This window comes from Achromobacter animicus (assembly GCF_040775605.1).
GTDB lineage: Bacteria > Pseudomonadota > Gammaproteobacteria > Burkholderiales > Burkholderiaceae_B > Achromobacter > Achromobacter animicus.
The window spans coordinates 2776039-2831823 of the sequence record NZ_JAYGJK010000001.1; the positions used below are offsets into that span (position 1 = coordinate 2776039).

Genomic DNA, 55785 nt, shown 5'->3' on the forward strand with positions numbered 1-55785 from the left:
TCTTCGGCAACCTTGGCGCTTTCGACGCCGGCGTGTTTGATGCGGCCAACGCCAACGCCAACTTCAGCTCCAACGCCGGCGGTGCCACTCGTGCCGCCCGAGCCGCCCGAGCCCCCCACAGCGCCTTTGCCTTCCCCCGCTTTTCAGGCGACCATGCGGCAGCGGCGGCACACGCCCCGCGCGTCCGGCGGACACAAAAGCCGCCAGCAATGGAGTCAGGAATGAAGACAATCGCGTGGTTGATGTTGGCGGCGGCGCTGCTGCCGTTCGTGTCCACGATCATCGCCAAGGCAGGCGGCAAGAAATTCGACAACAACGACCCGCGGGCCTGGCTGGCCCGGCAGGAGGGTTGGCGCGCGCGTGCCAACGCCGCGCAGGTCAACACCTTTGAGGCGCTGCCGTTCTTCTACGCCGCCGTGCTGTTTGCGCTGTATAACCAGGCATCCCCCGCGCACGTCGCGACGCTGATGGCGTGCTGGCTGGGCACGCGGCTGGGCTATCTGGCGATGTACTTGGCGAACTGGGGCGCGCTGCGCTCGCTGGTCTGGACGGCGGGCGTGGGCTTTGTCATTGCGATCCTGTTCGCGGGCGTCTGACGCGTCCGGCGCCTTGGAACAGGATAGGGGCGCGGCCGTATCAGCCGCGCCTCAGTGCCATCACTTCCACTCGAACATGGCGCGCGCGGTGCCCGAGCCTTGCACGGTGACCTCGCGTTCCTGCGCCTTGCCATCAAACGTGGCCGAGATGCGGTAGTTGCCCTCCGGCAGCTTCACCAGCATGTAGGGCCCCTGCGCGGTCGTCTGCAACACGGCCTTGCCCTGCGCATCCCGGATCGCGACGGTCACGTCGGCGACGTAATCGGCCTTGCCGCCGCGTTGTGCAGCAAAGGTCAATGCCAGCGGATAACTGCTGGACGCGGCTTTCATGGATTCGGATTCGTCGATGCCGATGCCGCCGCTGACATATTCGATAGCGCCCTGGTGCTGCACGGGCGGCATGGCCGCTTGGGCGGTGGACAGGACACCCGCTAAAGCAAAGGTGCCCAGGGTCATGGCGGCGGCGATCGTGCAGCGTTCAAAACGTTTGTTCATGGAGTTCTCCTGCAGAAAAACCGGCGTGGCAGCGCGTTGTGGCTGCCTCCGCCGGTAGCTTGCAACCATTCGACGTGCGCGCGCAAGGCGAGTTCGCGTCCGTCCGCCTCGGAAATCAACCGTTTGTATTAGGCGCCGCGCATCACACGCCGCCGCCGGCCGCCTGCCAGGAAAACGTCAGGTGGCTGACGCCGCTGACCGAGCCGTCCGGGGCGAAACGCCGTTCCTCCAGTTCGCCGGCGCCATTGCCGTGCAGCGCCATGACGCTGGAACTGCGCGTGCCATATTCCGGGCTGACAATGAACGGGCTGCTCAAGAGGCGTTCGCGCGCCAAGGGCAGGCCGGTGGCCGGCAGGTCGGCGTCGTCCGCCGGGCTGCGGTCGCCGAGCGCGGTAAACAGCGCGGGCAGGTCGGGCTGCGACGGATGTTCCAGCACGGCCGAGAACGCCGCCTTCGTGCGCGCCAGTTTGGGCCAGGGCGTGTCCAGCAGATGGTTGGACAGGGCGTAGATGCCGGGGTCCAACGCACGCGGCCCGCCGTCGCGATTGCTCAGATACCACGCCTGCCGCGTGTCGCCCACGATCAGATTGAAGCCGTTGTACGCCTGGTCCATGGCGTGCACCGTCTCAAGGTAGGCCTGCGGCGTCATTTCGCCGCGCAGAAAGTCCTCGACCAGCGCGCCGCGCGAAGGGGCGTTGTCCAGATGCCGGCCGGGCTCGCGGAAGTTGGTGACCAACGCATAGCGCCCCTGAACGGTTGCGCCCATCCAGGTGCCGCCCGCCTGACCATCGCGCCCGGCGTAGATGGCTGGCGCGTCGGGCCATGGCGCCGCGGGAAGGGTGGGACGCGCATGAAATTCGTCGCGGTTCGCGGCGATCAGCACGGGGATGCCGGGCAGCGTATGCAGAGCCAGTACGGCAAGACACATGATTCAGACCTGATGAAGGGGGGAAGGGGCGGCGGGGCGGCCGGGCGTTGCCGTGAAGTCGGGGCCGGCCAGCGTGACGCGCAGGGATTCGATTTCGGCGGCGACGTCCCGCAGCGCCGGTGATGGCGCCACGATGGGGGCGGCGGGCACGGGCAGGCCTTGTTCGACGGCGGCGGCAATGCTGTCCAGCGCGGCGGCCAATTGGGCGACCTGCGCGGCGGCGGGCGCGTCCTGACCGGCGGGCAGCGACCAGGCCGTGTCCGAAATCGCGTTGGCCACGCGTTCCAGTGCGACTTCCACCGGCCACCAGGCCAGTGCGCGGCGGCTGACCAGCCTGGGTTCGGACAGCCCGCGCTGCAGGGCGATGCGCAGGTCCGACAGGCGCGCGTAGGCGCCGGCGCGCAGGTCATGCCGGTTGCCAGGGTCGGTCTGGAAGACGGTGTTCAGGTAGGCCGCCAGCGTGGACGTGGCGGCGGAAACGGCATGGTCCAGGTTGCTGCGTTCGATGCGGATCCACGGCAGGTAGCCCACCAGCAGCACAATGGCCGCCGCAACCCCCACATCGATCAGCCGCGCCAGCGCAATGGCCCAGCTTCCCGGCTGCAGCGCCCCGATCAGCAGCATGAGGATCGGCACCAGAATCGCCGAGAACAGCCCGTAGTTGCGCCGTATCGACCACGGCAGCAACGCGGCCAGCGCAGCAACGGTAAGCAGGCTGGCCAGACCGCCACGATCCAGCGCAAGCACGGTGGCGCTGATCGCCACGCCGACCACGCTGCCCGCGCAGCTTTGCAGCGCGCGCGCGAACACGGAGCCGAAGTTGGGCTTGAACACCACCACGACGATCAGCGGCACCCAGTAGGACCGCGGCAGCGCGGCCGCCAGGGCGACGGCCTCGGCGGCGACGAGGCACAGGCCCAACCGGACCAGGTAACGCACCGTCGTCGGCCCGGGCCGGTACGTGCGGATCAGCACCCGCCACGGCGTGCGCGCCGGTGCGGGCTGCAGGGTGGCGAAGGCGTCGGCCTCGGTGGCCTGGATGGCTTCCGTGGCCCCGGGGCCCTGGTTGGCCTGGCTGGCCCGCGCGCCGTGCAGCAGCGGCTGCACCTGTTCCAGCGCCTCGGCCAACTGCGGCATGCCGGCGCGGTGCAGCGCGGCGATGTCGTCGCGGGCGTCCGGTGGCGCATCGTTTTCGACCCGGTCGGCCAGATGGTTCATGACCCGGGCACATTCGTCCGGCAACACGCGGCCGGCGCGCGCCAGCGCCAGCGCGGCGTTGGTGAGCGGCGTGCAGGCCTGCAACTGTGCGGCCAGCCGCGCCAGCCTGGGCGACGGACCCGCCGACCGGCCCCGCGCGGCCAGGACGGTGTCGTAGGCCGTGGCCATGGCGGCTTCCATGTCGCGGCGCGCGGCCATCACGCGCGAGGTGCCGATGGCCGCGAACATCGCCGCCAGCTTGCGGTAGGCCTGCGCCACGGCGGCCCGCTCCGGCGCGATCGGGTTGACGACCCAACCGGACAGCGTCAGCGCCAGCCCGAACAGGCCGCCCACGCCCACCAGCACCGGCGGCAGCCAGGGCGGCAGCGTGGGCGTCAAGCTGGAGCCGACGATGACATACGTGGCGAATTGCAGCGTCGCGACCGCGGCGATGTTGTTGAAGGTGCCGACCAGGCTGGCCGCCAGCACCAGCAGCGTCATGCCGGCGGACGTCCACAGGCCGTGGCCCGACATCAGGTTGCCCAGCAGATAACTGAACGCGCCGCCGAACACCGTGGAACCGATGGAAAGCGCGCGGTTGCGGTAGGGGCCGCCGTTGTCGCCCGTGATGGCGGGCAGCGCGCCCAGCGCCACCAGCGCGGCCGCCGCACCCTGGTCCAGCGCCATGCCCACCGCGGTCGGCAGGCCGATGGCCAGGGCGGCGCGCAGCATCACCCAGGGGTTGACCGGCGACGGCTCCATGTGCGCCAGGCTCATCAGCCAGCGCATGTTGGAGGCGCGCGCGCCGTGGGTCATCAAAGGGCGGGACAAGGTGGCCTCATGGGCGGCGCCGGTCAGGCCTTGATCAGCGGCGCCTCGTCGGGCGCGGCCAGGCGGAAGTAGTCGTCGGTGTTCAGCAGGATGGACGCGTCCAGGCGTCCGGCGTTGAACACGATTTCGTCGTGGCGCTCGCGCAGGCTGGGATCCACCAGCAGCGTCAGGTCGGGATTGAAGCTGAAGGGCGGGATGGCGCCGATCTCGCAGCCCGTGAGTTCACGTGCCAGGTCCTGCGAGGCCAGCGAGGCCTTCTTGCCGCCCGCCGCCCGCGCGATGGCGTCCAGGTCGGCCTGTTTGTCCGCCGGAAAGACGGCGAGCACGTTCTTGCGCTGGTTGGACGAGATCTTCACGCGGCAGACCAGCGCCTTGGCGCCCTGGCTGACCTCGGTGCCGCGGATGGCGGCCACTTCGACGGACTTGCCGGCGGCAGCGTGTTCGAGCAGGCGGTAGCGCGCCTGATTCTGGATGAGCAGGGCTTGCAGGCGTTCAAAGACTTCCATGGGACGGATGGGGCAGAGGCGGGCCGGGAGTCGGCCCTGTACGCGGAATCATACGCCCGCCGCGCGTCAGATTTCCCCGGTGAACGCGTAGCCCCAGCCCCAGACGGTGCGAATGGGCAGTTCCACGTCGACGTCCTGCGCCTTGCGCCGCAGGCGGCTGACGACGACGTCCGTGCGGCGCATGGATTCGCGGCCGGAATGCGGGTCGATGCCAGGCGGATCGCCGCGCGGCATGCGCTTGTCCGGCGCGCCGGTCAGCTTGAGCAGGAACTCGCGCTCGGCCTGGGTCAGCGCCAGGCGTCTGCCCTGGGGGCTGACCAGCGTCCAGGCGGCGTCCAGGAATTGCCACTTGCCGGTCGGCTCGGCGGACGCCACGGGCGGCGGCGCGGGCCGGGCATCGGCCTCGGCCGCCCCGCGGCGGTTGGCGGTGGTGGGGACCCGGCGCACCAGCGCCTGCAGGGCTGCGGCGATTTCGCCGGTGACGACCTCGGGCGAAAAGCAGGCGTCGGCGCCGCAATGCAGGCCGAGGATGCGGTTCTCAGGGGTATCGAAGGCGGAAATGGCAACGATGCCGGCGGTGGTGTCCATGGCGCGCAGACCTGCGACGGCCATGCAGAGATCGGTGAACTCGGCCTGCATCACGAGCAGCGGGGTGCGGCGGGCCTGAAACAGGCGGAACAGTCCGTTGGAGTCTTCGCAAGGGCGCGGCGAGAACCCCATTTCGGCCAGTTCGTCGCTACGGCGGACGCGCTGGCCGGCGTCGGGCGCGAAGACGATCAGGTCTAATAGGTCATTCATGAAATCGTTGTAAACATCATGCAGCTTGAGCGCTTGCATGATGACGGGATACCGCGCTTTCCCAAGCCCCGCACAACGACACTTTCCTACCCGAATTCTCGGACATAGGCGCGCAGAGCGCCTTTTGCGGGCTTACGGGGCGGGAGCAACCGCCTCATTCCACCAGCCGCCGCCCAGCGCTTGTAACAATGCCGCCGTGTCGGTGTAGCGCGCGGCATCCGCTTCGATGCGCGAAATCCTGGTCTGCAACACCTGCCGCTGGCTGTCCAGGAGGCTCAGGTGGCTGATGCCGCCGGCCTGGTAGCGGCCCGCCGCGATGCGTTCGGCTTCGTCTGCGCGGCGCCACGCATCGTCGTAGGCCGCGAAGGCGTCACCGTCCGTCTGCAGCGCGCGCAACGCATCGGCCACCTGGCGAAAGCCGTCAAGCACCGTCTGGCGAAATGATGCGGCGGCAGCGTCGTACGCCGCTTCCGCCGAGCGCTTGCGGGCCCGCAGCTCGCCACCATGAAAAAGAGGCTGAACCAGCCCGAGACCCAGGTTCCACACGTTGACGCCGTCTGACAGTTCGTTCACGCCCGTGCGCTGCGACCCGAAACTGGCGGTCAGCGTGAACTGCGGATACAGGTTGGCCGTGGCCACGCCCACGTCGGCCGACGCCTTGCGCCACAGGGCTTCGGCCGCCAGGATGTCGGGCCGCTGGCGCGTCAGCGCCGAGGGCACGCCAGTCGGAACGTCGGGCGGCAGCGTCAGGTCTGCCAGGCGCAGCGGCGGCGTTTCCAGGGCGGCGGGCAGCACGCCCAGGTAGGTGGCAAGCTGGTGGGTCACCTGCGCAAGCTGGTATTCCAGCGGCGGCACGGTGGCGCGGGTCTGCGCGACCAGCAGCTCCTGGTTGCGCAGATCGGCCAGGGCAATGCCGCCGGCGTCCAGGCGCTTGCGCATGATGTCCTGCTGGCTGACTTGCGCCGCCAACAGGTCGCGCGTGGCGGTCAGCCGCTCGGCCAGATCCGCCTGGCGGATCGCGGCGGTGACCACGTTGGCCGCCAGCGACATGCGCGCCGCCTGCAACTCGTGCGCCTGGTAATCCGTTTGCGCGGCCAGGCTTTCCAGCGCGCGGCGGTTGGCGCCGAACACGTCCAGCGTGTAGGACACGTCGATCGAGGCGTTGTACAGCGTGAAAGGCGGGGGCGGCTCGGCCACCGGCACGCCATAGGCGGCGGGATCGACCTTCTTGCGCGCCGCCGACAGATTGCCGTCCACCGCGGGCAGCATGCGCCCGCCGGTGTCCGCGGCCAGGTCTTCCTGCGCCTGCCGCAAGCGCGCACGCGCTTCTTCCAGCGTGGGACTGGCGTCCAGCGCCTGCCGCACCAGCCGGTCCAGCGCGTCCGACCGGAACAATTGCCACCACTGCGCGGGAATGTCGGCGCCCGCTTGCAGCCGCTGCTGGCCCGCGGGCAGCGCGTCCTGCCCGTCTGGCGTATAGGTTGCTACGTCCGGCGCGGCGGGCGTATCGAAGTCGGGGCCGACCGCGCAGGCCGACAGCAGCGCGCACAGCGCCATCGAGACCAGGGGGCGGTAAGCGGGCGTGAAGGGGGGGCGGGACATGGGCTTCAATCCAGGGTGCGGCGGTAGAACTTCACGGCGGCGGTCATGACGATGACGGTGAACAGCATCAGGGGCCAGATGTTGGGCCACAGGTCCCACCAGCCGTTGCCCTTGAGCAGGATGCCGCGGATCAGCCGGTTGAAATACGTCAGCGGCAGCAGGTTGCCCAGGTGCTGCGCCCACATCGGCATGCCCTGGAACGGAAACATGAAGCCGGACAGCAGCATGTTCGGCAGGAAATAGAACATGGTCAGCTGCATCGCCTGCAACTGGTTCTGCGCCAGCGACGACAGCGTGATGCCGACGGTCAGGTTCGCCGCGACGAACAGCAGCGCGGCCAGGTACACGGACAGCAGGCTGCCCATGATGGGCACGTGGAAGACGAAATGCGCCGCCGCGAGAATGATGCTGGCCTGGATCAACCCGATGGCGATGTACGGCACGATCTTGCCCGTCATCACCTCGATCGGCCGCACCGGCATCGCCAGCAGGTTTTCCATGGTGCCGCGTTCGCGCTCGCGGGTCATCGCCAGTCCGGTCATCATCACCAGCGTCATCGTCAGGATCACGCCCATCAGCCCCGGCACGGTGTTGTATTGCGAGATCTGCTCTTCGTTGTAGAGCTGGTGGATGCGCACGTCGAAAGGCGGCTGGCCGCCCGCCAGACTGGCAAGCGGTCCGGTCAAATCCTTTTGCGCGACGGCCTGCGTCAGCTGCGTTGCTGCGCCCAGCGCCATCCCGGTCGCCATGGGGTCGGTGGCATCGGCTTCGATCAGCAGCGCCGGTCGTTCGCCGCGCAGCAGGCTGCGCGTGAAATCCGGCGGAATGGTCACGACGAACAGCACGCGGCCCTGCGCCAGCGCGGCGCGGCCCGCTTCCTCGGTGTCCAGTTCCTCGACGATGTGAAAGTAGTCCGACGAGCGCATCGCCGCGATGAAGCTGCGCGTGAACGGGCTGTGGTCCGCCGCGATGATGGCGGTGGGCATCTGGCGCGGATCGGTGTTGATGGCATAACCGAAGAGCGCGAGCTGCATGATCGGCAGGCCCACGATCATGCCGAAGGTAATGCGGTCGCGGCGCAGCTGCAGGAACTCCTTGAGCACCATGCTCCACCAGCGCGACCACGAAAAGCCGTTCAGGCGCGCTGTCATGGCTGGCCCGCGAAGTTGTCGGTGGACCGGTTCATCAGGTAGATGAAGACGTCCTCCAGGCTGGTGTCGATGCGTTCCAGGCGCAGATCCTGGCCTGCGATGGCCGCGCGCAGCGTGCTTTCCAGCGTGGCCGCGTCCCGGCCGCTGACGTGCAGCGCGGAGCCGAACGCGACCGTCTGGTCGACGCCGGGCGCACTGCGCAGTTGTTGGCCCAACGGCACCAGGTTGACGCCGTGGATCGCCCAGGTGGTCAGTTGCTGCTCGGCGATGACCTCGTCGGCGGTGCCTTGCGTCAGCAGCTTGCCGTACGAGATGTAGGCCAGCTTGTGGCAGCGTTCAGCCTCGTCCATGTAATGCGTGCTGACCAGCACCGAGATGCCGCGCGCCGCCAGTTCATGCAGCTGTTCCCAGAAGTCGCGCCGCGCCGTCGGATCCACGCCGGCCGTGGGTTCGTCCAGCAGCAACAGGCGGGGCTGGTGGAGCAGGCAGGCGGCCAGCGCCAGGCGCTGTTTCCACCCGCCGGACAAGGAGCCCGTCAATTGCCCGGCGCGCGTTTGCAGCCCGAGGTCCTGCAGGGCGCGGTCCACGGCCTCCTTGCGCTGCGGCATGCCGTACATGCGCGCGACAAAGTCCAGGTTCTCGCGGATGGTCAGGTCCTCCCAGTACGAGAACTTCTGCGTCATGTAGCCGACGTTGCGCTTGATCTCGGCGCTGTCGCGCAGGATGTCGTAGCCCAGGCATGTGCCGCTGCCGGAATCCGGCGTGAGCAGGCCGCACATGAGGCGGATGCACGTCGTTTTGCCGCTGCCGTTGGGCCCCAGGAACCCGAAGATTTCGCCTTCGCGAACCTGCAGCGACACGTCGTTCACGACATGCTTGTTGCCGAAGTGCTTGTTCAGGCCGCGTACGTCGATGACGTTGCCGCCGGCGTCGGGCGCGTTCATGGCAGCGTCGCCTCCACCGGCTGACCCGGATGCAGCCGCGCCGCCTGGTCGGGGGCGGGGCGGGCCTCCACCATGTACACCAGCTTGCTGCGGCTTTCGCGGCTGTAGATGACCGGCGGCGTGTATTCGGCCTGGTCAGACACGTAGTCGATGCGCACGGGGATCGGATCGCCGCAGCCGTCGCAGCGCAGCGTGGCCTGCTGGCCGATCTTCAGCGACCCGACCACCGTCTCCGGCACGAAGAACCGCACCTTGATGTTGCCGGGCGGCAGCAGGCTCACGACCGGACTGCCGGCCGGCACCCATTCGCCTACGCGGTACATGGTGTCGAAGATCCGCCCGGCGGCCGGCGCGGCCAGCTGCTTCTGGTTCAACGTCCACTCGGCCTGCGCCAGCGCGGCGTCGGCGGCCTCCACCTGGGAGGCCTGCGCGCGCCGGGCCTCGTCGCGGCCGGGCAGCCGGTTTACCTCGACCTGCGCCTGAAGTTCGCGAACGCGCGCCGCGTCCGACTGCGCCTGTTCGCGGCTGTCGTCCAACTGCGAGCGCGCGATGCCGCCGATGCGGAACTGCGCATTGTCGCGGGCCAGCTGCGCCGCGGACCGGCGGCTGGCGGCCTGCGCCTGCGCCAATTGCGCCAGGCTGACGTCGACCTCCGGCGCCCGCTTGCCGGTGGCGATGTCCTCCAATTGCGCGCGCGCCGCGGCCGCTTCTGCCTGCGCCTGATCGCGTGCCGCGGCCTCGCGTGTGGCGTCCAGTGCGTACAGCGGCTGGTTGGCATCGACCTGCTGGCCGCGCCGCACCACCAGGGTGTCCAGGCGGCCCGGTTCGGACGAGGCGACATACACGTAATCGCCTTCGACATAGCCCTGATAGAACGGCTGGTCGTTATTGCCGCAGCCGAAGAGCGGCAGCAAGGCGAGGGGGGCGGACAGGCGGCGTAAGGTGCGCATGGTCAGCGTCCTGGAGTCGGGGAGGGTAGAGACGGCGCGAACAGGCCGCCGGTCAGCATGGCGATGGCGTGGGCCGCAATCGCCTCGTTATCGATCGACTGCGCCACCGGGTCGTCCTGCCAGATGCGGCGCCACAGGTTGGACGTGGCAAGCGGCAACAGGGTCAGGCCGAGGATGGAAAGGAACACGAGGCGCGGTTCCACGCCCGGCGTGATGGCGCCGCGGCGCTGGCATTCGGCGATGAGGCCCGCGAACGCCTGCAGCCGGTCCGACGGCAGATGGCGCAGCACGCGATCTCGCAACTGGCCGCCTTCGTTGACGACCTCGTGCATCCACAACGACGGCAGCCAGGGCTTTTCCGTGGCGCTTTGCACCACGCGGCCGACCACTTCGGTGATGAAACCGCGGGCGGCGGCGGCCGGGTCGGGCGATGCGCCGGGCCCGGAGGCGGGAGCCCCGTCGATGACGGCCCCACCGCCCTCCAGCGGCACGGGCGCCCACACAAATCCGATCACGGGCACGATCCGTTCCAGCACCACTGCGTCGATCAACTGATCCCGGCTCTTGAAGTAGTAATGCAGCATCGCCGGCGTCACGCCCGCCCGCTGCGCAATGTTGGCGATGGTGGTGGCGGCGACGCCCTGGGCGGCGAACAATTGCGTGGCCAGATCCAGGAGATTGGCGCGGGCGGCGGCGTTGTCCGGACGGGGCGGGCGGCCGGGCCGGCGGGCGGGAAGGCGAGTGGGGGAAGACATGCGGCAGATTCTAATTAAAGACTTAATTAATTAAAAGAGGGTTCGATCAACAGGGTTTCAAGCCGGCCGCGCGGCCGTGGGTGGTGTAATGGGCCGGTTCCCCACCTGCCGCCCGGGGTTGTCCGCAAGGCCCGGCCGGCGCTACGAAGGAGACCGAACCTCATGCCGCAATCCGCATCCACCAACCGCCGCATCGTGCTGGCCGCCCGGCCGCACGGCGAACCCACCGATGCCGACTTCCGCCTGGAAACCGGCGACATCCCTCAACCGGGACCGGGCCAGGTGCTGCTGCGCACCGTCTATCTGTCGCTCGACCCCTACATGCGCGGCCGCATGAGCGACGCGCCGTCCTATGCCGAGCCCGTGCAGATCGGCGAGCCGATGGTGGGCGGCACGGTCACCCGCGTCCAGGCCTCCAACAATCCGCAGTTTCAGGTCGGCGAGTGGGTCCTGGCGCAGACCGGCTGGCAGGATTTCGCGGTGTCCGACGGCGCCGGCCTGTTGCGCCTGGGCGCCAATCCCGAAAACCCGTCGTGGTCGCTGGGCGTGCTGGGCATGCCGGGCTTCACCGGCTACATGGGGCTGCTGGACATCGGCGAGCCCAAGGCCGGTGAAACGGTCGTCGTCGCCGCGGCCAGCGGCGCGGTCGGCGCGGTGGTCGGCCAGATCGCCAAGATCCACGGCTGCAGGGTCGTCGGCATTGCGGGCGGGCCGGACAAGTGCCGCTACGTGGTCGAGGAACTTGGCTTTGACGAATGCGTGGACCACCGTCAGCCGGACCTGCCCGGGCGCCTGGCAAAGGCGGCGCCGCAAGGCATCGACGTGTATTTCGAAAACGTCGGCGGCGCGGTCTTCGATGCCGTGCTGCCCTTGTTGAACCCGCGCGCCCGCATCCCCGTCTGCGGCCTGATCTCGGCTTACAACGCCACCAGCCAGCCCGAGGGCCCGGATCGCCTGGCGCTGCTGATGCGCACCATCCTGACAAAGCGGCTGCGGATGCAGGGCTTCATCATCTTCAACGAATACGCGCATCGCTACGGCGAATTCCGCGAGGCCATGCAGGACCTCATCAAGCAAGGACGCATCAAATACCGTGAAGACGTGGTCGACGGCCTGGAGAACGCCCCGCGCGGGCTGATCGGGCTGCTCAAGGGTGAAAACGCCGGCAAGCGCATTGTGCGCGTCGGCCCTGACGAATGGAGCGCTACATGAACATCCTGATTGTGCTGACTTCCCACGACACGCTGGGCAACACGGGCCGCAAGACGGGTTTCTGGCTGGAAGAGTTTGCGGCGCCGTACTACGCGTTCCTGGACGCGGGCGCGAAGATCACGCTGGCCTCGCCGCTGGGCGGCCAGCCGCCGCTGGATCCCAAGAGCGACGATCCTGACGCCCAGACCGACGACACGCGCCGCTTCCAGAAAGACGCGGACGCGCAGCGCGTTTTGGCGTCCACGCGCCGGCTATCCGAAGTGCAGGCGTCGGATTACGACGCGGTCTTCTACCCGGGCGGTCACGGCCCGCTGTGGGATCTGGCCGAGGACGCCAAATCGGTGGCGCTGATCGAGACCATGCTGGCCGCGGGCAAGCCGGTCTCGGCCGTGTGCCATGCGCCGGGCGTGCTGCGCCATGCCAAGACCGCCGACGGCAAGCCGCTGGTGCAGGGCAGGCAGGTCACGGGCTTTTCCAATGCGGAAGAAGCCGCCGTGCAGTTGACCGATGTGGTGCCGTTCCTGGTGGAAGACGAGCTGAAAAAGCTGGGCGGGCTGTACAGCAGCGGGCCGGACTGGCAGTCGCATGTGGTCAGCGACGGCCTGCTCATCACGGGGCAGAATCCCGGCTCGTCGGTGGGCGTGGCCAAGGCGCTGCTGGAACGCCTGAAGGACTGAACGCCGTCTCGGCACAACAGCAGGAAGGCGAAGCCCGGCCCGCGCGCCAGACGCGCGGCGGCCGGACATCGTTGCGAATTGTGTCAGAATTCCGGCTTTCCGATATGCGCGCGCCGCCACGCCAGTGCGGCGCGCAGTTTTCCAATGCCCCCCGACGTACCCGACATATCCGCAGGATCCTATGAAGCGGCGCTCTTTGCCGCAATACAGGCGCGTGACCCGGCCACCGGCCGGCATTGCAATAGAGTGGCTGCGCTGAGCGTGGCGCTGGCCGAAGCCTGTGGACTGCCGGAGCACGAGGTGGACGTCATTGCCGTGGCCGCGCGGCTTCACGACGTGGGCAAGATCGCCACGCCCGATCGTGTGCTGCACAGCCCGCACCGGCTGGTATGGGAAGACTGGGAAATCATGAAGGCGCACGCCGCCGCGGGCGCTGCCCTCATCATGCAGACCGCGATGCCGCAGCGCGAAGCCATTGCGCTGGCGGTGCGGCACCATCACGAGCATGTCGACGGCTCCGGTTATCCGGACGGTCTTGCTGGCCACGCCATCCCGCTGCATGCGCGGATCATCTCGGTGGCCGATTCCTACGATGCGCTGGGCGATACGCGGCCCTACCATCCGGCGCGCTCGCACACGCAGATCATGGACATCCTGAACCAGGAGTCGGGATCGAAGTTCGATCCCGACCTGCTGCGTGTGTTCGAATCGTTGATCCGGGAAAGCCGCCTGCGCGTGCCGTAGCGGTTTACCGTAGCGAACTACTTCAGGCGATAGGTCGCCGCGACGGTGGCCAGGTCCTGCAGCGTGCGCTGCTGCCAGGCCGCGTCGTGGCCCAGTTCCTCGGCCAGGATGCGGGCCACTTCCGGCGCGGCCAGCATCGCGGCCTCGGCATCCAGGAACAGCGCGCGGTTGCGGCGCGCCAACACGTCCTCGGCACTGCGCGCCAGTTCAAAGCGCGCCGCAAAACGCACGTGCGCTTCGGTCAGGCCGCTGGCCTTGACCAGCATGCGCTGCGCGCCGGGCAACGCCTGCAACGTCGCCAGATCGCTGCCGTAGTAGCTGTCCGGCGTGCCGGCGTGTTCCTGCGACGGTGCAAGACCATTGGCGCCATGCAGCGGCAATGATTCGGTGCGGCACGAGGCCTGCGTCAGCAACTGATGCTGGATGGCGGTGTCGACCACGTCCTGCGCCATGCGGCGGTATGTCGTCCACTTGCCGCCGGTGACCGTCACGAGGCCGGCCTTGGACACCAGAATCGTGTGCTCGCGCGACAGCTTCTTGGTGGAGGCTTCGCCGGTCGCCTTGACCAGCGGACGCAGGCCGGCCCAGACGCTGGTCACGTCGTCGCGCGTCGGTTTGCGGCTGAGATAGCGCGCGGCGGTGCTCAGGATGAAATCCACGTCCTGTGCGCCGGCGTCCGGGTCCAGCGGCAGATCCTGGCGCGGCGTGTCGGTGGTGCCGACGATGGTGTGGCCGTTCCAGGGCACCACGAACAGCACGCGGCCGTCGTCGGTCTTGGGAATCAGCACGGCACGCTTGCCGGGCAGGAAATCCTGCGGCAGCGTCAGGTGCACGCCCTGGCTGGGCGCGACCATCGTCTGCGCGTTCTTGTCTTCCATGCGGCGTACGGCGTCCACCCACACGCCGGTGGCGTTGACCACGCAGCGCGCGCGCAGCGTGAACGACGCGCCGCCGATCACGTCCTGTGCGGTCACGCCGTCGACCTTGCCGTTGGTGGTGGTCAGGCCCGTGGCGCGCACGTAGTTGACTGCCGTGCCGCCCAGGTCGAACAGCGTGCGCATCAGGCTCATGGCCAGGCGCGCGTCGTCGAACTGGCCGTCGTAGTACAGCACGCCGCCCTTCAGGCTGCGCCCGCTGACGGTTTCCGCAAGGGTCGGGGCGTTGGCCAGCGTTTCGCGGCGCGACAGCCAGCGGCTGGGCGACAGGTTCAGCTTGCCGGCCAGCATGTCGTACATCTTCAGGCCGATGCCGTAGAACGGCTGGTCCAGCATCGTGTAGGCCGGCACCACAAAGCCCAGCGGCCACACCAGGTGCGGCGCGTTGCGGTTGAGCAGGCCGCGTTCATGCAGGGCCTCGCGCACCAGGCTGACGTTGCCTTGCGCCAGATAGCGCACGCCGCCGTGCACCAGCTTGGTGGCCTTGCTGGACGTGCCCTTGGCGAAGTCGGCGCCTTCGATCAGCAGCGTCCGGTAGCCGCGCGCGGCGGCGTCGACCGCCGTGCCCAGGCCGGTTGCGCCGCCGCCGATGACGATGACGTCCCAGGAATGCGTGTTGTCCAGCGTGTTCAGAAGACGGTTGCGGTCGGGCGGGGTGACGGGGGCGAGGGGTTGGTTCATGTTCTTTTAGGGCGGCAGGGCCGCGAGGTAAATGCGTCGATGTGCTTGCCGGCGGGGCTTGCGCGGACGATGCGTCCGCGGCGGCGCTCGGGTCAGGGTGTAGGTTTGGGGACGTGCGGCGCGGCGGCGACGTCGCAGCGCACGCCGGCGTCCAGCAACACTTGTGCCAGCGGTTCCTGCGGATGCGCGTCGGTGAAGAAGCGGTCGATCTGCGAGATATGCGCCAGTTCCACCATGGCCTGGCGCTTGAACTTGCTGCTGTCGGCGGCCAGCCAGACCTCGCGCGACTGCTCGATGATCGTGCGCGCCACGCGCACTTCGCGGAAGTCGTAATCGCGCAGGGTGCCGTCGGCCTCGATGCCCGAAATGCCGATCAGGCCGATGTCGACCTTGAACTGGCGGATGAAATCCATCGTGGCTTCGCCGACGATGCCGCGGTCGCGCGAGCGCACCACGCCGCCGGCGACTATGACTTCGCAATCCGGGTTGTCGGACAGGATGTCGGCCACGTGCAGGTTGTTCGTGATGACGCGCAGTCCGCGATGGCGCAGCAGCGCGCGCGCAATGGCTTCGGTGGTGGTGCCGATGTTCAGCATCAGCGAACAGCCGTCCGGCACGGCGCGGGCCACGGCTTCGGCGATGCGCTGCTTGCCCGCGGCGTGCAGCCCCTGGCGCTTGCGGTAGGCGATGTTCTCGATGGTGGAGGCTTCAATGCGCACCCCGCCATGAAAGCGCGACAGCAGGCCGGCTTCCGAAAGGATGTTGACGTCCCGCCGCACGGTCTGCAGCGTGACGTCGAAACGTTTGGCAAGCTCTTCGATCGAGGCCGAGCCCTGGGCCCGCACCATTTCGATCAGCGCGCTCTGTCGTGGATTCAGTGTCATGTTCGAATGATAAAACAACAAAAGCGAAAAATAATGACGCACCGCAAGATTGTTTTTTGTTCGCTTCTTCAGTAAAACGCACAAAAAACGAAAGCCATCTGAAAGAGTATGCTCATCGTGTTGCGCCCGCGCGGGAACGTGGGGGCGCGCAAGCTGGGACGCTGTGCCGAATACCGAAGTCCGTAGAAAACAGGGACGTATAAGTAGGTTGAGGAGACTAGATGCAGCTGACCTTGGACGGGATAGCTTTGCGGGCCGGCTCGCAGACGCACCTGTATCCCATGAGCCTGGCCCCGGTTCCGGGAGCCATGACCGTCCTGCTGGGGGCCACCCTGGCCGGCAAGACCTCGCTGATGCGCATCATGGCCGGGCTGGACCGGCCTTCCGAGGGCCACGTGCGGGTCGACGGCGCCGACGTCACCGGCGTGCCCGTCCGCCAGCGCAACGTGGCGATGGTCTACCAGCAGTTCATCAACTATCCGTCCATGTCGGTCTACGACAACATCGCCTCGCCGCTCAAGCTGCGCGGCGAGCGCGACACGCGTGAAAAAGTCCACGCCATGGCGGCGCGGCTGCACATCGACCATTTGCTGGACCGCTATCCGTCCGAACTGTCGGGCGGGCAGCAGCAGCGCGTGGCGCTGGCGCGCGCGCTGGCCAAGGATGCGCCGCTGATCCTGCTGGACGAGCCGCTGGTCAACCTGGACTACAAACTGCGCGAGGAATTGCGCGACGAACTCTCGGAATTGTTCGCGCAGGGGCGGTCGACCGTGGTCTACGCCACCACCGAACCGGGCGAGGCGCTGTTGCTCGGCGGCCACACCGCCGTTCTGGACGCGGGCGAACTGCTGCAATACGGCCCAACGGCCGAGGTTTTTCACCGGCCCAATTCGATCCGCGTGGCCCGCGCCTTCAGCGACCCGCCCATGAACCTGTTCGCCGCCCGCCGCCATAACGGCGGGTTCGTGCTTCAGGGCGGCGTGGCGGTGGACCGCGCGCTGCCGGCGGGCGCGGACGCCGAAATCACGGCCGGTCTGCGCGCCGGCGCGCTTGATGTGGAATTGCGGCCCGGACACGTCGAACTGCCCGGCCGGGTCAAGCTGGCCGAGATCTCCGGGTCCGACACGTTCGTGCATGCCGAGACGGCTGCGGGCGACGTGGTCGCCCAACTGCCCGGCGTGCACCGGTACACGCTGGACGAGCATGTGCGGCTGTATTTCGACCCCGCGCAGACCTACGCGTTTGGCCCGGACGGCGCGCTGCTCGCGGCGCCCCGGCAGCCGGCGGGCGCGGGCGAGGTGGCCTGATGGCGCAGATCGAGCTGGACCTGTCCCATTCGTACGTCGCCCATCCCAAGTCCGACGACGACTACGCCCTGCTGCCGCTGCAGTTCACCTTCCGCGACGGCGGGGCCTATGCTTTGCTCGGGCCCTCCGGCTGCGGCAAGACCACGCTGCTCAACTGCGTGTCGGGCCTCTTGCGACCCTCACACGGGCGCATCCTGTTCGACGGGCAGGACGTCACCGACAAGACCCCGCAGGCGCGCAACATCGCGCAGGTGTTCCAGTTTCCGGTGGTGTACGACACCATGACGGTCGCGGAGAACCTGGCGTTTCCGCTGCGCAACCGGGGCGTTGCGCCCGATCGCATCCGCGAGCGCGTGGGCCGCATCGCCGAAATGCTGGAAATGTCCAACGTGCTGGACCGCCGGGCCAGCGGGCTGACGGCGGATGCCAAGCAGAAGATCTCGCTGGGCCGCGGCCTGGTGCGCAGCGACGTGTCCGCGATTCTCTTTGACGAACCGCTTACCGTGATCGACCCGCAACTCAAGTGGGAACTGCGCCGCAAGCTCAAAGAGATCCATCACGAGTTCAAGCTGACGCTGATCTACGTGACCCACGACCAGACCGAGGCGCTGACCTTTGCCGATCAGGTCATGGTCATGGCGCGCGGCCGCGCCGTGCAGGTGGGCAGCGCGGATGATCTGTTCGAGCGGCCCGCGCACACCTTTGTGGGCCATTTCATCGGGTCGCCGGGCATGAACTTCCTGCCGGCGCAGTGGCGCGACGGCGCGCTGAGGGTGGGCCAGCACCGGTTGCAAGGCGTGCCGGCCGAGCTGGCCGTCAAGCTGGAAGGCGCGGGCCCCGTCAAGCTGGGCGTGCGGCCGGAATACCTGCGCGTGACCGATCCCGGGACGGCTGGCGCCGTGCCCATGCGCGTGGAACGCGTGCAGGACGTGGGCACCTACACGCTGCTGGTGGCTGACTTTGAAGGCACGCCGGTGCGCGCCCGCCTGGGCAGCAACGTCGTGGCCGGCGGCAAGGACGCCACGGTGTGGCTGACCGTGCTCAACCCGCACACCTGCTTCTACCGCGACGAGGAACTGATCCGATGAAACCCACCGATCACCGGGCCTGGTTCCTGGTCATGCCGGTTGTGCTGTGCGTGGCGTTCTCGGCCATCCTGCCGCTGATGACCATCGTCAATTATTCGGTGCAGGACATCATCTCGCCCGAGCGCCGCGTGTTCGTCGGCACCGAGTGGTTCGCCGCGGTGCTGCAAGACGAGGAACTGCACGGCGCGCTGTTCCGGCAGATCGGGTTTTCGTTTGCGGTGCTGCTGATCCAGATTCCGCTGGGCATCCTGCTGGCGCTGTCGATGCCGGCCAGCGGCTGGCGCGCGTCGGCCGTGCTGGTGATTATCGCGCTGTCGCTGCTGATTCCGTGGAACGTGGTCGGCACCATCTGGCAGGTGTTCGGCCGCACCGACATCGGGCTGCTCGGCGCCACGTTGTCCTGGCTGGGCGTGGACTACAACTACACGGGCAACGACGTCGACGCCTGGGTCACGGTGCTGGTCATGGACGTGTGGCACTGGACGCCGCTGGTTGCGCTGCTGTGCTACGCGGGGCTGCGCGCCATTCCGGACGCCTACTACCAGGCCGCGCGGATCGACGGCGCCTCGCGCTTTGCCGTGTTCCGGTACATCCAGCTGCCCAAGATGCGCGGCGTGTTGATGATTGCGGTGCTGCTGCGGTTCATGGACAGCTTCATGATCTACACCGAGCCGTTCGTGCTGACCGGCGGCGGCCCGGGCAACGCCACGACCTTCCTGTCGCAGTACCTGACGCAGAAGGCGGTGGGGCAGTTCGACCTGGGCCCCGCTGCGGCGTTTTCGATCATCTACTTCCTGATCATCCTGCTGCTTTGCTTCATTCTCTACAACTGGATGCAGCGCGCGGGCACCACGGGCGGTTTCGACGAGGAGCGGGGCAATGCGTGAGAAATCCACCTGGTGGCGCGGCGCCTTCCTGACGCTGTACCTGGTGTTCGCCATCCTGCCGCTGTACTGGATGCTGAACATGTCGTTCAAGTCGAACACCGAGATCGTCAGCACGCTGACGCTCTGGCCGCGCGACTTCACGTTCGAGCACTACCGCACCATCTTCACCGACCCGGCCTGGTATTCCGGCTACATCAATTCGCTGATCTACGTCGTCATCAACACGGTCGTCTCGCTGGCCGTGGCGCTGCCGGCCGCCTATGCGTTCTCGCGTTACCGCTTCATCGGCGACAAGCATGTGTTCTTCTGGCTGCTCACCAACCGCATGACGCCGCCGGCGGTATTCCTGCTGCCGTTCTTCCAGCTGTATAGCTCGTTCGGCCTGATGGACACGCACCTGGCGGTGGCGCTGGCGCACCTGGTGTTCAACGTGCCGCTGGCAGTGTGGATCCTGGAAGGCTTTATGTCCGGCGTGCCGCGTGAGATCGACGAGACCGCCTATGTCGACGGGTACTCGTTTCCGCGCTTTTTCCTGACGATCTTCCTGCCGCTCATCAAGTCGGGCGTGGGCGTGGCGGCGTTCTTCTGCTTCATGTTCAGCTGGGTGGAGCTGCTGCTGGCGCGCACGCTCACGTCGGTGAACGCCAAGCCCATCGTCGCGACCATGACGCGCACCGTATCGGCATCCGGCATGGATTGGGGCGTGCTGGCGGCCGCGGGCGTGCTGACCATCGTGCCGGGCGGCATCGTCATCTGGTTCGTTCGGCACTACATCGCGAAGGGCTTCGCGATGGGCCGCGTGTAGGCATCGGAATTACGGGAGGGCGTGCCCATGTTCAGCTGGATGGTGTGGACCACCCCGGTTGCCGTGTTCTTCAGCTGCATCGTGCTGATGCTGGTGGGCATGACGATCTGGGAGCTGAAGTCGCCCACGCAGGAGCGCAAGGGATTTCTCCCCTTGCGCACCACGCGCGGCGACCGGCTGTTCATCGGCCTGATGGCCGCGGCGTGGCTGAACCTGGCGTTCCTCGGTTTTGGCCAGAAAGCGGTCGAGTGGTTTTCGCTGGATCAGCCGCCATCGGTGTGGATCAGCTTCGTGCTGTCCATGCTGCTGCTGGCCTTCATCATGAAAAAAGGGTGAGAGAAGGGCGCAGACCCTTCGTTGGTTTCGGGCAGTCAGGAAAAGGACTATCGGCCAGCGTCTTCCCCGGCCAGCGGTCCGCAGCACGATAGGGGAAGACTTATCGAGGAGACAGGTCATGAAATTGCGCATGCACGCCATGGCGGCCGCTATCGCCCTGATCGGAACGTCAGGGGCTTGGGCCGGCGAGCCGGAGGCAAAGAAGTGGGTCGATTCGGAGTTCCAGCCTTCGTCGCTGTCCAAGGAACAGCAGATGGCCGAGATGAAATGGTTCATCGACGCTGCGGCCAAGCTCAAGGCCAAGGGCGTCAATGAGGTCAGCGTGGTGTCCGAAACCATCACCACGCACGAGTACGAGTCCAAGGTGCTGGCCAAGGCCTTTGCCGAAATCACCGGCATCAAGGTCAATCACGACCTCATCCAGGAAGGCGACGTCGTCGAAAAGCTCCAGACGTCCATGCAGTCCGGCAAGTCCATCTACGACGGCTGGATCTCCGATTCCGACCTGATTGGCACCCACTACCGCTACGGCGCCATCCTGCCGCTGTCCGACTACATGGCCGGGGCCGGCAAGGAATGGACCAATCCCGATCTGGACCTGAAGGACTTCATCGGCACCAAGTTCACCACCGCGCCCGACGGCAAGCTGTATCAGTTGCCGGACCAGCAGTTCGCCAACGTGTACTGGTTCCGCGCCGACTGGTTCGCGCGGCCGGACCTGAAGGAAAAATTCAAGGCCAAGTACGGCTATGAACTGGGCGTGCCCACCAACTGGTCGGCGTACGAAGACATCGCCACGTTCTTCTCCAACGACGTCAAGGAGATCGACGGCAAGCGCGTCTACGGTCACATGGACTACGGCAAGAAGGATCCGTCGCTGGGCTGGCGCTTCACCGATGCGTGGCTGTCGATGGCGGGCGCGGCCGACAAAGGCCTGCCCAACGGCATGCCCGTGGACGAATGGGGCATTCGCGTGGCCGACGACAAGTGCACGCCGGTCGGCGCGTCCGTGTCGCGCGGCGGGGCCACGAACAGCCCGGCCGCCGTGTACGCGCTGACCAAGTACATCGACTGGATGAAGAAGTTCGCGCCGCAGCAGGCCATGGGCATGACCTTCTCGGAAGCCGGACCCGTGCCCGCGCAGGGCCAGATCGCCCAGCAGATCTTCTGGTACACGGCCTTTACCGCCGACATGACCAAGAAGGGGCTGCCCGTCGTGAACGACGACGGCACCCCGAAGTGGCGCATGGCCCCGTCGCCGTACGGCCCGTACTGGAAGGACGGCATGCAGAACGGCTACCAGGACGTGGGCTCGTGGACCTTCTTCAAGTCCACCAACCCCGACAAGATGGCGGCCGCGTGGCTGTATGCGCAGTTCGTCACGTCCAAATCGGTGTCGCTCAAAAAGTCCATTACCGGCCTGACCTTCATCCGCGACAGCGATATCAACAGCGAGTTCTTCACCAAGAACGCGGCCAACTACGGCGGCCTGATCGAGTTCTACCGCAGTCCCGCGCGCGTGGCATGGACGCCCACCGGCACCAACGTGCCGGACTATCCGAAGCTGGCGCAGCTCTGGTGGAAGAACGTCGCCACCGCGGTCACAGGGGAAAAGACCCCGCAGGCCGCGATGGACAACCTGGCCAACGAAATGGATCAGGTGATGGCGCGGCTTGAGCGGGCGGGCATGGCGCAGTGCGCGCCGAAGCTCAACCCCAAGAGCGATCCGAGCAAGTGGCTGTCGGACCAGCACGCGCCTTGGAAGAAGCTGGCCAATGAAAAGCCGAAGGGCGAGACGATTCCCTACGAGCAACTGCTGTCGGCGTGGAAGGCAGGGAAGGTGAGGTAAGCGGCAGGCTCAGGGCGCCGCCAACCGCGCCGCCAGCGCCAAGGATGCGGAGGCGGCGTCCAGGGGACGGCACGCTGCGGGCAGGGCGCTGGCGGCGTCCGCCATCCACGGATGGGCAAATGCCACCACGTCCGCGCCGCCTTCCTGGGCGTCGCGGGCCGCTTGCGCGACGGCAGCAAGACATGCGGCCGTCTCGCCGCGCTTGAACAGATCCCAGGCAAGGGGCACCAGACGCACGTCGACCGTGGCGTTGACCGGTCGCGCATGGCGTTCGAACAGCGCGCGATTGGCCGCGAGGGTGGATTCGACGGCGCACAGCACCACGATGCGGGCGCCTGCGCGAGCCGCCGCGTGCGCCAGCGCCTCATCCGCGCGGATGACGGGGGCGCCTATCCCCGTGATGCCGTCAACGACGGGACCGAGCGTGGCGCATGTGACAATCACGGCGTCCGCGCCGGCCGCCAAGTCCTGCAACGCCGCCGTAATGTCGTCCTGCACGCTGCCGGGTATCGCGCTGGCCGTGGCCCGCGCCTGATCAACGGCAATCCTGAACGCCGGCCGCACGGCATGGCGCAGCGCGTCGGCGGCCAATCCCGCGTCGCGGGCTGCCTGCTCGAAAATCGCCGGATTGCTGTCGATGGTGTGCAACAAGGAAATCTGCATGATGGGGTAAAACCTTGGGCTTCGTGAATGTCGAAAGCGGCATTCTGGTGCCGGCTGAAAATGGCAACAAGACAAGCCCGAATACTGGTATTGCCGATACCCTGCGCGCGACAAATCGATTCAACGCTTTTCCTCAACTTGCCCGCATGACCTACGCCTCGAAATTCCTGCACGTTCTGATTCCTGCCGTCCTGGCGCTTTCTGGCGGTGCGGCGCAAGCCGCCGGCTTCCAGCGCCTGAACCTGCCGATGGACCAGAACGGCCCGGGCCTGCAAGGCGCGGTCTGGACACCGTGCGCCGAACCCGCAGCGGAAATCAAGGTGGGCCGCGTCGCCATTCAAGGGGTGCAGGGCTGCAAGGCGCCGGAAGGGCGCTATCCGCTCATCGTCATGTCGCACGGCTCGGCGGGCTCGTATCTCAGCCACCACGACACCGCGGCCGCGCTGGCGGATGCCGGCTTCGTGGTGGCGGCGATCAACCACGTGGGCGACAACGCGCAGGACAAATCCCGGCAGGGATATTTGTCGATCTTTTCCACCCGGCCCCGCGAAATGCGCCGGCTGATCGACTACATGACCGGCGCGTGGCCGGACAAGGCAAGGATCGATCCCAATAGGATCGGCTTCTTCGGTTTTTCGCGCGGCGGGTATACGGGCCTGGTGCTGGCCGGCGCGGCGCCGGACCTGGCGGCGGGGCTGGCGATCTGCGCTGACCAGCCGTCGCTGCCGATGTGCCGCGACATCGCAGCCGGGAAGGTGCCGCAGCAACCCTATCCGGCGGAGCCACGCATCAAGGCGGCGGTCATTGCCGATCCGCTCAACGTGTTTCCGGGCGATGCGCTCAAGCGCGTGACGCTACCCATTCAGCTATGGGCGTCGGAGCGGGGCGGCGAAGGCGTCAGCCCGGCCAGCGTCGAGGCCGTGCGCCAGGGCCTGGGCGCCACGCCGGATTTTCGGGTGGCTGCGGGCGCGGGACATTACGCGTTTCTAGCGCCGTGCTCGGCTGAACAGGCCGAGGCGCTGCCCGGCATCTGCCGCGACGAGGCGGGTATTGATCGGCTGGCGTTTCATCGTGAACTGAACGCCCAGGTGACGGCGTTCTTCAAGGCGCGGCTGCAATAGCCGCGCGTCCGCGTTCCAAAGGAACAGCCGCGCGTCCGCGCTTCAAAGGAACAGCCGCGCGTCCGCGCTTTCCGGAGCGAGCGCGCCGGCGCTTCGACGAATGGTCGCGCGCCGCCGCTTCAACGGTAGATGCGCCGCGCGATCGATCAGTGAATGACCCGCGCCGCCCGGCGCGCGTGCTTGATTTCATACATGCGGGTATCGGCCAGTCGGACAGCCGCCTCCGCGTCCAGGCCCGCGGGGTCCAGCGCCACGACGCCGGCGCTGGCGCCTTCGTAGGCCACGGTGGCGTCGCCCAGCCGATAACGGCCCATGGAGGCGGCCAGGACGCGTTCTTCCATCGCTCGGGCGGCCTCGTCGGGCTCGGCCTGTTGGCTCACGCCGCCTTCGTCGGCACGTTTGCCCGTCAGCGCGGGGCCGGGCCCGATGAGCACGAATTCGTCGCCACCCACGCGTCCCAGCATGTCCGACCCGCGCAGCGCCGCCGCCATGCGCCGCGAGACTTCCTGCAGAAAGAGGTCGCCCGCCTGGTGGCCGTACGTGTCGTTGATGCTCTTGAAACCATCCAGATCGATGACGCCGACCAGCACGCTGCCGTTTTCGCGCACGGCGCGCGCCAGCAGCCGGTCCAGCGCCTCATAGACGGCACGCCGATTGGGCAGGCCCGTCAGCGTGTCGGTCAGCGCATAGGACATGAGCTGGACGTTGGCCGAGTGCAGCTGTTCAACGAGCATTTCGCGTTCGATGAAGCTGGCGATTACGCTGGAAAAAAGCTTCAGCACCGCTTCGGCCTGCGGGCTGATGTCGTGCCGCCGGGCACTGGCGGCGCACAGCGTGCCGTACAGGGCGCCGTCATCGGCGCGCACCGGCGCGCTGACGTAGGTCTGGATGCCCAACTGCCGGGCCGCGTCTGAATCCGGCCAGCATTGCGACACGTCGCTGGTGCACATGCGGCCTTCGTCCAGCGCGCGCTTGCACAGCGTGTCGTCCCAGGGCACGGACAGTCCTTCCGGTATCTGCAGCTGCCCCACGTTGCGCGCGTAGCGCACATGCTGCAGGTCGGCCTTAAGGTCGATGGCGGTGAGGTAGGTGGATTCAAGTCCGGTGACGGCGCCCAGCATGTCCAGCAGCGGGCGGGTCAACTGCTCGACTGACTTGGCAGCGGGCAGGGTGGTGGAAAGTTCGGCGAGGATGGGATCCAGCACGGCTGCTCCTGGATTCGTTGTCGGATGAACTTGCGGCCCGTGCTCCATGCCGGAGCCCGGGCCGCCAATCCCGCCATTATGCACGGCCGGGGGTTCAGGCCAAAGACTGCTTACGCCATGACCAGCGACCGGTGCGCGCAGACGCCGGCCATGACGCCGGAGGCGCTGGCCAGCGTGGCGTTGGACATCGGTGTGGACGCGTCGCCGGCGGCGTACACGCCGGGCACCGTGGTCTGCTTCAGCTCGTCCACGCGGATCACGGGTCCCAGCGGCCCCTCGTCGAACGCGCATCCCAGCTGGTCGGCAAGCGGACTGGCCATGTGTGCGCGGCTGGCGACGAACAGCGCGCGCAGCGGCACCTCGCGTCCAGCGGCCAGCACGACGCCGTCCAAGGCGGGCGCTGCGCCCAGCAGCGCGACTACCGGCGTGCGCTCGATGTGGACGCCACGCGCGGCGAGATGCTGCGCGTCTTCTGGCGAAGGTTCGAACTGCCCTTGCGTGAAGTACGTGGTCGGCCCCCAGTCGGGCAGCATCATCGCCTGATGGGCGGACATCGGATGCGCGGCCAGCACGCCCAGTGGATTGCCTGCGACTTCGTAGCCATGGCAGTACGGGCAGTGCAGCACCGTCTGCCCCCAGCGTTCCTCAAGTCCAGGCAGCGGCGGCAACTCGTCGCGCATGCCGGTGGCCAGGATCAGGCGCGCGCCGCGTACCTGCTTGCCGTCCGCCATGACGATGCCGAATCCGCCATCTTGCGGCTGGGCCTGGACCGCCTCGCCGTCCAGGAAGGCAACGGTCGGATAGCGGGCAAGTTGCGCGCGGGCGGTGGCTACGATCTCGTGCGGCGGCACGCCGTCCTGCCCAAGAAAGCCGTGCGCGTGCGCGGCATAGCGGTTGCGGGGTTTGGCCGCGTCGACCAGCAACACCCGCCGGCGGGCGCGCGCCAGTTGCATGGCAGCGGACAGGCCGGCAAAGCTGCCGCCGATGATGATGACGTCGTAGTGCATGGTGAGACCCTCACGCGGTGGTTACGATACTTGATAAGTTGCATGATAGAAGTGCATGCGATCTTATGCAACCTATGTTGTTGCGTATTGCGTGATAGCGGGCAGGAATGCCGCTTGCAGCAGAGCGCCGCGCCGCATGGGGCGGTCCAGCGAAAACCCTGCGCGTAGCGGCATCCTCCCGCCGCCGGGTTGCGCCGGCCCCCCGGGCGGGACTACCCTGAAACCCTCTATACCGGCAGCTTGGCCACACGCCGGCCGCCAAGGAGACTGGCATGCAGCACACGACTGACCTGAACGGCCGCGTGGCCGTGGTGACAGGCGCGTCTTCAGGCATTGGGCGCGCCACCGCAATCGGACTTGCCGAAGCGGGAGCGCGAGTGGTGGTGAACCACCGGGCGGGCGGAGACTCCCAAGCCCGGGGCGCGGCGGTGGTGGAATCGATCCAGCGGAGCGGCGGGACGGCGGTCGCAGCCGCGGCAGACATCAGCCGCGAGGCCGACGTCGACCATCTGTTCGAGCAAGCCGTGCAGCACTTCGGACGGGTGGACATCCTGGTCAACAACGCGGGGGTTGAGCATCCGTCGCCCATTGCCGACATGACGCTCGCAGACTGGCAGCGCGTGATCGACGTAAACCTGACCGGCCACTTCCTGTGCGCCCGCGCGGCGGCCCGAGCCTTCAAGACGCAGCCGCCCGATCCCTCCCGCCAGAACCGCTCGGTGGGCAACATCCTCTTCATCAGCTCGGTGCACGAAGTGATCCCCTGGGCGTTCCAGGTGAACTACGCCGCGTCCAAGGGCGGCATTTCGCTGCTGATGAAATCCCTGGCGCAGGAGCTGGCGCCCGACCGCATCCGGGTCAACTCCATTGCGCCCGGCGCCATCCGCACCGCGATCAACCAGCCAGCGTGGGACACCCCGCAGGCGCTGGCCAAGCTGCTGGAACTCATCCCCTACGGCCGGATCGGCGAGCCCGAGGACATCGCACAGGCGGCCGTGTGGCTGGCCAGCGATGCGTCCGACTACGTCACCGGCACCACGCTCTTCGTGGACGGCGGCATGACGCTATACCCCGAATTCCGCGGCGCGGGCTGAGGCGCGCATGTCCAAACCCCTGGAGGACTACGGACTCATCGGCAACATGCTGTCCGCCGCGCTGGTGGCGCGCGACGGCTCGATCGACTGGCTGTGCCTGCCGCATTTCGATTCGCCCGCGTGCTTTGCCGCCTTGCTGGGCGACCAGCGTCACGGGCGCTGGCTGATCGCGCCGCACGGCAAGATCAAGTCGACGTCCCGCCGCTACGTGCCCGACACGGCGGTGCTGGAGACCCGCTTCGAGACCCGTACGGGCTCGGTGCTGGTGTACGACTTCATGCCGCTCAGCGATGACGACGAGCGCGTGGACGTAGTGCGCATCGTGCGCGGCGAGTCCGGCCATGTGCAGATGGACATGGAGCTGATCCTGCGCTTCAACTACGGTCAGAGCGTGCCGTGGGTGCGGCGGCGCGATTATGGCCTGAACGCCATCGCGGGCCCGGACGCGGTCGAGCTGCATACGCCCATCGAGCTCGAAGGCCACGACATGAAGACCACGGCGCGGTTCTCGCTGCATCCGGGCCGCGTCGTGCCGTTCACGCTGTCCTATCACCGCTCGCACCGCACGCCCCGGTTCGTGCCGGACCGCGTCGAAAGCATGGACCGCACCGTGTCGTGGTGGCAGGAATGGGCCAAACGCTGTCATTGGGACGGGCCGGGCGACGGGCGTCGCGATGCCGTGGTGCGTTCGCTGATCACGCTGAAGCTGCTGACGTTTCAGCCGACGGGCGGGATCATCGCCGCGCCGACGACCTCGCTGCCTGAAGCGCTGGGCGGCAGCCGCAATTGGGACTACCGCCATTGCTGGCTGCGCGACTCGGCGCTGACGCTGTACGCCTTGCTCAACGCCGGCTATCGCGAAGAGGCCGAGGCGTGGCGCCAATGGCTGCTGCGCGCGGTGGCGGGACACCCCGACCAGCTGCAGATCATGTACGGCATCGCGGGCGATCGCTGGCTGCCCGAGCTGGAGATTCCGTGGCTGCCCGGCTACGAAGGCAGCCAGCCGGTGCGCCGGGGCAATGGTGCCGCGGGGCAGAGCCAGCTCGACATCTACGGCGAACTCATTGATACGCTCTACGCCGCCCGCGTCGCGGATCTGGCGCCGCTGGCCGAAGCCTGGCGCCTGCAGAACGTGTTGCTCAAGCCGCTGGAGCAGCGCTGGCGCGAACTGGACCACGGCATCTGGGAAGTCCGGGGCGAACGGCGCGCCTTCACGCATTCGCGCGTGATGTGCTGGGTGGCGTTCGACCGGGCGGTCAAGGCCTGCGAGCGCTGGGGCCTGAAGGGGCCGGTCGATGCCTGGCGCCGGCTGCGCGAACGCATCCACAAGGACATCTGCGAGCATGGCTACGACCGCACCCGCGGCTGCTTCGTGCAGAGTTACGGATCGCCGGCGCTGGACGCGAGCCTGCTGCTGATCCCGCAGGTGGGCTTTCTGCCGGCAAGCGATCCGCGCGTGGCGGGCACCGTGCACGCCATTGAACGGGAACTCATGCACGGCGGTCTGCTGCGCCGCTATTCGGTCGAGGATACCGACGACGGGCTGGAGGGCGAGGAGGGCGTCTTCCTGGCGTGCAGTTTCTGGCTGGCAGATGCCTACGTCATGCAGGGCCGGCTGGGCGATGCGGAGCGGCTTTTCGACCGTCTGCTGTCCCTGCGCAACGACCTGGGGCTGCTGTCGGAAGAGTACGACGTCGTGCGCCGCCGCCTGGTGGGCAACTTTCCGCAGGGTTTTTCGCATATCGGCCTGGTGAACACGGCCTACAACCTGAGCCGCGCCATGGGACCGGCGCAGCAGCGCGCGGAACAGGACGCGCCGCGGGGATAGGGACGGGCCGCGCGGGCTTAAAAGGCGCACCGCGGGCGTTGCACAACGCGCGCCGGCCGGGGCCCGCGCCGGTGTATTCTCGCAATCACACGGCGCCGCCCGCCCGGCGCCGGTCATGCACACCACAAAAAACGCGCGCAGCGGCTCGATCGACGGCCCGCCGCATCAGGAGAGACAAGCATGCTTTTGACCGACGAACAGCAAAGCGTCCAGGAGATGGCGCGCCGGTTTGCGCAGGAGCGCCTGGCGCCCAATGCCGAACGCTGGGATCGCGAACACCACTATCCCGCCGACGCCATCGCCGAAATGGCGCAGCTGGGCTTTTTCGGCATGCTGGTGCCGGAAGCGTGGGATGGCAACGACAGCGGCTATATCTCGTACGCGGTGGCGCTGGAAGAAATCGCCGCGGGCAGCGGCGCCTGCTCCACCATCATGAGCGTGCACAACTCGGTCGGCTGCATGCCCATCCTGAAGTTCGGCAACGACGACCAGAAGGCGCAGTTTCTGCGGCCGCTGGCGCGTGGCGAACACATCGGCGCATTCGCGCTGACCGAACCGCAGGCCGGCTCCGACGCGAGCAGCCTGCATACCCGCGCGCGGCGCGACGGCGACCACTACATCCTCAATGGCGCCAAGCAGTTCATCACGTCCGGGCGCAACGGGCAGATGGTCATCGTGTTCGCGGTCACCGACCCCGACGCGGGCAAGCGCGGCATCTCGGCGTTCATCGTCCCCACCGATACGCCGGGCTACAAGGTGCTGCGCGTGGAAGACAAGCTTGGCCAGCACGCGTCCGACACCTGCCAGATCGCATTTGAAGACATGCGCATCCCGGCGGCGTGGCGCCTGGGCGAAGAAGGCGAGGGCTACAAGATCGCCTTGTCCAACCTGGAAGGTGGGCGCATCGGCATTGCGTCGCAGTCGGTGGGCATGGCGCGGGCTGCCTTCGAATGCGCGCGCGACTACGCCCGCGATCGACTAGCCTTCGGCAAACCCATCATCGAACACCAGGCCGTGTCGTTCCGCCTGGCGGATATGGCGACGCAGATCCACGCGGCCCGCCAGATGGTGCTGCACGCCGCGGCCTTGCGCGAAGCGGGCAGGCCGGCATTGACCGAGGCGTCCATGGCCAAGCTGTTCGCGTCCGAGATGGCTGAAAAGGTCTGCTCGGCGGCGATTCAGACGCTGGGCGGTTATGGCTACCTGAAGGATTTCCCGGTCGAGCGCATTTATCGCGATGTGCGCGTCTGCCAGATCTACGAGGGCACCAGCGACATCCAGCGCCTGGTGATCGCGCGCAGCCTGTAGCGGCGCGGGGCAGGGGTGGGGCGGTTCGCGTTGTTCAGGAGCGGGCCTGTACGGACTGCCGCGCTTGGGCAGCAGCCGCAGCCGCGCGGCGCACATCGGCCCGGCGGCGCGCCCACACGGTATAGACGACGATGTTGCCCACGATCAGCACCGCCGCCAGCAGCATCTGCGTCGCCCGCGTGATGCCCTCGGGGTAGATGATGCCCAGCACGTAGTGCTCGATGAAGCCGCCCGCGTAGCCTTCCTGACCCGCGCGTTCGCGCAGCGACACCTCCAGCGGCGTCAGCGGACAGATCCAGCCCATGCCGATCACCATCGCACCCCACGCCAGCGCTGGCAGGTGCCAGAACGCCATGCGCGGTTTCCACAGCGCCAGCAGGCCGCCGAACACCACGAATGCGACAAACAGGCCATGTATCACCAGCACGAGGTCGGCAAGGATGCGATAGGTCATCTTTGAAATGGGTAAATGGCGGGGCGCCGCAAACCGGCGGGAGGTGCATTAAAGCGTATGCCAGCACGCGGCGTGCGGGGCATTGGCAACAAGGCGAGACGGCTGATGACCGAATAGAATGCGGGCGTGTTCAATCCAAGATACTCCCGGGACCCACGCCATGCACGCTTCGATCACCGCCGCCATCCAGGACGCCGAGGAACGGCTGCGCCAGGCCATGCTGTCCTCGGACATCGCCGCGCTGGAAGCGCTGCTGCATCCGGACCTGCTGTTCGTCAATCACATGGGCTGGACCGTCACGCGCGAGGATGACCTGGATGCGCACCGCGGCGGATTGCTGAAGATCCACGCGCTGGACCTGTCCGAACAATGCATCCTGCCGCGCGCGGATTGCGCGGTGGTGTCGGTGCTTGCCCGCATTGCGGGCAGCTACAACGGCGTGCCGGCCAACGGCACGTTCCGGTTCATGCGAACCTGGGCGCCGGATTCGGCGGCGGGTGCTGCGGCGGGTGAGGGGGCCGGCGCGACGCCTGGTGCCACGGCAGGTGCGTGGCGCGTCATTGCGGCCAGTTCGGTGATGGTGGTCTGAAACCGCAGGGGTATCAGACCTTCAGGTCGCGCAGCAGCTTGGTCAGTTCCGGGGCGGTCATCAGGGAGACGCCCTGCGCCTTGGCGTATTGCAAGGCGTTGTCCGACACGTCGCCCAGCGCGATGTAAATGGCTTCGCGGGCGCCGCGCTTTTCGCGCACGGCCTGCAGTTCGCGCAGCGGTTCCACGCCGTTTCTGGCGGCTTTCCAACGCTTGGCGCTGACGATGGCCACGTGGCCGTCCTTGCTCAGCGCGAAATCGGCGCCGGGCGCCTGCAGGCGCTCGACCTCACAGCCGTCGCGGCGGAAACCGGCTTCAACGGTCTTTGAAAAGTCTGCCCACGACATGGCGGCAACGGTTTCGGTCACCGCCTGCACGCGGGCGCCGGACGGCGCGCGCAGCTGCTTGTAGGCGGCCATGATCGAAATCACGGCAAACGGCACCGCGGCAAAGACGCCCATCGCGGCATACTCCAGCGGCAGCGCGGCAAAGCCGCCCGCGCTCAGCAGCACGGCCACGCCGGCGCTCATCCACCACGGCGAGCGCAGCAGCACGGCAAAGATGGAGTTCTGGGACATCTTGAATTTCATGGCAGCTCGCGACGTGGTGGGATCAACAGGGAAGTCAGGCGCTGTCGCCGTGGTCGTCGTGGCCGCCGGCAAAGGCGCGGACCACGATGCGCACGCCGCCGCAGGTGACGATCTGACCATCGCGGATCTTGGCCGTTTTGCGCGTTTCGACTACGCCGCCGACGCTGACCTGGCCGTCGGCCACCAGCATCTTGCCAGCGCCGCCGCTGTCGACGACGCCGGTCGCCTTCAGCAGCTGATTGATTTCAATGTAGGGGCTGCCTTCGGCAAGCGTGAATTCGATGATGGACATGGAAGTGCTTCGGTAAATCGAGGTCAGGCGGGGCCGTTGCCGGGGGTGCGCGGGTTGGCCGGGTTACCGGCAGCGGCGGGCTGATTTGCGGACGGCGCGACGGACGGGGCGACGGCCGGGGTGGCGGCCGGGGAAACGGACGAGCCGGCGGTTTGGCCCGCGGGCTGGGCGGCCGGCTGCGACACCGGATGAGCCACTGGCTTATCCGCGGCCGCGTCCGGGCTGGCCGTCGGCACGGGGCGGATGCCGCCGGTTTCTGCCCGCGCCATCCAGGCGATCAGCGACGAGCGCATGGCTTCCTCGACCGACATCTGGATGGGCTGCACCCATTCCTGCGGCACGAACACCGTATAGCCGCCAATCATGTAGCCCATCGGCAGGTAGACGGCGACACGATCGCCCTGGGTGAATCCCTCGGGCAGGCCATCGGTGCCGCGGCGCGTCACCAGGCCCACCAGCTCAAGCTGCTGGCCCGGGATGCGCAGGACAACGACCTGCTGGGCCGTGTTCTTGGAACTGGGCGAGAAGTAATCCGCAAAGCTCTTGAGCGACGAATAGATGCTCTTGACCACCGGCAAGTTGGTGAAGGGCATCTCGACCAGCGTCAGGAAACGCTGCACGCGCTGCTTGGACACCAGGTAGCCGATGGCCAGAATGCCCAGGATGCCCAGCGCCAGGCCCATGCCCGGCACGTAGAAGCCGCCGATGAACGGGCGCAGGAACGTCAGCGCCACGCCTTCCGTCCAGGCCAGAAAGAGGTACAGCAGGTAGATCGTCAGCGCCAGCGGCAGGACGGTGATCAGGCCGCGGAAGAAGTATTTATAAAGACGGGTCATGGGCAAGAGCAAAAATTAGGGTCGGACGAGCGCATCGGCTCGCCGGGAAGGGCCGCAGCATAGCAGCCGCCGCAGGAATTATCGGTAACAAGGCGGGCGCCCCTAGCCGGGCGCCCCTGGCCGGGCGCGGCGCATCCCTTCTTTTAGTGTGAACAGGCCCTAGCGGTCCACCGGCAGGAAGAGCGTCTCCTTGATCTCCTCCATCACGATGTAGCTGTGAGACTCGGCGGACGCGGGCAGCCGCTTCAGGATTTCGCCCAGAAGACGGCGGTATTCATTCATTTCAGACAGGCGCGCCTTGACCAGGTAGTCGAATTCGCCCGACACCAGGTGGCATTCCATGACCTCGGGCACGTACAGCAGTTCCTGCTTGACCTTGTCGAAGACGTCGCCCGACTTGGCCGACAGCTTGATCTCCAGGAAGACAAGCAGATTCTTGCCGAGCGCCGCAGGATTGACGCGCGCATGGTAACCCGTGATGACGCCTTCGCGCTCCATGCGCTTGACGCGGTCGGAGCAGGGGGTGGCCGACAGGCTCACACGCTCGGCCAATTCCGTGACCGAAATCCGGCCTTCGCGCTGCAGGATGTCGAGGATTTTGAGGTCAATTCGGTCGAGGTCGCGCATTTCACTAACGCCGGTCGAAAAACAAGGTTGGCCCGAGAAAAACCACTGCCCAAGGAAAATCTTCAGTGTTTTTCACTGCTGAAGGGGTCATAGACTACCGAAATTCCCAGACAAATCCAAATACCGGAAAGAATCATGCATGTGATCGTCCTCGGCAGCGGCGTCATCGGCACCACCACCGCCTATTACCTGGCCCGGCAGGGCGCCAAAGTGACCGTGCTGGACCGCCAGCCCGCCGCGGCGCAGGAGACCAGCTACGCCAATGCCGGACAGGTGTCGCCTGGCTATTCCACGCCCTGGGCTGCGCCCGGCATTCCGCTCAAGGCGATCAAATGGCTCTTCAAGAAACATGCGCCGCTGGCGATCCGCCTGGACGGCAGCCTGTTCCAGCTCAAATGGATGGCCGCCATGCTGGCCAACTGCTCGGCCGACCGCTACGCCGTCAATAAGGAACGCATGCTGCGCCTGTCCGAGTACAGCCGCGACTGCCTGCGTGAACTGCGCGCCGCCACCGGCATCCACTACGAAGAGCGCGCGCGCGGCACGCTCCAGTTGTTCCGCACCGAAGCCCAGATGGAAGCCGCGCGCCGCGACATCGCCGTGCTCGAAGAGGTGGGCGTTCCCTACGAATTGCTGGACCGCCACCGTCTCGTCACGGCCGAGCCCGCGCTCGCCAACTCCGCGCACAAGCTCACCGGCGGCCTGCGCCTGCCCAATGATGAAACCGGTGACTGCCAGCTTTTCACCCGCCGCCTGGCGGACATGGCGGCCGCACTGGGCGTTGAATTCCGTTTTGGCCAAAGCGTCACGGGCCTGAACACCGCCGGCGGCCAGATCACCGGCGTGCGCGTCGGCGACGAAGTCCTCACGGCCGACCGCTATGTGGCCGCCTTCGGCAGCTACACCCGCGGTTTTCTCGAACCCCTCGGCCTGGACCTGCCGGTGTATCCGGTCAAGGGCTACTCCCTCACCATTCCCATGAAGGACGAGGCCGCCGCGCCGGTGTCGACGGTGCTGGACGAAACCTACAAGGTCGCCGTCACGCGCTTTGACCAGCGGATCCGCGTGGGCGGCATGGCCGAATTGTCCGGCTTCGACCTGCGCCTGAAGGACGCCCGCCGCAAGACGCTGGAACTGGTGGTCAACGATCTGTTCCCCGGCAGCGGCCACGTGGCCCAGGCCGAGTTCTGGACCGGCCTGCGTCCCATGACGCCGGACAGCACGCCGGTCGTCGGCGCCACCCGCTACAACAACCTCTACCTGAACACCGGCCACGGCACGCTGGGCTGGACCATGGCTTGCGGTTCCGGCAAGCTGGTCGCGGATCTCGTCATGGGCCAGCGCCCCGCCATCAGCACCGACGGGCTCGGGTTGTCGCGCTACGATCGCAGCGCGGCGTCCCGCCAGCAACTGGTGCTGGACGGCAAGGGCGCTTGAGCAGGACTTAAGCTGCACCTCGAGGCGTGCTTGGGTTGCGTGATCCGCGCCTCGAATCGCGTCTGAACTGCGTCTCACCGGCCTGCGCCTGATCTCGCGCTTGCACGGCCAGTAGGACGCAGACCCGCCGGGCCGCTTCGATGCGGCCCGCGTGTTTTTGAGTGCGCTGAATTGCGCACGCTGTGCGCGAAACGGCTCGTTGCTTTATGCCAAAATCGCCGCATGACCCATTTCCTGCACACTGCCGACTGGCAGATCGGCCGCCAATACGGCCAGTTTGAAACCGACGATGCCGCCATGCTCGCGGAGGCCCGTTTCGAGGTCGTCGCGCGCATCGCCACGCTGGCCGCCGAGCGCCGCGTGGATGCCGTGCTGGTCGCCGGAGACGTCTTCGACACGCAGGCCGTGTCCGATCGCAGCATCCGCCGCCTCTTTGCCGCCATGGCCGGCTACACGGGGCCCTGGGTAATGATCGCCGGCAACCACGACGCGGCCCTTGCCGACAGCGTCTGGAGCCGCGCCATGCAACTGGGCTGCATTCCGGCCAACGTGCATGTGCCGCTTGCCACCGGCGTGGTGGACCTGCCGGACGCCAACCTCGCTGTGCTTGCCGGGCCGCTTACGCAACGCCACACCTACGACGACGTCACCCAGGCTTTCGACACGCTCGAAACGCCACCCGGACGCATCCGCGTGGGCCTCGCCCATGGCAGCGTTGCCGGCCGCCTGCCCGACACGATCGACGCCACCAATCCCATTGCGCCCGACCGCGCGGACCGCGCCAGTCTTGACTATCTGGCGCTGGGCGATTGGCACGGCTGTCTGTCCATTGACACACGCACCTGGTATGCCGGCACGCCGGAACAGGACCGCTTTCGCGGCAACGAGCCCGGATATGTCCTGGACGTGCGCATCGACGCGCCGGGCGCCGCACCCGTGGTCGAACGCATTGCAACCGGCAAGTACCGCTGGTCCGCCTGGACCGAAACCCTTAGCCTGCCCACCGATGCCCAGGCGCTGGCCGAACGCATGACGGCGTTGCGGTCAGACGACGTACTGCGCCTGGACGTGCAGGGGCACGTCAACCTCGAAACCTGGGATGCGCTGCAAAAGGCCGTGGCCGAGGCCGCCGCGCAGGTGCGGGCCTTGCTGCCGGACTTGTCCGGCGTGCGCCTGGAACCCGACGAAGCTGACCTGGCCGAATTGCGCGCCAGCGGCTACGTGGGCGAGGTCGCCGCACAACTGCAGGCGTTGCAGGCGGACGAAGACCAGTCCGCCGAGGCCAGCGAGGCCTTGCGCCTGCTGCTGCGGTTCCAGCGCGAAACCGCCACGCCGGGAGCCGCCAAATGAAGATCTCCCGCATCGCCCTCGAAGAATTCCGCAAGTTCCGCCAGCCGCTATCGCTGGACGGACTGCAAGACGGCCTGAACCTCTTTGTCGGCCCCAACGAGGCCGGCAAAAGCACGGTCGCGGCCGCCATCCGAGCCGCCTTCCTTGAACGCTACAGCACCAGCAAGGTCGCCGACCTGGCGCCGCGCGGCGAATCCGGCGCGCGCCCCAGCGTTGAAGTGGCCTTCACGCACGCGGATCACGCCTACGTCCTGAAAAAGCAGTTCCTGTCCAAGGCCCGCTGCGAGCTCGTGGTGGACGACGGCGCGCAGCGGCTGGACGGCGAAGAAGCCGAAAACGCGCTGGCCGGTTTGCTGGGCTTTGAAATGCCCGGGCGCGGCCAAAGCAAGCCTGACCTGGCTGGCGTACCGGGCCTGCTATGGATCCGCCAAGGCGACGGCCAGAACCTGCACGAAGCCGCCGGCTTTGCGGGCTCGCATCTGCGCGATGCGCTGACGCAGCTCTCCGGCGAGCTGGCCTCCGGAGACGGCGACCGGCTGTTCGAGCGCGTGTCGGCCGAGCGCGCCGCGCTGCTGGACGCCCGCAACGGCCGTCCCAAGGGCAGCTACAAGGACGCCGAAGACGCGCTCGCGCGCGCCTTGTCCGAACGCGACGAGTGCGGGCAGGCCATGGCCCAGCTCAACGCCGACGTCGATCGCCTGGCCGAACTGCGGCGCGAACATGAACGCGCCCAGGCCGCGCAACCCTGGAAGGATTTCGAGGCCAAGGCTGTCCAGGCCCGCGCGCGCCTTGCCGCACTGGCCAAGGAGCGTGAAGCCTTCGACGGACTGCAACGCGAACAGGCGCAGGCCGCCCAGACCCTTGCATTGCTGCAGGATCAGGTCCGCCGCGATCAACAGGACGAAGCCGATTACCAGGCGCTGCTTCGGGATGCGCGCGCGGCGCACGCCCATGTGCAGGCGATGCAGGAACCGCTGGCGCGCGCGTTGCAGCAGCGGCAATCGCATGCCGCCGCAGTCGAGGCCGCGCGCCGGCGCGTAGCGCGGCTTCAGGCGCTGGCGGACCGCCGCGACCTGGACCGGCAGCTTGCGCAGCTCACCCCCGAAATCGAACGCCTGGACGGTGCCCTGGTCGCAGCCACCCACCTGATCCAGCAAGGTTCGGCATTGCGCACAGAAGCCGTCCAACTCGAAATATCCGATGCTGAAATCGAGGCGCTGCGCAAGGCCGGCCGCGAACTTGGAAATCTGCAGTTGCAACAACAGGCGGTCGCGACGCGCTTGCGGTATCGGCTCGATGCCGGCGCGCAGGCGCTGCTGGACGGCAAGGCCGTCAGCGGCGCGGGCGAAGTCCTGCTTACGGCCGCGGCCGAACTCGATCTGCCCGGTGTGGGGCGCCTGCAAATCGAGCCGGGCGGACAAGACCTGCCGGCCTTGCAGCGCGAACTGGCGCGCGCGGAGTCGGCAAGCGCCGCGTTGCTCAAGCGGGCGGGCGTCGACACCCTGGCCGATGCCGAACAGCGTCACGCGCGCTACAACGCGCTGCAGCGCGAACTCGAAGGCATGCGCAAGACGCTGAGCATTCATGCGCCCCGCGGCGTGGATGCGCTGCGCACCCAGCGCGACGAGGCTCTCGCGCGGCTGGCGCAGTTGCAGGAAAGACTGTCCAAGCTGCCGCCTGTGCAGGAAACCGAAGACGGCATTCGGGTTGGTGACGCAGATGCCGGCATCGTTCCCGACACAAGCGATGACGATCTGCCCGACGCCGTGCAGGCCCTGCGCGAGGCCGAAGCCGTTGCGGCGCAGGCGGAAAAGGCAGTCGCCGACGCGCAGCGCGCGCTAGACGCCGACACAGCCCGTGCCCAGTTGCTGGAAGGGCAGGCTGCCGCCCGGGGCGCAGAACTGCAATCCGACGAACGCACGGCGCAACGCCACGCCCGCGCCGGCCGCCTCGCCGAAGTGCGCAGCGCCCACGACCAGCTCGAACTGCGCGTACGCGAGGCTCGGGCCTCGCTGGCTGAACACCGGCCCGAACTCGCGGAACAGGACGTGCAGCGGTTTGAAAAATCCGCCGCCATCGAACGTGACGCCCAGCACAAGCGGCACGGCGACATCCTGCAATTGCAGGGCAAGCTGGACCAGGCCGGTGCGCAAGGCCTGGGCGAACGCCTGTCCGAAGCGCAGGCAGCCTGCGAGCGTCTGCAACGGCGCCGCGACGAATTCGCACGGCGCGCCGCCGCGCTGGACCTGCTGCAAAAGCTGTTGGCCGACAAACGCGCCGCCGCCACGCAACGCCTGCAAGCGCCGCTCGCCCGCCGGCTCAACCACTATCTGGCGCTGCTCTTTCCCGACGCCGCGCTGCGCCTGGACGATGCGCTGCTGCCCACGGCGCTGCGCCGGGGCGATGGCGAAGACGCGCTGGACGCCCTCAGCTTCGGTACGCGGGAACAGCTCGGCATCCTGGCGCGGTTCGCCTACGCCGATCTGCTGCGCGAGGCCGGCCGACCCACCTTGCTGCTGCTGGACGACGCGCTGGTCCACACCGACGACGCCCGGCGCGACTTCATGAAGCGCGCGCTGTTCGACGCCGCGACCCGCCATCAGATCCTGATGTTTACGTGCCACGGCGAGGCATGGCGCGACATGGGGGTGGAGCAGCGCAGGATTGGTTAGCGCACCGGCCCGGTTCCGGCGCCTCGGTGCCGGGAAGCAGCGCGGCCACAACCGCCGATGCTTGACGCTGCGGCCCGGCGCCGGTAGTCTGCGCGGATGCCTGCTTACACGCCTTTCGCCATGCTTGCCAGCGCCGTCCGCGCGGGTCTCGCGTGCGCGCGTGTATCGGCCTCCTTCTCCGCCGGCGCTCCGCCGGCTGTGTCTCCTGTCAAGAACGCGGCGCCGCCGCCCGCATCGCCGCCTCGCGGCGTCGTGTCGGGCACGCATCCGCCTGTGTCAGCCGTCCTAGGCTGACCCGCCGCATCTCCGTCTCCCGCCTGAACCCCAGCGCCGCGCCGCGAACAGCATGACGCCTTGGCGTCGCCTGCCGCGCTGGCGCACGGGTGCGTTTTCGCGCCCCGGGCGGGAGGCTGTACCCCATTCAGACAGGTGATACCTCATGTCCATCATCCGACACGCGTGGACTGCCCACGCGTCCACCACCTTGTTCGTGCTGCTGTGGAGCGGCGGCGCGATCTTTGCCAAATGGGGGCTGTCGCATGCCTCCGCCTTCGGCTTTCTCTTGTTCCGCTTCCTGCTTGCGCTGGCGGTGCTGCTGCTGATCTGCGCGAGGCGGGGACGTTGGTTGCCGCAGACCGGCACTCGCATGCAGGTCGCGGCCACGGGTGCGCTGCTGATCGGCAGCTATTCCATCTGCTATCTGCTCGCGCTGGACCACGGCGTGACGCCTGGCGTGCTGGCGACGTTGCTCGGCGCGCAGCCCATCCTGACGCTGGCGCTGACGGAGCGCCGCTTTGCGCCGGCGCGTCTGGCGGGACTCTTCCTGGCGCTCGCCGGGCTGGTGCTGGTCGTCTATCAGAGCATCGCGCTGACGCGCTTGTCCGTCGCGGGCATCGCGTACGCCTGCGCGGCGCTGGCCAGCATGACGGGAGGCGCCTTGCTGCAAAAGCGCGTCCAGCAACCGCCGATGGACGTGATGCCGTTGCAGTACGCGATCAGTCTGGTGCTCTGCCTGCTGTTCGCACCATTCCAGCCGCTGCACGCCGACTGGAGCGTCGGCTTCATCGTGCCGTTGATCTGGATGGGCCTCGTGATTTCAGTCGGCGCCACGCTGCTGTTCTACCGCATGATCCAGGCGGGCAACCTCGTCAACGTGACCAGCCTGTTCTACCTGGTGCCGGTGGGCACGGCGGCGCTGGACTACCTGATTCTGGGCAATCGCTTGCCGGCGCTCAGCTTGGCTGGCATGGCCGCGATCCTGACAGGGTTGATGCTGGTGCTACGCCATCCCGCGACGCCCCGACATCCATCCACCCGTTCCACGGCTGGTCAGGGGGCGTGGAGCCGGCGCTCGTCGCGCCGTCCGGTCCCGCCCAATGCCCGCTGACCAACTGTGCCGGGCGGGATTGGGCGACCACCCGCGCACACAGATCCCATGCGTCCAGCCGCACGCTCAGTCCGGCGTAGACGCCGTGTCCCGCGCCCGCCTCGATGACGCCGGCCGCCTGCGCGCCTTCGCCCGCGCGGATCGCGCCCTCGGCGCGGATGTCCTCGCCGGCGATCAAGCCCCACCCGCAGGCGAGGTGTTCGCCCGACTGAATGGATCCGCCCGCCTGAATACCGCAACCGGCATTGATTTCCTGCTCCGCGGTCACGCCGCCGCCTGCCTTGATGCCTTGACCGCACTTGATGGCGCCTTGCGTGTTGATGTCCTGGCCGGCATGCAGGTGGCCGGTCACGGCCAGGTCCTGTCCGGCGCAGATGTCCCACTTGGCGCGCACATTGCCGCCGCAATCCAGGCGCGTCGCAATCTCGATCCCCCAGTCGGCCGCCACGTCGCCGCCGGCGCGCAGGTTGCCGCCGCTGGCAATGTTGCCGCCGGCCGTGATGTTTTCACCCGCCACGATCGACTCGCCAGCGCGAATGCCGCCGCCCGTGATAAGGCTGCGTCCCGCGCGCACCACCGTGTCCACATTGATCCCCAGGCGGACTTCAAGCGTCCCGGCAAACACGATGGCGGTGGCATCCAGCGTATCCAGCCGCAACACGGCGTCGGTCGGACCAAACTGGTCCAGCAGCCAGCAGGCGTCGCCGACGCGGCCGTCGGCGACCAGGGCATCGAGCACGGCCTGATAGTCCCCCTGTCCGTTGTGGTCGCGCAGGAACCATTTGTAGCCGCCCGCGCAGGGGTTCTTGGCTTTGACGAATTTTTTGGTGAGTTGCATGGCGCTGAATCGAAAAGGTGCGGTGCGTGGCCGCCGTGCAAGCCGGAAAGGGCGTGCGAGCGGCGAAATGGGAACGAGCGCCCGCCACGCGGCAGTGCGCCCGCCGGCCGGTTTCAGGCTGCAGGACGCGCGGATGTGCGCAGGCAGCCGGCAACGGGCCGGAGCAAAAATCAGAATGGGGAGAGGCGGGCGATTAGCCGGGCTTGGACCGCGCGTAAGCGGAACGCGCGGCGACCTCCTGCGAACTCAACAGCGTTGAGCGCAGGGCGCAGAGAGCGCAGGTGACGCAGGGAAGGGAAGATATATCGGATTGCACGGGGCAGATGCTACCACCGGGGCGATTGCCGTCAAGCGGGGACGAATGCAAAGCGGGGCGCCAACCGCAAACCGCCGGCCCGCGCCCCTCTCGTCAGGTTGCGATCAGTTCGTCAGGACGATGTTGCGGTCCTTGGCGATGCGCTGGCGCAGTTCAAGTTCGCGCTTGATCTGTGCGGCGTACTCGGCTGGCGTGTTGCCGTCCACGATCGATCCGCCGTCGGCCAGGCGCTGGGCGATCTTCGGATCCTTCAAGGCCTTGACCGCGGCCGCGTGCACGCGGTCGACCACGGCTTGCGGCGTGCCGGCGGGAGCCACCAGGCCGTACCAGGCCATATTGTCCATGTCGGGCAGGCCACCCTCGGCGAACGTCGGCACGTCCGGCAGGGCGGGCAGGCGCTTGGGCGCCGCCACGGCCAGCGCGCGAAGCTTGCCCGCCTGGATGTGCGGCATGGAGGAGGGCAGGTTGTCGAACTGGACGTTCACCTGGCCGGCGATCACGTCGTTCAGCGCCGGACCCGATCCGCGGTAAGGAACGTGAACCATGTCGGTCTTGGTCAGCGACTTGAACAGCTCGCCGTCCAGGTGGCTGATGCCGCCCGCGCCCGACGACGCATAGCTGTACTTGCCGGGGTTGTTCTTGAGCAGGGTGATGAATTCGGCCAGGGTCTTGGCGGGAACGCTCGGGTTGACCGTCATGACGTTGGGCACGTTCACCATGTTGGTGATGGGCGTGAAGTCCTTGAGCGGGTTGTACGGGTTCTTGGGGTTCGTGGCGGGATTGGTGGCCATGGTGCTGACCGTGGCCACGCCCAGCGTGTAACCGTCGTTGGCAGAGCGCACCAGGGCGTCGGCGCCGATGGAGCCGCCGCCGCCGGCGCGGTTTTCCACGACCACGGGCTGGCCGAGTTCACGGCCCAGGCCCTCGGCCACGACGCGCGCCACGATATCGGTGGTGCCACCGGCTGCAAACGGGACGATCAGGCGGATGGGTTTATTGGGGTAGGGGTCTGCGGCCTGGGCAGCGGAGGTCAGGCAGGCGCCAGCGATGGCGGCGGCCAGGACGGCCTTGGCATGTGACAACACGTTCAAGAGTCTTCTCCATATTGTTGTTCCGAGCCGGCCATCTTGCCGGGCCAGCTTCGGTGAGGCGCGCATTGCCGGGGTGTCGCAAGCCAACGCCTCGTGGCCGCATTCCACACAGGTATGTCCCCATGGTCAACTCGGGATTGTCCCTGTCATGAGAAATCGCAAAATTTCTAACGTGTTCCTAAAAAGCGCGGAGATGACAGAAGTTACAGGAAAAAGTCAGTCTGACAGGCAGTTGAACACAAATTGAGAAGCTTTCGATGCGCAATCGCTGCGCAGTCATCTTGCTGTCATTAGCTGGGTACGTACATAAATCCCTGCATAACTTACAAGAATCTGATATTTTTCGGCTGAGATTCTTGCCCGGTCTTGCAAGAAAGCTATTGCGTTTGTTTCTGTCTGCGCCGTTCAATTGGCGTTGGTTGATGACCCCTCGGGGCAACGTGTAGTGCAGCGACGCACCGGGCCAAGGGTTCCGTCCGTTTTTCAATCCCCGGTCTGTTTCGTCTCTCGCTGCCCTGCGCTGGCGGGAGGGGGCCCGGACATTTTCGGAACGCCATGTCGCTGATCCTGATCCTCGCTCTGCCGTTCGCCGGCAGCCTGTGCGCCGCGCTGCTGCCTTCCAACGCCCGCAACGCCGAGGCGTGGTTGGCTGGCCTCATCGCCCTCGCGTGCGTGGTTCTGATCGCGACGCTCTATCCGGACGTCGCCAACGGCGGCGTCATACGGGCCGACATGCCTTGGGCGCCCGCCCTGGGTCTGCAATTCACCCTGCGCATGGACGGCTACGCGTGGCTCTTTGCGCTGATCGTCTCCGGCATGGGCGCGCTGGTCGTGTTGTACGCGCGCTATTACATGTCGCCGGAAGACCCGGTCCCGCGCTTCTTTTCCTTCTTCCAGGCCTTCATGGGCGCCATGCTCGGCGTGGTGCTCTCGGGCAACCTGATCCAGCTGGTTCTATTCTGGGAAATGACCAGCCTGGCGTCGTTCATGCTGATCGCCTACTGGCACCACCGCCTGGACGCGCGCCGGGGCGCGCGCATGGCGCTGACGGTCACCGGGGCGGGCGGTCTCTGTCTGCTGGCCGGCGTGCTGATCCTGGGCCATATCGTCGGCAGCTACGACATGGACCGAGTCCTGGCATCGGGCGACCTGGTCCGCGCCGACCCCTGGTATCCAGCCGTCCTGGTGCTGGTGGCGCTGGGCGCGCTGACCAAGAGCGCGCAATTCCCGTTCCATTTCTGGCTGCCCAACGCCATGGCCGCGCCCACGCCGGTGTCCGCCTATCTGCACTCGGCCACGATGGTCAAAGCAGGCGTTTTCCTGCTGGCGCGCTTCTGGCCCGTGCTCTCTGGCACCGACGAGTGGTTCTGGATCATCGGCGGGCTGGGTCTCATCACCCTGGTGCTGGGCGCCTACGCGGCCATCTTCCAGCAGGACATGAAGGGCGTGCTGGCGTATTCCACGATCAGCCACCTGGGCCTCATCACGCTGCTGCTGGGTCTGAACAGCACGTTGGCGCTGGTGGCCGCCATCTTCCACATGATCAACCACGCCACGTTCAAGGCGTCGCTCTTCATGGCGGCGGGCGTGGTCGACCACGAAACCGGCACGCGCGACCTGGGCCGGCTGTCCGGCCTGTATAAGGCAATGCCCATCACGGCCACGCTGGCGATGGTGGCCGCGGCCTCGATGGCGGGCGTGCCGCTGCTGAACGGTTTCCTGTCCAAGGAAATGTTCTTTGCGGAAACCACCTTCGTCAGTGCCGACCGCTACGTCCAGCTTGGCCTGCCGCTGCTCGCCACGATCGCCGGCGCATTCAGCGTCGCCTATTCGCTGCGTTTCATCCTGCAGGTGTTCTTCGGCCCCCCGGCCACCGACCTGCCGCGCGAGCCCCACGAGCCGCCGCGCTGGATGCTGTTGCCCAGCGCATTGCTTGTCATGATGTGCCTGTTGGTGGGCATCGTTCCCAGCCTGACCGTCGGCCCGTTCCTGGCCACTGCGGCGCAGAGCATCCTGGGCGAGAACATGCCCGACTACAGCCTGGCCGTCTGGCACGGTTTCAATCTTCCGCTGGCGATGAGCCTGGTCGCCACTACCGCAGGCGTGCTGCTGTACCTGGCCCTGCGCGCGCATCAGCGCGCCAATCCGGGCCGGGTGCCGTTCATCTACCGCCTTGACGGCCGCCGCACCTTCGAAGCGCTGCTCGATGGCTCCAGCGTCGCCGCCGCGTGGCTGCTGCGCTGGGTGTCGTCCACGCGCCTGCAGGTCCAGATGGTGCTGATCCTGGTGGGCACGCTGTTCGTCGCGTGGCTGCCGCTGCGCGCCGGCGGCTGGCTGGACGGCGCCGTGCGCCTGACGCCGGTCGATCCGGTTTTCGCCTTGCTGTGGATCGTGGGCGGCACCTGCGCCCTGGCCGCCGCGTTCCAGGCCAAGTACCACCGCCTGGCCTCCCTGGCGCTGGCGGGCGGGGCAGGGCTGATCACCTGCCTGACCTTCGTCTGGTTCTCCGCGCCCGATCTGGCGCTGACGCAGCTGTCTGTCGAGGTCGTGACGCTGGTGCTGTTGTTGCTGGGCCTGCGCTGGCTGCCTCGCCGCATCGTGCAGGACGACGAGGAAAGCCTGAAAGCCACGCTGCAGGCACGCGGCCGCCGCCTGCGCGATCTGCTGCTGGCAGTCGCCGCCGGCACGGGCATGTCCGCGCTGGCCTATTCGGTGCTGGCGCGGCCGCAGACCAATCCCATTTCGTCCTATTTCGTGGATCGCGCGCTGCCTGACGGCGGCGGCACCAACGTCGTCAACGTGATCCTCGTGGACTTCCGCGGCTTCGATACGTTCGGCGAAATCACGGTGCTTGGCATCGTGGCGCTGACCGTCTACGCGCTGTTGCGCCGCTTCCGTCCAGCCGCCGAGAGCGCGGACATTCCCCGCCAGCAGATGGATCAGGACGGCGGCATCCCGGACGCGCCCGACATCAAGTCGCCGGTGCCCGCAGGCTCGATGATGGTGCCCGCGGTGCTGGTGCGCCTGCTGCTGCCGATCGCCGCGCTGATCTCCGTGTATTTCCTCTTGCGCGGCCACAACCAGCCCGGCGGCGGTTTCGTGGGCGGCCTCATCTTCGCCACCTCCGTCATCCTGCAATACATGGTGGGCGGGGTGTATTGGGTCGAATCCCGCAGCCGCCTGAATCCCCAGAACTGGATCGGCATCGGGCTGCTGTCCGCCGGCATTGCCGCCGTGAGCGCATGGCTGGCCTACAAGCCGTTCCTTGCCGCGCTGGCCTGGGACGTCGCGCTGCCGCTGATTGGCCACGTCCACGTGTCCAGCGTGCTGCTTTTTGATCTGGGCGTCTACATGCTGGTCGTCGGATCCACCGTGCTGGTGCTGGTGGCGCTTGCCCACCAATCGCTGCGCGCGCAACGCAAGGCCGCCGCCGAGCTCCAGGCGGCCGCCGTTCAAACAGGAGAAGCCTGATGGAATTGATATACGCTGCCGCAATCGGCGTGCTGGCGGGCTCGGGCGTGTGGCTGCTGCTGCGGCCCCGGACGTTCCAGTTCATCATGGGCCTGTCGCTGGTCTCCTACGCGGTGAACCTCTTCATCTTCGGCATGGGCCGGCTCACGTCCGGCAGGCCGCCGGTGGTGGATCCGTCCATGGCGCATGATCCTTCCTGGTATGCGGATCCGCTGCCGCAGGCGCTGGTGCTGACCGCCATCGTCATCGGCTTTGCCACCACCGCGCTGTTCCTGGTTGTGCTGCTCGCCTCGCGGGGCCTCACGGGTACCGACCACGTTGATGGACGGGAGTCCCAATCTTGAGTTTCTGGCTTCAACACCTTCCTGTCCTGCCCATCATCATTCCGCTGGTCGCGGGCGCAGCGATGCTGCTGTTCGCCGACACCAGCCGCTACGCGCGCGGCGGGGTCGCGCTTCTGTCGACGCTTGCCCAGTTGGCGGCGGCGATCGCCTTGCTGGTCGTGGCCGGCGGGGGCGTGCCCGGCGTCTGGGAAAACGGGGTAGGGGCCTACCTGGTGGGCGACTGGCCCGCGCCGTTCGGCATCGTGCTGGTGGTCGACCGCCTGGCCGCCGTCATGCTGACGCTGACGGCCGTACTCGGTCTGGCCACGCTGGTCTACGCGCTGGCCCGCTGGGACCGCGCCGGCGTGCATTTCCATTCGCTGTTCCAGTTCCTGCTGATGGGCCTGAATGGGGCCTTCCTGACCGGCGACCTGTTCAACCTGTTCGTGTTCTTCGAAGTGTTGCTGGCGGCGTCCTACGGCCTGCTGCTGCACGGGTCCGGCGTGGCGCGCGTTAGCGCGGGCCTTCAGTACATCGCCGTGAACCTGGTGGCCTCGTTCCTGCTGCTGATCAGCATCGCGCTGATCTACGGCGTGACGGGCACGCTCAACATGGCGGACCTGGCGCTGCGCGCAGGCAATCTGGCAGGCGCTGAACGCATGCTGTTCGAGGCTGGCGCCGCCATCCTCGGCGTGGCCTTCCTGGTCAAGGCAGGGGCCTGGCCGCTCAACTTCTGGCTGGTCAAAGGGTATGGTTCGGCCGGTGCCCCGATCGCGGCCATGTTTTCCATCATGACCAAGGTCGGCATCTACGCGCTGTTGCGCATCGGCTCGCTGCTGCTGCCGACCGGTGCGCCCGCCGCCTTCAGCCTGGACTGGATGTTTGCCGCCGGACTGGCCACGCTGCTGTTTGGCGCCCTGGGCCTGTTGGCCACCCAGCAACTGGAAAAAATGGTCGGCTACTGCGTCATCGTGTCGGCCGGCACGTTGCTGACCGCGTTGGGCATGCCGGGCGTGACGCTCACGGGTCCCGCGCTCTTCTACCTGATCAGCTCGGTGCTGACCACGGGCGCGTTCTTCCTGCTGGCCGAACTGATCGAACGCACCCGCAGCTTCGGCGCAAACGTGCTGGCGGTCACGCTCGATGCCTTCGACCTGGACGATCCAACCTCTGTGAACCGCTCCGACGACGTCGTCGGCGTGGCGATTCCCGCGGCAATGGCGTTCCTGGGCCTGGCCTTCATTTCCTGCGCGTTGCTGGTGACCGGCCTGCCGCCGCTCTCCGGCTTCGTCGCCAAGTTCTCGCTGTTGTCGGCAGCGGTATCGGCCGCCACCGAGTCGGCGCCGCCGATGGACGCCTGGCTGCTCGTGGCCGCCGTGCTGGTGTCGGGCCTGGCGGGCCTGATCGGCCTGGGCCGCACCGGCATCCGTATCTTCTGGGCCAGCGACGACCGCAGCACGCCGCGCCTGCGCGTAATCGAGGCAGGCCCGGTCGCCGTGCTGGTGTTGCTGTGCGTGGGCCTGGCCGCCGGCGCGGGTCCCGTGTCGGCCTACCTGGACGACGCCGCCCGCTCGCTCGACCAGCCCGCGTCGTATATCGACGCCGTCATGTCCGCGCAGACCGTGCGCGGCGTCAAGGGAGGAAGCTGATGCGCCGCCTTTACTTCCTGATCCTGCCCACGTTGCTGTTTGCACTGTGGCTGCTCCTCAATGAAAGCGTGTCGCCGGGCCAGATCGCCCTGGGCATCGCGCTGGCGCTGTGGTTCACGTGGGCCGCCTCGCGCCTGCGCCCGCTGCATGCACGGCCGCGCCACCTGTGGAAGGTGATCCCGCTTTTCCTGCACGTGACGTGGGACATCATCAAGTCCAACATCGCGGTCGCGCGGCTGATCCTCAATCCGCGTCGCAATGAGTTCTCGCCGGGATTCATCCTGATCCCGCTCACCATGCGCGACCCGCATGGCCTGGCGATGCTGGCCTGCATCGTCACCTACACGCCCGGCACGGTCTGGGTGAGCCTGACTGAAGACCACGCGCTGAAACTGCATGTGCTCGATCTGCAAAACGAAGACGAGTGGATCGAACTGGTGCAGCAGCGCTACGAGCGCCCGTTGATGGAGATGTTCGAATGAATTCCGTACTGTATTGGGCGGCATCCTTTGCCTTGCTCTGCTTTGCGCTGGGCATGGTGTTCGCCACCATCCGCCTGTTGCGCGGCCCCACCGCCCAGGACCGCGTCCTGGCCCTGGATACGCTGTACATCAACGGCATGCTGACGATGCTGGTGTTCGGCATCCGGTCCGGCACCTCGGTGTACTTCGACATCGCGCTGCTGATCGCGCTGTTTGGCTTTGTGGGCTCTACCGCCATGGCGCGTTTCCTGTTGCGCGGCGAGGTCATCGAGCCATGATGGAAGTCGATATCCCCCTGTGGGCCGGTATCCCCGCCACCATTCTGCTGGTGTTGGGCGGACTGCTGGCCGTGACCGGCTCGGCCGGGCTGCTGCGTTTTCGCACCTTCCAGTCGCGCATCCATGCCCCCACGCTGGGCAACACGATGGGCTGCGCCTGCGTGCTGGCGTCTTCCATCCTGGTGTTCTCGGCGCTGTCTGCGCGCCCGGTGTTTCACGAGGTCATCATCACGCTGCTGCTGATTGTGTCGTCGCCTGTCACGGCCATGTTGCTGATGCGCGCAGCCACGTACCGCAACCGCCTTACCAAGGCAGAAGCGGACAAAGACGCGCGCTGATTTCGGGCCGTCCCTGTTTGCTGACGTTGAAACGTAACCTTACGAATTCACGTCGCTAGTTATGTCCCCCATCGCGCGGTCATGGGATAGTGAGGTCAGTTGGCGGCGCGGTTGATACCGCGCCGTCCGGGTTCAATCTCTTCATAAGGAGCTGACCATGAATACTGTTCCCATGCCTTCGAAGCGCCTTGCTGCCATTCTCTGCACCGCCGGCCTGATGCTCGCCGCTGGCGCGGTTCAAGCGCAATCTTCCGGCGCCTCGGCGCAGTCCAGCTATCAGCAGGACGTCGCCGCCTGCAAAAGCGGCAGGACCGGGCAAGCGCTGGATGCCTGCCTGCGCGAAGCCGGCGCGGCGCGCCAGGAGCGCAGCCGCCAGAATCTCCGCGAAGAAAGCCCCGAACAACTGCAGCAGAACATGGTGGCGCGCTGCAACCGTCTGCCCGAAACCCAGCGCCAGAATTGCGTCACGCAAATGACCGCGCCGGGTAACGTGCGCGGCAGCGTGCAGGGCGGCGGCGTGCTGCGCGAGACCGTGATCCAGGTGCCCGCCGGCACGGCCCCGGGCATGGCCCCGGCTCCGGGCATGGCTCCCGCCCCGGGCATGGCTCCCGCTCCCGGCACGGGAACGATGACCGCGCCGATCCGCCAGTAAGGCGTTGCTCCGAACCAGGGCGCATGATTTGAAGCGAAGGTGAAGCAGGGCGCTGCGTGATGCACCGCGCTGCTCCTCAGGCGCAGCCGCTGCCGCATTCAGGCAAAATGGCGGCTGTCGCCTCTTTTCACGCATATTCATGTCCGACGTCATCGCCCTGATTTTCGATTTCGACGACACGCTGGCCTCGGACAGCACGTCCGGTTTCCTGGACAGCATCGGCGTGGACACGGCCTCGTTCTGGAAGGAAGAGGTCGATCCCCTGCTGTTTCAGCAGGACTGGGATCCCGTGCCGGCCTATCTCTATAAGATGATCGAACTGTCCCGGCAGGGACGGCACGGCCTCATCACGCAGCAGCGCCTGAAAGATTGGGGCGCGCGCCTGGATCTGCACGATGGCGTGGCCACGCTGTTCCAGCGTCTGCGCGCCGCGGTCCGGGCCGAGCACCCGCAGGTGCAGCTCGAGTTCTATCTCATCTCCAGCGGCATCGGCGACGTGGTGCGCTCAACGCCCATCGCGCATGAATTCACCGAAATCTGGGCGTCCGAATTCGTCTATGGCGAGGACGGCGGCATCGCGTTTCCGCGGCGCGTCGTCAGCTTTACCGACAAGACTCGCTACCTGTTCCACATCCAGAAGGGCATCATCGGCCGCGAATTCCGCAACAAGCCGTTCGAGGTCAACCGCAAGGTTCCCGAGGACCGGCTGCGCATCCCGTTCGACCAGATGGTCTTCGTGGGCGACGGCTACACCGACATTCCGTGCTTTTCGCTGATCCGCCGCGCCGGCGGCTTTGCCTTTGGAGTCTGGGATCCCAAGCACCGCGACAAGCGCAGCCGCGCCTGGGGCTTCATCGAAGAAGGGCGCGTGTCCAACCTGAACCAGGCCCGCTACGACGAAGAGGCCGAGTTGTATCAATGGCTCGAAGAAGCGGTCACCAGCCTGGCGGGCCGCATCGCGCTGAAATCGCGGGTGTACCGTGGATGAGTTGGCCCCGATGGACGCGGTGCCGCGCTGGACCGAGCAGGACGCGCGTTTCATGACCCTGGCCCTGGAACAGGCCCAGGCCGCCTACGACATCGGCGAGGTGCCGGTGGGCGCGCTGGTCGTGTCCGCCCAGGGCGACATCCTGGGGCGGGGCTACAACCGCACCATCATCGACCACGATCCCACGGCGCACGCCGAAATCGTCGCCCTGCGCGGCGCCGCGCGCCAGCTTGAGAACTACCGGCTGCCCGGCATCACCGTCTACGTCACGCTGGAACCGTGCGTGATGTGCATCGGCGCCATGCTGCATGCGCGCCTTGCGCGCGTGGTGTTCGGCGCGTACGACCCCAAGACCGGGGCCTGCGGCAGCGTGCTGGACGTCGGGTCCGTGCCCAAGCTCAACCATCACACTTCAGTCACCGGCGGCGTGCTGGCCGAACCCTGCGGCGACCTGCTGCGCCGGTTCTTCCGCGAACGCCGCGCCAAGGAATCCATCGCATGAGTACCCCCAAAGCCGCCAAGTCCGCTGCCAAGCCCGCCGCCAAGGCGCGCCGCGCCAAGGCCGCAGCCACCCCGGCGCTCGATCACCCGCACGATCACGGCCCGGACTGCGGCGACGCATGCGGTCACGACCACGATCATGGCCACGACCACGCGCACCATCACGGTCCCCAGCCGGACGCCCGCGGCATCTACCTGATTTCCCCGTCGTCCGCCGTGCGCGACCCCGCCACCGTGACGCTGGCGCTTGAACGGCTGGCGCAACAGGGCTTCAAGACCGCGCTGGACCGCACGGCGCTGGCCGAGCATCAACGGTTCGCCGGCACGGACGCCCAGCGCCTGGCCAGCCTGACCCGCGCCACGAAGCAGAAGCTGCCGATCGTCATGGTGACGCGCGGCGGCTACGGGCTGGGCCGGTTGCTGCACGCCATCGACTGGAAGGCCATGGCCGACAGCGGCAAGCGCTTTGTCGGCATGAGCGATTTCACGGCGTTCAACCTGGCGCTGCTGGCGCAGACCGGCGCGATCAGCTACACGGGCGCCACCGCGGTCCAGGATTTCGGCGGCAAAAAGGTCGATGACCTGACCGAAGCGCTGTTCGGCGAAGTGATGCGCGGCGAGCTGGAGATCCTCAGCTTCGAAACCCAGGACGCCGACCCGGTCGACGCGCGCGGCATCCTGTGGGGCGGCAACCTTGCGATGCTGACCTCGCTGCTGGGCACGCCGTACATGCCGAAGATTCGCGGCGGCATCCTGTTCCTGGAAGACGTGGCCGAGCATCCGTACCGCGTCGAGCGCATGCTGATCCAGCTTTGGCAGGCTGGCATCCTGGCGCGCCAGAAGGCCATCGTCCTGGGCCGTTTCACCGAATACAAGCTGGCGCCGCACGACAAGGGGTACGATCTGCACGAGGTCGTGGCCTGGCTGCGCAAGACGGTCAAGGTGCCGGTCATTACCGGTCTGCCGTACGGTCATGTCACCACCAAAGCCACCTTGCCCATCGGCCAGAAGGTCGGCATCGCCACCGAAAAGGGCCTCGCGCATCTGGTGCTGGACGAGCATCACCACTGATCCCCGGTCTGGCGGTCCGGCGCTCCGGCGCTCCGGCGCTCCGGCGCTCCGGCGCTCCGGCGCTCCGGCGCGCCGGGGGCGGGCGGTCCGGCGCTCCAGCAGCGCCGCTCTCGCCAATATAAATAAGGGCCGCAGCCCGTTTGCTACACTAGCAGGTTTTCCCGCATGCGCTTTCGGGCGCCTTCAAACGTACATACACCGTGATATCCACCGCCAATCTCACCATCCAGTTCGGTCCCAAGCCCCTTTTCGAGAACGTCAGCGTCAAGTTCGGGGAAGGCAACCGGTACGGGCTGATCGGGGCCAATGGGTCCGGCAAGTCTACGTTCATGAAGATCATCGGCGGCGACCTGGAACCCTCCGGCGGCAACGTCGCGCTTGAACCCGGCGTGCGCCTGGGCAAGCTGCGCCAGGACCAGTTCGCGTTTGAAGACGTGCGCGTGCTGGACGTCGTGATGATGGGCCACACCGAAATGTGGGACGCCATGTCCGAGCGTGACGCGATCTACGCCAACCCGGAGGCGACCGAAGACGATTACATGCGCGCGGCCGATCTGGAAGCCAAGTTCGCGGAATACGACGGCTACACCGCCGAAGCCCGCGCGGGCGAGCTGCTGCTGGGCCTGGAAATCGCGGTCGACCAGCACAACCTGCCGATGCGCGAAGTCGCGCCGGGCTGGAAGCTGCGCGTGCTGCTGGCGCAAGCGCTGTTCTCGAACCCCGACGTGCTCCTGCTGGACGAACCCACCAACAACCTGGACATCAACACGATCCGTTGGCTGGAAAACGTGCTCAACGGCTACCAGAGCACGATGATCATCATCAGCCACGATCGTCACTTCCTGAACCAGGTGTGCACGCACATGGCTGACGTGGATTACGGTGAAATCCGCATCTACGCCGGCAATTACGACGACTACATGCTGGCTTCCACCCAGGCCCGCGAGCGCCTGGTGGCCAACAACGCCAAGGCCAAGGAACGCGTCGCCGAACTGCAGGACTTTGTCCGCCGTTTCGCGGCCAACAAGTCCAAGTCGCGTCAGGCCACCTCGCGCCTGAAGCAGATCGACCGCATCAAGGCCGACCAGGTCGTGGTCAAACCCTCGTCGCGCCAGAACCCGTACATCCGGTTCGAGCAAAGCAAGGTCATGCACCGCCTGGCCGTCACAGTCGAAAACCTCACCAAGGCCTACGACGCGCCCGTCATCACCAAGTTCTCGGCCATGGTCGACGCCGGCGAAAAGATCGCCATCATCGGCGCCAACGGCGTCGGCAAGACCACGCTGCTGCGCCTCCTGGCGCAGGACCTGCAACCCGATTCGGGCACGGTGAAATGGTCGGACAACGCCGACCTCGGCTACATGGCGCAGGACGTGTCCGACCAGTTCCAGCAAACCGACATCAATCTGCTGGACTGGATGGGCGACCACCGCCAGCCGGGCGACGACGACCAGTCGATCCGTTCGGTGCTGGGCCGCCTGCTGTTCTCGGCTGACGACCTGCCCAAGGCCCCCAAGGTGCTGTCCGGCGGCGAAAAGAACCGCATGACCTTCGGCCGCCTGATGCTGGGCCGGCACAACGTGATGCTGCTCGACGAGCCCACCAACCACCTGGACATGGAATCGATCGAGTCGCTGCAGTTCGCGCTGGAAAAGTACGAAGGCACGCTGGTGTTCGTGTCGCATGACCGTGAATTCGTGTCCGGCCTGGCCACGCGCGTGATCGAAATCCTGCCCACCGGCGAGATCGTCGACTACCGCGGCGGCTACGAAGACTACCTGTCCTCGCGCGGCATCGAGGCCTGATTCCGCGGCGGGTCATGAAGCGGCGCACGGGTTCGTGCGCCGCTTTCTCATTTGCGCCACGGCCGCGCGCCATGTAGTCCGCCGGGCCGCGATGGCCACCTGTTCAGCCGGGCGCAATCTGCGCTGCGCTATCATCGGGCCCGACCCTGGCGGCTGTCCGGTCAGGCTTCTTTTTGTCCCCACATGTCTCCCTCTTTGCATGACGCGCCTGATGGCGCGCAGATCGGCACGTTCACCCTGACGGCCCGCATCGTTGCCATCGCCTTCTTTACCTTCATCTGCTACCTGGCCATCGGCCTGCCGCTGGCCGTGCTGCCGGGTTACGTGCACGGCAACCTGGGATACGGATCCGTGCTGGCCGGCCTGGCGATCAGCGTGCAGTACGTGGCGACCCTGCTCAGCCGCTCGCACGCCGGCCGCATGGCCGATACGGTCGGCCCGAAGCAGACCGTCGTCATCGGCATGGCGGCCTGCGCGATCAGCGGCATTTTTCTGCTGCTCGCGTACGCCTTTGAACGCACCGCGTGGCTCAGCCTGGCGGCAATCATCCTCAGTCGTCTGGCGTTGGGATTCGGCGAGAGCTGGGTCGGCACCGGCTCGGCCACCTGGGCCATCGCGAGGGTAGGGCCGCTGCACACCGCCCGCGTCATTTCGTGGAACGGCATTGCCACCTATGGCGCGCTGGCGCTGGGCGCGCCGCTGGGCGTGCAGCTTGAAAAGCACTGGAGCATGGGCGCACTGGGCGGCGCGGTGCTGCTGCTGGGATTGGCCGGGCTGGGTCTTGCCATCATCCGGCCTGCCGTCGCCATCGTCGGCGGGCACCGCATGGCCTTCAAGAGTGTGGTGCTGCGCGTGTTCCCGCACGGCGTGGCGCTGGGCCTGGGGTCGGTCGGCTTCGGCACGCTGGCCGCCTTCGTCGCGCTGTATTACGCCAGCGTCTCGTGGGACGGCGCCGCAAGCGCGCTCAGTGCGTTCGGCGGCGCCTTCATTGGCGTGCGCCTGCTGTTCGCCGGCACCATCACCCGCTTTGGCGGATTCCGGGTCGCGCAGGTGTCGTTCGTGGTGGAAGCGGCCGGTCTGTTGCTGTTGTGGCTGGCGCCCAACCCGGGCATGGCGCTGCTGGGCGCCGCGCTGACCGGCTGCGGCTTCGCCCTGGTGTTCCCGGCCATCGGCGTCGAGGCCGTGGCGCGCGTGCCGGCCGGCAGCCGCGGCGCGGCGCTGGGCGCCTATTCGGCCTTCCTGGACCTGGCGCTGGGCGTGACCGGCCCGATCGCGGGCTACATCTCCAGCGGCTTCGGCTACCCCGCGATCTTCCTGGCCGCGTCCCTGTGCGTCACGCTGGGCTTCGTCATTGCGTTCGGATTG

The 55785-nt window shown here is 67.2% G+C and carries 51 protein-coding genes and 2 pseudogenes (1 of these 53 only partly in view); 31 read left to right on the plus strand and 22 right to left on the minus strand.

What is annotated here, in order from left to right:
- Positions 1 to 221 precede the first annotated feature (221 nt).
- Positions 222 to 596 carry an MAPEG family protein gene (locus AB3147_RS12560; protein ID WP_056560668.1) on the plus strand — a complete coding sequence of 125 codons (375 nt, stop codon included), beginning with the start codon at positions 222 to 224 and terminating at the stop codon, positions 594 to 596.
- A gap of 60 nt (positions 597 to 656) precedes the next feature.
- Here AB3147_RS12560 and AB3147_RS12565 read toward each other — a convergent pair whose 3' ends face one another.
- From AB3147_RS12565 to AB3147_RS12610, 10 genes are all read right to left on the minus strand, one after another.
- Positions 657 to 1091 carry a carboxypeptidase-like regulatory domain-containing protein gene (locus tag AB3147_RS12565; RefSeq protein WP_367352067.1) on the minus strand — a complete coding sequence of 145 codons (435 nt, stop codon included), beginning with the start codon at positions 1089 to 1091 and terminating at the stop codon, positions 657 to 659.
- Between the two features lie 142 nt (positions 1092 to 1233).
- The gene (locus AB3147_RS12570; protein WP_367352068.1) at positions 1234 to 2019 is read right to left on the minus strand and encodes an NRDE family protein; all 786 of its coding nucleotides are present in this window, start codon (positions 2017 to 2019) and stop codon (positions 1234 to 1236) included.
- Positions 2020 to 2022: 3 nt separating this feature from the next.
- A complete protein-coding gene (locus AB3147_RS12575) occupies positions 2023 to 4047 on the minus strand; it encodes an FUSC family protein (protein ID WP_367352069.1) in 2025 nt (674 codons plus the stop codon).
- 23 nt (positions 4048 to 4070) lie between these two features.
- The gene (locus AB3147_RS12580; RefSeq protein ID WP_175185394.1) at positions 4071 to 4553 is read right to left on the minus strand and encodes a YbaK/prolyl-tRNA synthetase associated domain-containing protein; all 483 of its coding nucleotides are present in this window, start codon (positions 4551 to 4553) and stop codon (positions 4071 to 4073) included.
- A 66-nt stretch (positions 4554 to 4619) separates the two neighbouring features.
- Positions 4620 to 5351: a response regulator transcription factor gene (locus AB3147_RS12585; RefSeq protein ID WP_175185393.1), complete on the minus strand. Its 732-nt coding sequence runs from the start codon at positions 5349 to 5351 to the stop codon at positions 4620 to 4622.
- A gap of 132 nt (positions 5352 to 5483) precedes the next feature.
- Positions 5484 to 6953 carry an efflux transporter outer membrane subunit gene (locus AB3147_RS12590; protein ID WP_367352070.1) on the minus strand — a complete coding sequence of 490 codons (1470 nt, stop codon included), beginning with the start codon at positions 6951 to 6953 and terminating at the stop codon, positions 5484 to 5486.
- Between the two features lie 5 nt (positions 6954 to 6958).
- Complete coding sequence (locus tag AB3147_RS12595; protein WP_175121761.1) at positions 6959 to 8104, minus strand: ABC transporter permease; 1146 nt, start codon at positions 8102 to 8104, stop codon at positions 6959 to 6961.
- On the minus strand, positions 8101 to 9048 hold the full coding sequence (locus AB3147_RS12600) for an ABC transporter ATP-binding protein (RefSeq protein ID WP_175136667.1): 948 nt from the start codon (positions 9046 to 9048) through the stop codon (positions 8101 to 8103). Before AB3147_RS12600 ends, AB3147_RS12595 begins: the two co-directional genes overlap by 4 nt.
- Positions 9045 to 9998, minus strand: a complete 954-nt coding sequence (locus AB3147_RS12605; RefSeq protein WP_367352071.1) for an HlyD family secretion protein — start codon at positions 9996 to 9998, stop codon at positions 9045 to 9047. Before AB3147_RS12605 ends, AB3147_RS12600 begins: the two co-directional genes overlap by 4 nt.
- 2 nt (positions 9999 to 10000) lie before the next feature.
- Positions 10001 to 10753 carry a TetR/AcrR family transcriptional regulator gene (locus tag AB3147_RS12610; protein ID WP_367352072.1) on the minus strand — a complete coding sequence of 251 codons (753 nt, stop codon included), beginning with the start codon at positions 10751 to 10753 and terminating at the stop codon, positions 10001 to 10003.
- A 162-nt stretch (positions 10754 to 10915) separates the two neighbouring features.
- Between AB3147_RS12610 and AB3147_RS12615 the strand changes: the two genes are divergently transcribed.
- The 3 genes from AB3147_RS12615 to AB3147_RS12625 all read left to right on the plus strand — a co-directional run bounded on the left by AB3147_RS12615 (position 10916) and on the right by AB3147_RS12625 (position 13386).
- Entirely contained in the window at positions 10916 to 11965 is a 1050-nt protein-coding gene (locus AB3147_RS12615) for an NADP-dependent oxidoreductase (protein ID WP_367352073.1), read from the plus strand.
- A complete protein-coding gene (locus tag AB3147_RS12620) occupies positions 11962 to 12642 on the plus strand; it encodes a type 1 glutamine amidotransferase domain-containing protein (RefSeq protein ID WP_175136663.1) in 681 nt (226 codons plus the stop codon). Before AB3147_RS12615 ends, AB3147_RS12620 begins: the two co-directional genes overlap by 4 nt.
- Positions 12643 to 12786: 144 nt before the next feature.
- Entirely contained in the window at positions 12787 to 13386 is a 600-nt protein-coding gene (locus tag AB3147_RS12625; RefSeq protein WP_175185388.1) for an HD-GYP domain-containing protein, read from the plus strand.
- A 17-nt stretch (positions 13387 to 13403) separates the two neighbouring features.
- Here the strand turns inward: AB3147_RS12625 and AB3147_RS12630 are convergent, their stop codons facing one another.
- Positions 13404 to 15002: a glycerol-3-phosphate dehydrogenase/oxidase gene (locus AB3147_RS12630; RefSeq protein WP_367352074.1), complete on the minus strand. Its 1599-nt coding sequence runs from the start codon at positions 15000 to 15002 to the stop codon at positions 13404 to 13406.
- A gap of 92 nt (positions 15003 to 15094) precedes the next feature.
- Positions 15095 to 15886 (minus strand): DeoR/GlpR family DNA-binding transcription regulator, encoded by a 792-nt coding sequence (locus AB3147_RS12635; protein ID WP_367352075.1) that lies wholly within the window; start codon positions 15884 to 15886, stop codon positions 15095 to 15097.
- A 221-nt stretch (positions 15887 to 16107) separates the two neighbouring features.
- Between AB3147_RS12635 and AB3147_RS12640 the strand changes: the two genes are divergently transcribed.
- From AB3147_RS12640 to AB3147_RS12665, 6 genes are all read left to right on the plus strand, one after another.
- Complete coding sequence (locus AB3147_RS12640; protein WP_367352076.1) at positions 16108 to 17193, plus strand: ABC transporter ATP-binding protein; 1086 nt, start codon at positions 16108 to 16110, stop codon at positions 17191 to 17193.
- Positions 17193 to 18281: an ABC transporter ATP-binding protein gene (locus AB3147_RS12645; protein ID WP_175136659.1), complete on the plus strand. Its 1089-nt coding sequence runs from the start codon at positions 17193 to 17195 to the stop codon at positions 18279 to 18281. The genes AB3147_RS12640 and AB3147_RS12645 overlap by 1 nt, the downstream gene beginning before the upstream one ends.
- A complete protein-coding gene (locus AB3147_RS12650; RefSeq protein WP_175121750.1) occupies positions 18278 to 19168 on the plus strand; it encodes a carbohydrate ABC transporter permease in 891 nt (296 codons plus the stop codon). The genes AB3147_RS12645 and AB3147_RS12650 overlap by 4 nt, the downstream gene beginning before the upstream one ends.
- Complete coding sequence (locus tag AB3147_RS12655; RefSeq protein ID WP_175136658.1) at positions 19161 to 19973, plus strand: carbohydrate ABC transporter permease; 813 nt, start codon at positions 19161 to 19163, stop codon at positions 19971 to 19973. Before AB3147_RS12650 ends, AB3147_RS12655 begins: the two co-directional genes overlap by 8 nt.
- A 27-nt stretch (positions 19974 to 20000) precedes the next feature.
- Positions 20001 to 20309 carry a DUF2160 domain-containing protein gene (locus tag AB3147_RS12660; protein ID WP_056317261.1) on the plus strand — a complete coding sequence of 103 codons (309 nt, stop codon included), beginning with the start codon at positions 20001 to 20003 and terminating at the stop codon, positions 20307 to 20309.
- A gap of 118 nt (positions 20310 to 20427) precedes the next feature.
- A complete protein-coding gene (locus tag AB3147_RS12665) occupies positions 20428 to 22158 on the plus strand; it encodes an ABC transporter substrate-binding protein (protein WP_175136656.1) in 1731 nt (576 codons plus the stop codon).
- 9 nt (positions 22159 to 22167) lie between these two features.
- On the opposite strand, the gene AB3147_RS12670 is transcribed toward AB3147_RS12665, so the two are convergent.
- Positions 22168 to 22821 carry an aspartate/glutamate racemase family protein gene (locus AB3147_RS12670; protein ID WP_367352077.1) on the minus strand — a complete coding sequence of 218 codons (654 nt, stop codon included), beginning with the start codon at positions 22819 to 22821 and terminating at the stop codon, positions 22168 to 22170.
- Positions 22822 to 22967: 146 nt separating this feature from the next.
- Here AB3147_RS12670 and AB3147_RS12675 point away from each other — a divergent pair, with 146 nt between their 5' ends.
- Positions 22968 to 23942, plus strand: a complete 975-nt coding sequence (locus tag AB3147_RS12675; RefSeq protein ID WP_367352078.1) for an alpha/beta hydrolase family protein — start codon at positions 22968 to 22970, stop codon at positions 23940 to 23942.
- A 146-nt stretch (positions 23943 to 24088) separates the two neighbouring features.
- On the opposite strand, the gene AB3147_RS12680 is transcribed toward AB3147_RS12675, so the two are convergent.
- Together AB3147_RS12680 and AB3147_RS12685 are read right to left on the minus strand one after the other, a co-directional pair.
- Complete coding sequence (locus tag AB3147_RS12680) at positions 24089 to 25144, minus strand: sensor domain-containing diguanylate cyclase (RefSeq protein WP_255595886.1); 1056 nt, start codon at positions 25142 to 25144, stop codon at positions 24089 to 24091.
- 113 nt (positions 25145 to 25257) lie between these two features.
- The gene (locus tag AB3147_RS12685; RefSeq protein WP_367352079.1) at positions 25258 to 26154 is read right to left on the minus strand and encodes an NAD(P)/FAD-dependent oxidoreductase; all 897 of its coding nucleotides are present in this window, start codon (positions 26152 to 26154) and stop codon (positions 25258 to 25260) included.
- 272 nt (positions 26155 to 26426) lie between these two features.
- Between AB3147_RS12685 and AB3147_RS12690 the strand changes: the two genes are divergently transcribed.
- From AB3147_RS12690 to AB3147_RS12700, 3 genes are all read left to right on the plus strand, one after another.
- Entirely contained in the window at positions 26427 to 27248 is an 822-nt protein-coding gene (locus AB3147_RS12690) for an SDR family oxidoreductase (protein WP_279974247.1), read from the plus strand.
- A 7-nt stretch (positions 27249 to 27255) separates the two neighbouring features.
- Positions 27256 to 29076: a glycoside hydrolase family 15 protein gene (locus AB3147_RS12695; RefSeq protein WP_239214530.1), complete on the plus strand. Its 1821-nt coding sequence runs from the start codon at positions 27256 to 27258 to the stop codon at positions 29074 to 29076.
- A 180-nt stretch (positions 29077 to 29256) separates the two neighbouring features.
- The gene (locus tag AB3147_RS12700; RefSeq protein ID WP_367352080.1) at positions 29257 to 30384 is read left to right on the plus strand and encodes an acyl-CoA dehydrogenase family protein; all 1128 of its coding nucleotides are present in this window, start codon (positions 29257 to 29259) and stop codon (positions 30382 to 30384) included.
- A gap of 34 nt (positions 30385 to 30418) precedes the next feature.
- Here the strand turns inward: AB3147_RS12700 and AB3147_RS12705 are convergent, their stop codons facing one another.
- Entirely contained in the window at positions 30419 to 30838 is a 420-nt protein-coding gene (locus AB3147_RS12705) for a DUF2784 domain-containing protein (protein WP_367352081.1), read from the minus strand.
- Positions 30839 to 30998: 160 nt separating this feature from the next.
- Between AB3147_RS12705 and AB3147_RS12710 the strand changes: the two genes are divergently transcribed.
- The gene (locus AB3147_RS12710; RefSeq protein WP_175185376.1) at positions 30999 to 31427 is read left to right on the plus strand and encodes a nuclear transport factor 2 family protein; all 429 of its coding nucleotides are present in this window, start codon (positions 30999 to 31001) and stop codon (positions 31425 to 31427) included.
- Between the two features lie 13 nt (positions 31428 to 31440).
- Here AB3147_RS12710 and AB3147_RS12715 read toward each other — a convergent pair whose 3' ends face one another.
- The 4 genes and pseudogenes from AB3147_RS12715 to AB3147_RS12730 all read right to left on the minus strand — a co-directional run bounded on the left by AB3147_RS12715 (position 31441) and on the right by AB3147_RS12730 (position 33771).
- Positions 31441 to 32016, minus strand: coding sequence for a restriction endonuclease (locus tag AB3147_RS12715; protein ID WP_175121738.1), 576 nt, complete (start codon positions 32014 to 32016; stop codon positions 31441 to 31443).
- A 34-nt stretch (positions 32017 to 32050) separates the two neighbouring features.
- A complete protein-coding gene (locus AB3147_RS12720; protein WP_175136648.1) occupies positions 32051 to 32308 on the minus strand; it encodes an RNA-binding S4 domain-containing protein in 258 nt (85 codons plus the stop codon).
- A 247-nt stretch (positions 32309 to 32555) separates the two neighbouring features.
- A pseudogene (locus AB3147_RS12725) lies at positions 32556 to 33144 on the minus strand (DUF502 domain-containing protein); the annotation flags it as partial.
- Positions 33145 to 33303: 159 nt separating this feature from the next.
- Positions 33304 to 33771 (minus strand): winged helix-turn-helix transcriptional regulator, encoded by a 468-nt coding sequence (locus AB3147_RS12730; protein WP_175121736.1) that lies wholly within the window; start codon positions 33769 to 33771, stop codon positions 33304 to 33306.
- A 135-nt stretch (positions 33772 to 33906) separates the two neighbouring features.
- On the opposite strand from AB3147_RS12730, the gene AB3147_RS12735 reads away from it, so the two are divergent.
- The 4 genes from AB3147_RS12735 (at position 33907) to AB3147_RS12750 (ending at position 40617) form a co-directional block, all read left to right on the plus strand.
- Positions 33907 to 35208, plus strand: a complete 1302-nt coding sequence (locus tag AB3147_RS12735) for a D-amino acid dehydrogenase (protein WP_367352082.1) — start codon at positions 33907 to 33909, stop codon at positions 35206 to 35208.
- A gap of 222 nt (positions 35209 to 35430) precedes the next feature.
- Entirely contained in the window at positions 35431 to 36558 is a 1128-nt protein-coding gene (locus AB3147_RS12740) for a metallophosphoesterase family protein (RefSeq protein ID WP_367352083.1), read from the plus strand.
- The gene (locus AB3147_RS12745; RefSeq protein WP_367352084.1) at positions 36555 to 39230 is read left to right on the plus strand and encodes an AAA family ATPase; all 2676 of its coding nucleotides are present in this window, start codon (positions 36555 to 36557) and stop codon (positions 39228 to 39230) included. The genes AB3147_RS12740 and AB3147_RS12745 overlap by 4 nt, the downstream gene beginning before the upstream one ends.
- A gap of 439 nt (positions 39231 to 39669) precedes the next feature.
- Entirely contained in the window at positions 39670 to 40617 is a 948-nt protein-coding gene (locus AB3147_RS12750; protein ID WP_218343681.1) for a DMT family transporter, read from the plus strand.
- Here the strand turns inward: AB3147_RS12750 and AB3147_RS12755 are convergent.
- Both AB3147_RS12755 and AB3147_RS12760 read right to left on the minus strand, forming a co-directional pair.
- Positions 40598 to 41455, minus strand: a pseudogene (locus AB3147_RS12755) (hypothetical protein); the annotation flags it as partial. The gene AB3147_RS12750 and the pseudogene AB3147_RS12755 overlap by 20 nt on opposite strands.
- A 420-nt stretch (positions 41456 to 41875) precedes the next feature.
- Positions 41876 to 42862 (minus strand): Bug family tripartite tricarboxylate transporter substrate binding protein, encoded by a 987-nt coding sequence (locus tag AB3147_RS12760; RefSeq protein WP_056560769.1) that lies wholly within the window; start codon positions 42860 to 42862, stop codon positions 41876 to 41878.
- Between the two features lie 555 nt (positions 42863 to 43417).
- On the opposite strand from AB3147_RS12760, the gene AB3147_RS12765 reads away from it, so the two are divergent.
- The 12 genes from AB3147_RS12765 to AB3147_RS12820 all read left to right on the plus strand — a co-directional run.
- Positions 43418 to 46333 (plus strand): monovalent cation/H+ antiporter subunit A, encoded by a 2916-nt coding sequence (locus AB3147_RS12765; protein ID WP_175136642.1) that lies wholly within the window; start codon positions 43418 to 43420, stop codon positions 46331 to 46333.
- Positions 46333 to 46677: a Na+/H+ antiporter subunit C gene (locus AB3147_RS12770; RefSeq protein ID WP_175121730.1), complete on the plus strand. Its 345-nt coding sequence runs from the start codon at positions 46333 to 46335 to the stop codon at positions 46675 to 46677. Before AB3147_RS12765 ends, AB3147_RS12770 begins: the two co-directional genes overlap by 1 nt.
- On the plus strand, positions 46674 to 48305 hold the full coding sequence (locus tag AB3147_RS12775) for a monovalent cation/H+ antiporter subunit D (protein WP_175121729.1): 1632 nt from the start codon (positions 46674 to 46676) through the stop codon (positions 48303 to 48305). Before AB3147_RS12770 ends, AB3147_RS12775 begins: the two co-directional genes overlap by 4 nt.
- Complete coding sequence (locus tag AB3147_RS12780; RefSeq protein WP_175121728.1) at positions 48305 to 48787, plus strand: Na+/H+ antiporter subunit E; 483 nt, start codon at positions 48305 to 48307, stop codon at positions 48785 to 48787. The genes AB3147_RS12775 and AB3147_RS12780 overlap by 1 nt, the downstream gene beginning before the upstream one ends.
- Positions 48784 to 49065 carry a K+/H+ antiporter subunit F gene (locus AB3147_RS12785; protein WP_056317324.1) on the plus strand — a complete coding sequence of 94 codons (282 nt, stop codon included), beginning with the start codon at positions 48784 to 48786 and terminating at the stop codon, positions 49063 to 49065. Before AB3147_RS12780 ends, AB3147_RS12785 begins: the two co-directional genes overlap by 4 nt.
- Positions 49062 to 49403 (plus strand): monovalent cation/H(+) antiporter subunit G, encoded by a 342-nt coding sequence (mnhG, locus tag AB3147_RS12790; protein WP_175121727.1) that lies wholly within the window; start codon positions 49062 to 49064, stop codon positions 49401 to 49403. The genes AB3147_RS12785 and mnhG overlap by 4 nt, the downstream gene beginning before the upstream one ends.
- Positions 49404 to 49560: 157 nt before the next feature.
- Positions 49561 to 50055 (plus strand): hypothetical protein, encoded by a 495-nt coding sequence (locus AB3147_RS12795; protein ID WP_239214513.1) that lies wholly within the window; start codon positions 49561 to 49563, stop codon positions 50053 to 50055.
- Positions 50056 to 50194: 139 nt separating this feature from the next.
- Complete coding sequence (locus tag AB3147_RS12800) at positions 50195 to 51043, plus strand: haloacid dehalogenase-like hydrolase (RefSeq protein ID WP_175121726.1); 849 nt, start codon at positions 50195 to 50197, stop codon at positions 51041 to 51043.
- Between the two features lie 10 nt (positions 51044 to 51053).
- A complete protein-coding gene (tadA, locus tag AB3147_RS12805; protein WP_175122009.1) occupies positions 51054 to 51545 on the plus strand; it encodes a tRNA adenosine(34) deaminase TadA in 492 nt (163 codons plus the stop codon).
- Positions 51542 to 52615 carry an LD-carboxypeptidase gene (locus AB3147_RS12810; RefSeq protein WP_367352085.1) on the plus strand — a complete coding sequence of 358 codons (1074 nt, stop codon included), beginning with the start codon at positions 51542 to 51544 and terminating at the stop codon, positions 52613 to 52615. The genes tadA and AB3147_RS12810 overlap by 4 nt, the downstream gene beginning before the upstream one ends.
- 200 nt (positions 52616 to 52815) lie before the next feature.
- Positions 52816 to 54420, plus strand: coding sequence for an ABC-F family ATPase (locus AB3147_RS12815; protein WP_175121724.1), 1605 nt, complete (start codon positions 52816 to 52818; stop codon positions 54418 to 54420).
- Between the two features lie 183 nt (positions 54421 to 54603).
- Positions 54604 to 55785: the 5' portion of an MFS transporter gene (locus AB3147_RS12820; protein ID WP_367352086.1), read on the plus strand. 36 nt of this gene lie beyond the right edge of the window; the window shows 1182 of its 1218 coding nt (coding positions 1–1182); it begins with the start codon at positions 54604 to 54606; its stop codon lies off the right edge, out of view.

What these genes read in the sequence shown, in the direction of transcription:
- AB3147_RS12560 (WP_056560668.1), top strand. Translation starts at nt 222, where the DNA reads ATGAAGACAATCGCGTGGTTGATGTTGGCGGCGGCGCTGCTGCCGTTC.
- AB3147_RS12565 (WP_367352067.1), bottom strand. Translation starts at nt 1,091, where the DNA reads ATGAACAAACGTTTTGAACGCTGCACGATCGCCGCCGCCATGACCCTG.
- AB3147_RS12570 (WP_367352068.1), bottom strand. Translation starts at nt 2,019, where the DNA reads ATGTGTCTTGCCGTACTGGCTCTGCATACGCTGCCCGGCATCCCCGTG.
- AB3147_RS12580 (WP_175185394.1), bottom strand. Translation starts at nt 4,553, where the DNA reads ATGGAAGTCTTTGAACGCCTGCAAGCCCTGCTCATCCAGAATCAGGCG.
- AB3147_RS12585 (WP_175185393.1), bottom strand. Translation starts at nt 5,351, where the DNA reads ATGAATGACCTATTAGACCTGATCGTCTTCGCGCCCGACGCCGGCCAG.
- AB3147_RS12590 (WP_367352070.1), bottom strand. Translation starts at nt 6,953, where the DNA reads ATGTCCCGCCCCCCCTTCACGCCCGCTTACCGCCCCCTGGTCTCGATG.
- AB3147_RS12595 (WP_175121761.1), bottom strand. Translation starts at nt 8,104, where the DNA reads ATGACAGCGCGCCTGAACGGCTTTTCGTGGTCGCGCTGGTGGAGCATG.
- AB3147_RS12600 (WP_175136667.1), bottom strand. Translation starts at nt 9,048, where the DNA reads ATGAACGCGCCCGACGCCGGCGGCAACGTCATCGACGTACGCGGCCTG.
- AB3147_RS12605 (WP_367352071.1), bottom strand. Translation starts at nt 9,998, where the DNA reads ATGCGCACCTTACGCCGCCTGTCCGCCCCCCTCGCCTTGCTGCCGCTC.
- AB3147_RS12610 (WP_367352072.1), bottom strand. Translation starts at nt 10,753, where the DNA reads ATGTCTTCCCCCACTCGCCTTCCCGCCCGCCGGCCCGGCCGCCCGCCC.
- AB3147_RS12615 (WP_367352073.1), top strand. Translation starts at nt 10,916, where the DNA reads ATGCCGCAATCCGCATCCACCAACCGCCGCATCGTGCTGGCCGCCCGG.
- AB3147_RS12620 (WP_175136663.1), top strand. Translation starts at nt 11,962, where the DNA reads ATGAACATCCTGATTGTGCTGACTTCCCACGACACGCTGGGCAACACG.
- AB3147_RS12625 (WP_175185388.1), top strand. Translation starts at nt 12,787, where the DNA reads ATGCCCCCCGACGTACCCGACATATCCGCAGGATCCTATGAAGCGGCG.
- AB3147_RS12630 (WP_367352074.1), bottom strand. Translation starts at nt 15,002, where the DNA reads ATGAACCAACCCCTCGCCCCCGTCACCCCGCCCGACCGCAACCGTCTT.
- AB3147_RS12635 (WP_367352075.1), bottom strand. Translation starts at nt 15,886, where the DNA reads ATGACACTGAATCCACGACAGAGCGCGCTGATCGAAATGGTGCGGGCC.
- AB3147_RS12640 (WP_367352076.1), top strand. Translation starts at nt 16,108, where the DNA reads ATGCAGCTGACCTTGGACGGGATAGCTTTGCGGGCCGGCTCGCAGACG.
- AB3147_RS12645 (WP_175136659.1), top strand. Translation starts at nt 17,193, where the DNA reads ATGGCGCAGATCGAGCTGGACCTGTCCCATTCGTACGTCGCCCATCCC.
- AB3147_RS12650 (WP_175121750.1), top strand. Translation starts at nt 18,278, where the DNA reads ATGAAACCCACCGATCACCGGGCCTGGTTCCTGGTCATGCCGGTTGTG.
- AB3147_RS12655 (WP_175136658.1), top strand. Translation starts at nt 19,161, where the DNA reads ATGCGTGAGAAATCCACCTGGTGGCGCGGCGCCTTCCTGACGCTGTAC.
- AB3147_RS12660 (WP_056317261.1), top strand. Translation starts at nt 20,001, where the DNA reads ATGTTCAGCTGGATGGTGTGGACCACCCCGGTTGCCGTGTTCTTCAGC.
- AB3147_RS12665 (WP_175136656.1), top strand. Translation starts at nt 20,428, where the DNA reads ATGAAATTGCGCATGCACGCCATGGCGGCCGCTATCGCCCTGATCGGA.
- AB3147_RS12670 (WP_367352077.1), bottom strand. Translation starts at nt 22,821, where the DNA reads ATGCAGATTTCCTTGTTGCACACCATCGACAGCAATCCGGCGATTTTC.
- AB3147_RS12675 (WP_367352078.1), top strand. Translation starts at nt 22,968, where the DNA reads ATGACCTACGCCTCGAAATTCCTGCACGTTCTGATTCCTGCCGTCCTG.
- AB3147_RS12685 (WP_367352079.1), bottom strand. Translation starts at nt 26,154, where the DNA reads ATGCACTACGACGTCATCATCATCGGCGGCAGCTTTGCCGGCCTGTCC.
- AB3147_RS12690 (WP_279974247.1), top strand. Translation starts at nt 26,427, where the DNA reads ATGCAGCACACGACTGACCTGAACGGCCGCGTGGCCGTGGTGACAGGC.
- AB3147_RS12695 (WP_239214530.1), top strand. Translation starts at nt 27,256, where the DNA reads ATGTCCAAACCCCTGGAGGACTACGGACTCATCGGCAACATGCTGTCC.
- AB3147_RS12700 (WP_367352080.1), top strand. Translation starts at nt 29,257, where the DNA reads ATGCTTTTGACCGACGAACAGCAAAGCGTCCAGGAGATGGCGCGCCGG.
- AB3147_RS12705 (WP_367352081.1), bottom strand. Translation starts at nt 30,838, where the DNA reads ATGACCTATCGCATCCTTGCCGACCTCGTGCTGGTGATACATGGCCTG.
- AB3147_RS12710 (WP_175185376.1), top strand. Translation starts at nt 30,999, where the DNA reads ATGCACGCTTCGATCACCGCCGCCATCCAGGACGCCGAGGAACGGCTG.
- AB3147_RS12715 (WP_175121738.1), bottom strand. Translation starts at nt 32,016, where the DNA reads ATGAAATTCAAGATGTCCCAGAACTCCATCTTTGCCGTGCTGCTGCGC.
- AB3147_RS12720 (WP_175136648.1), bottom strand. Translation starts at nt 32,308, where the DNA reads ATGTCCATCATCGAATTCACGCTTGCCGAAGGCAGCCCCTACATTGAA.
- AB3147_RS12730 (WP_175121736.1), bottom strand. Translation starts at nt 33,771, where the DNA reads ATGCGCGACCTCGACCGAATTGACCTCAAAATCCTCGACATCCTGCAG.
- AB3147_RS12735 (WP_367352082.1), top strand. Translation starts at nt 33,907, where the DNA reads ATGCATGTGATCGTCCTCGGCAGCGGCGTCATCGGCACCACCACCGCC.
- AB3147_RS12740 (WP_367352083.1), top strand. Translation starts at nt 35,431, where the DNA reads ATGACCCATTTCCTGCACACTGCCGACTGGCAGATCGGCCGCCAATAC.
- AB3147_RS12745 (WP_367352084.1), top strand. Translation starts at nt 36,555, where the DNA reads ATGAAGATCTCCCGCATCGCCCTCGAAGAATTCCGCAAGTTCCGCCAG.
- AB3147_RS12750 (WP_218343681.1), top strand. Translation starts at nt 39,670, where the DNA reads ATGTCCATCATCCGACACGCGTGGACTGCCCACGCGTCCACCACCTTG.
- AB3147_RS12765 (WP_175136642.1), top strand. Translation starts at nt 43,418, where the DNA reads ATGTCGCTGATCCTGATCCTCGCTCTGCCGTTCGCCGGCAGCCTGTGC.
- AB3147_RS12770 (WP_175121730.1), top strand. Translation starts at nt 46,333, where the DNA reads ATGGAATTGATATACGCTGCCGCAATCGGCGTGCTGGCGGGCTCGGGC.
- AB3147_RS12780 (WP_175121728.1), top strand. Translation starts at nt 48,305, where the DNA reads ATGCGCCGCCTTTACTTCCTGATCCTGCCCACGTTGCTGTTTGCACTG.
- AB3147_RS12785 (WP_056317324.1), top strand. Translation starts at nt 48,784, where the DNA reads ATGAATTCCGTACTGTATTGGGCGGCATCCTTTGCCTTGCTCTGCTTT.
- mnhG (WP_175121727.1), top strand. Translation starts at nt 49,062, where the DNA reads ATGATGGAAGTCGATATCCCCCTGTGGGCCGGTATCCCCGCCACCATT.
- AB3147_RS12795 (WP_239214513.1), top strand. Translation starts at nt 49,561, where the DNA reads ATGAATACTGTTCCCATGCCTTCGAAGCGCCTTGCTGCCATTCTCTGC.
- AB3147_RS12800 (WP_175121726.1), top strand. Translation starts at nt 50,195, where the DNA reads ATGTCCGACGTCATCGCCCTGATTTTCGATTTCGACGACACGCTGGCC.
- tadA (WP_175122009.1), top strand. Translation starts at nt 51,054, where the DNA reads ATGGACGCGGTGCCGCGCTGGACCGAGCAGGACGCGCGTTTCATGACC.
- AB3147_RS12810 (WP_367352085.1), top strand. Translation starts at nt 51,542, where the DNA reads ATGAGTACCCCCAAAGCCGCCAAGTCCGCTGCCAAGCCCGCCGCCAAG.